Annotated in this window: 62 protein-coding genes (1 of these 62 running past the window's edge); 2 read left to right on the top strand and 60 right to left on the bottom strand. The window is 42.4% G+C overall.

Annotated features, from left to right (window positions below; all coding sequences use genetic code 11):
• From fliM to smc, 39 genes are all read right to left on the bottom strand, one after another.
• Positions 1 to 867, bottom strand: partial view of a flagellar motor switch protein FliM gene (fliM, locus tag IEV18_RS01835; RefSeq protein ID WP_188390667.1) — the 5' portion only. The gene continues 129 nt to the left of window position 1, outside the view; 867 of the gene's 996 nt are visible here — the first part of the coding sequence; the start codon lies at positions 865 to 867; its stop codon lies beyond the left edge, outside the window.
• 35 nt (positions 868 to 902) lie between these two features.
• A complete protein-coding gene (fliL, locus tag IEV18_RS01830; RefSeq protein WP_188390704.1) occupies positions 903 to 1,319 on the bottom strand; it encodes a flagellar basal body-associated protein FliL in 417 nt (138 codons plus the stop codon).
• Positions 1,312 to 1,530: a flagellar FlbD family protein gene (locus IEV18_RS01825; RefSeq protein WP_188390666.1), complete on the bottom strand. Its 219-nt coding sequence runs from the start codon at positions 1,528 to 1,530 to the stop codon at positions 1,312 to 1,314. The genes fliL and IEV18_RS01825 overlap by 8 nt, the downstream gene beginning before the upstream one ends.
• A gap of 56 nt (positions 1,531 to 1,586) precedes the next feature.
• Positions 1,587 to 2,462: a flagellar basal body rod protein FlgG gene (flgG, locus tag IEV18_RS01820; RefSeq protein WP_188390665.1), complete on the bottom strand. Its 876-nt coding sequence runs from the start codon at positions 2,460 to 2,462 to the stop codon at positions 1,587 to 1,589.
• Positions 2,463 to 2,539: 77 nt separating this feature from the next.
• A complete protein-coding gene (locus tag IEV18_RS01815; RefSeq protein ID WP_188390664.1) occupies positions 2,540 to 2,911 on the bottom strand; it encodes a TIGR02530 family flagellar biosynthesis protein in 372 nt (123 codons plus the stop codon).
• Between the two features lie 16 nt (positions 2,912 to 2,927).
• A complete protein-coding gene (flgD, locus tag IEV18_RS01810; RefSeq protein ID WP_188390663.1) occupies positions 2,928 to 3,362 on the bottom strand; it encodes a flagellar hook assembly protein FlgD in 435 nt (144 codons plus the stop codon).
• A 2-nt stretch (positions 3,363 to 3,364) separates the two neighbouring features.
• Positions 3,365 to 4,600: a flagellar hook-length control protein FliK gene (locus IEV18_RS01805; RefSeq protein WP_188390662.1), complete on the bottom strand. Its 1,236-nt coding sequence runs from the start codon at positions 4,598 to 4,600 to the stop codon at positions 3,365 to 3,367.
• Between the two features lie 28 nt (positions 4,601 to 4,628).
• The gene (locus IEV18_RS01800; protein ID WP_188390661.1) at positions 4,629 to 5,204 is read right to left on the bottom strand and encodes a MotE family protein; all 576 of its coding nucleotides are present in this window, start codon (positions 5,202 to 5,204) and stop codon (positions 4,629 to 4,631) included.
• A gap of 5 nt (positions 5,205 to 5,209) precedes the next feature.
• A complete protein-coding gene (fliJ, locus tag IEV18_RS01795; RefSeq protein WP_188390660.1) occupies positions 5,210 to 5,656 on the bottom strand; it encodes a flagellar export protein FliJ in 447 nt (148 codons plus the stop codon).
• A complete protein-coding gene (gene fliI, locus IEV18_RS01790) occupies positions 5,656 to 6,975 on the bottom strand; it encodes a flagellar protein export ATPase FliI (protein ID WP_188390659.1) in 1,320 nt (439 codons plus the stop codon). Before fliI ends, fliJ begins: the two co-directional genes overlap by 1 nt.
• A complete protein-coding gene (gene fliH / locus IEV18_RS01785) occupies positions 6,972 to 7,715 on the bottom strand; it encodes a flagellar assembly protein FliH (RefSeq protein WP_188390658.1) in 744 nt (247 codons plus the stop codon). The genes fliI and fliH overlap by 4 nt, the downstream gene beginning before the upstream one ends.
• A complete protein-coding gene (gene fliG, locus IEV18_RS01780) occupies positions 7,708 to 8,721 on the bottom strand; it encodes a flagellar motor switch protein FliG (RefSeq protein WP_188390657.1) in 1,014 nt (337 codons plus the stop codon). Before fliG ends, fliH begins: the two co-directional genes overlap by 8 nt.
• Positions 8,722 to 8,733: 12 nt before the next feature.
• Complete coding sequence (gene fliF, locus IEV18_RS01775; RefSeq protein WP_188390656.1) at positions 8,734 to 10,335, bottom strand: flagellar basal-body MS-ring/collar protein FliF; 1,602 nt, start codon at positions 10,333 to 10,335, stop codon at positions 8,734 to 8,736.
• A 51-nt stretch (positions 10,336 to 10,386) separates the two neighbouring features.
• A complete protein-coding gene (gene fliE / locus IEV18_RS01770) occupies positions 10,387 to 10,653 on the bottom strand; it encodes a flagellar hook-basal body complex protein FliE (protein ID WP_229733512.1) in 267 nt (88 codons plus the stop codon).
• A 52-nt stretch (positions 10,654 to 10,705) separates the two neighbouring features.
• Positions 10,706 to 11,155, bottom strand: a complete 450-nt coding sequence (gene flgC, locus IEV18_RS01765) for a flagellar basal body rod protein FlgC (protein ID WP_188390654.1) — start codon at positions 11,153 to 11,155, stop codon at positions 10,706 to 10,708.
• Positions 11,156 to 11,157: 2 nt separating this feature from the next.
• The gene (gene flgB / locus IEV18_RS01760) at positions 11,158 to 11,550 is read right to left on the bottom strand and encodes a flagellar basal body rod protein FlgB (RefSeq protein ID WP_188390653.1); all 393 of its coding nucleotides are present in this window, start codon (positions 11,548 to 11,550) and stop codon (positions 11,158 to 11,160) included.
• Between the two features lie 409 nt (positions 11,551 to 11,959).
• Entirely contained in the window at positions 11,960 to 12,739 is a 780-nt protein-coding gene (codY, locus tag IEV18_RS01755; RefSeq protein ID WP_188390652.1) for a GTP-sensing pleiotropic transcriptional regulator CodY, read from the bottom strand.
• 31 nt (positions 12,740 to 12,770) lie between these two features.
• Positions 12,771 to 14,159 (bottom strand): ATP-dependent protease ATPase subunit HslU, encoded by a 1,389-nt coding sequence (gene hslU, locus IEV18_RS01750; protein ID WP_188390651.1) that lies wholly within the window; start codon positions 14,157 to 14,159, stop codon positions 12,771 to 12,773.
• A 22-nt stretch (positions 14,160 to 14,181) separates the two neighbouring features.
• Positions 14,182 to 14,727 (bottom strand): ATP-dependent protease subunit HslV, encoded by a 546-nt coding sequence (hslV, locus tag IEV18_RS01745; protein ID WP_188390650.1) that lies wholly within the window; start codon positions 14,725 to 14,727, stop codon positions 14,182 to 14,184.
• Between the two features lie 4 nt (positions 14,728 to 14,731).
• Positions 14,732 to 15,649, bottom strand: coding sequence for a tyrosine recombinase XerC (gene xerC, locus IEV18_RS01740; protein WP_188390649.1), 918 nt, complete (start codon positions 15,647 to 15,649; stop codon positions 14,732 to 14,734).
• Positions 15,650 to 16,018: 369 nt separating this feature from the next.
• Positions 16,019 to 18,097 (bottom strand): type I DNA topoisomerase, encoded by a 2,079-nt coding sequence (gene topA, locus IEV18_RS01735; protein WP_188390648.1) that lies wholly within the window; start codon positions 18,095 to 18,097, stop codon positions 16,019 to 16,021.
• Between the two features lie 209 nt (positions 18,098 to 18,306).
• Positions 18,307 to 19,149 (bottom strand): DNA-processing protein DprA, encoded by an 843-nt coding sequence (dprA, locus tag IEV18_RS01730; protein WP_229733511.1) that lies wholly within the window; start codon positions 19,147 to 19,149, stop codon positions 18,307 to 18,309.
• Between the two features lie 139 nt (positions 19,150 to 19,288).
• Entirely contained in the window at positions 19,289 to 20,194 is a 906-nt protein-coding gene (gene sucD, locus IEV18_RS01725) for a succinate--CoA ligase subunit alpha (protein WP_188390646.1), read from the bottom strand.
• A 44-nt stretch (positions 20,195 to 20,238) separates the two neighbouring features.
• On the bottom strand, positions 20,239 to 21,402 hold the full coding sequence (sucC, locus tag IEV18_RS01720) for an ADP-forming succinate--CoA ligase subunit beta (RefSeq protein ID WP_188390645.1): 1,164 nt from the start codon (positions 21,400 to 21,402) through the stop codon (positions 20,239 to 20,241).
• Between the two features lie 115 nt (positions 21,403 to 21,517).
• Positions 21,518 to 21,799 carry an EscU/YscU/HrcU family type III secretion system export apparatus switch protein gene (locus IEV18_RS01715; protein ID WP_188390644.1) on the bottom strand — a complete coding sequence of 94 codons (282 nt, stop codon included), beginning with the start codon at positions 21,797 to 21,799 and terminating at the stop codon, positions 21,518 to 21,520.
• A complete protein-coding gene (locus IEV18_RS01710) occupies positions 21,796 to 23,541 on the bottom strand; it encodes a TP0910 N-terminal domain-containing protein (RefSeq protein ID WP_188390643.1) in 1,746 nt (581 codons plus the stop codon). The genes IEV18_RS01715 and IEV18_RS01710 overlap by 4 nt, the downstream gene beginning before the upstream one ends.
• A 26-nt stretch (positions 23,542 to 23,567) precedes the next feature.
• A complete protein-coding gene (rnhB, locus tag IEV18_RS01705; protein ID WP_188390642.1) occupies positions 23,568 to 24,341 on the bottom strand; it encodes a ribonuclease HII in 774 nt (257 codons plus the stop codon).
• 87 nt (positions 24,342 to 24,428) lie between these two features.
• Complete coding sequence (gene ylqF, locus IEV18_RS01700; RefSeq protein WP_188390641.1) at positions 24,429 to 25,277, bottom strand: ribosome biogenesis GTPase YlqF; 849 nt, start codon at positions 25,275 to 25,277, stop codon at positions 24,429 to 24,431.
• Positions 25,278 to 25,285: 8 nt separating this feature from the next.
• On the bottom strand, positions 25,286 to 25,846 hold the full coding sequence (gene lepB, locus IEV18_RS01695) for a signal peptidase I (RefSeq protein WP_188390640.1): 561 nt from the start codon (positions 25,844 to 25,846) through the stop codon (positions 25,286 to 25,288).
• 178 nt (positions 25,847 to 26,024) lie between these two features.
• Positions 26,025 to 26,369, bottom strand: coding sequence for a 50S ribosomal protein L19 (gene rplS / locus IEV18_RS01690; RefSeq protein WP_188390639.1), 345 nt, complete (start codon positions 26,367 to 26,369; stop codon positions 26,025 to 26,027).
• A 122-nt stretch (positions 26,370 to 26,491) separates the two neighbouring features.
• Complete coding sequence (trmD, locus tag IEV18_RS01685; RefSeq protein ID WP_188390638.1) at positions 26,492 to 27,238, bottom strand: tRNA (guanosine(37)-N1)-methyltransferase TrmD; 747 nt, start codon at positions 27,236 to 27,238, stop codon at positions 26,492 to 26,494.
• Positions 27,238 to 27,753, bottom strand: coding sequence for a ribosome maturation factor RimM (gene rimM, locus IEV18_RS01680; RefSeq protein ID WP_188390637.1), 516 nt, complete (start codon positions 27,751 to 27,753; stop codon positions 27,238 to 27,240). The genes trmD and rimM overlap by 1 nt, the downstream gene beginning before the upstream one ends.
• Before the next feature lie 12 nt (positions 27,754 to 27,765).
• Positions 27,766 to 28,155, bottom strand: a complete 390-nt coding sequence (locus IEV18_RS01675) for a YlqD family protein (protein WP_188390636.1) — start codon at positions 28,153 to 28,155, stop codon at positions 27,766 to 27,768.
• An 86-nt stretch (positions 28,156 to 28,241) separates the two neighbouring features.
• Positions 28,242 to 28,469: a KH domain-containing protein gene (locus IEV18_RS01670; RefSeq protein WP_188390635.1), complete on the bottom strand. Its 228-nt coding sequence runs from the start codon at positions 28,467 to 28,469 to the stop codon at positions 28,242 to 28,244.
• Positions 28,470 to 28,478: 9 nt separating this feature from the next.
• Positions 28,479 to 28,751, bottom strand: coding sequence for a 30S ribosomal protein S16 (rpsP, locus tag IEV18_RS01665; RefSeq protein ID WP_188390634.1), 273 nt, complete (start codon positions 28,749 to 28,751; stop codon positions 28,479 to 28,481).
• A gap of 92 nt (positions 28,752 to 28,843) precedes the next feature.
• Entirely contained in the window at positions 28,844 to 30,193 is a 1,350-nt protein-coding gene (gene ffh, locus IEV18_RS01660) for a signal recognition particle protein (protein ID WP_188390633.1), read from the bottom strand.
• A 13-nt stretch (positions 30,194 to 30,206) separates the two neighbouring features.
• Positions 30,207 to 30,524 carry a putative DNA-binding protein gene (locus IEV18_RS01655; RefSeq protein ID WP_188390632.1) on the bottom strand — a complete coding sequence of 106 codons (318 nt, stop codon included), beginning with the start codon at positions 30,522 to 30,524 and terminating at the stop codon, positions 30,207 to 30,209.
• Positions 30,525 to 30,598: 74 nt separating this feature from the next.
• Positions 30,599 to 31,591: a signal recognition particle-docking protein FtsY gene (gene ftsY, locus IEV18_RS01650; protein ID WP_188390631.1), complete on the bottom strand. Its 993-nt coding sequence runs from the start codon at positions 31,589 to 31,591 to the stop codon at positions 30,599 to 30,601.
• 14 nt (positions 31,592 to 31,605) lie between these two features.
• Positions 31,606 to 35,166 carry a chromosome segregation protein SMC gene (smc, locus tag IEV18_RS01645; RefSeq protein WP_188390630.1) on the bottom strand — a complete coding sequence of 1,187 codons (3,561 nt, stop codon included), beginning with the start codon at positions 35,164 to 35,166 and terminating at the stop codon, positions 31,606 to 31,608.
• Positions 35,167 to 35,272: 106 nt separating this feature from the next.
• On the opposite strand from smc, the gene IEV18_RS01640 reads away from it, so the two are divergent.
• Positions 35,273 to 35,497, top strand: a complete 225-nt coding sequence (locus IEV18_RS01640) for a DUF1128 domain-containing protein (protein WP_188390629.1) — start codon at positions 35,273 to 35,275, stop codon at positions 35,495 to 35,497.
• A gap of 59 nt (positions 35,498 to 35,556) precedes the next feature.
• Here IEV18_RS01640 and rnc read toward each other — a convergent pair whose 3' ends face one another.
• The 11 genes from rnc to IEV18_RS01585 form a co-directional block, all read right to left on the bottom strand.
• The gene (rnc, locus tag IEV18_RS01635; RefSeq protein WP_188390628.1) at positions 35,557 to 36,246 is read right to left on the bottom strand and encodes a ribonuclease III; all 690 of its coding nucleotides are present in this window, start codon (positions 36,244 to 36,246) and stop codon (positions 35,557 to 35,559) included.
• A gap of 54 nt (positions 36,247 to 36,300) precedes the next feature.
• Positions 36,301 to 36,537, bottom strand: a complete 237-nt coding sequence (gene acpP / locus IEV18_RS01630) for an acyl carrier protein (protein WP_188390627.1) — start codon at positions 36,535 to 36,537, stop codon at positions 36,301 to 36,303.
• 47 nt (positions 36,538 to 36,584) lie between these two features.
• Positions 36,585 to 37,325: a 3-oxoacyl-[acyl-carrier-protein] reductase gene (fabG, locus tag IEV18_RS01625; RefSeq protein ID WP_188390703.1), complete on the bottom strand. Its 741-nt coding sequence runs from the start codon at positions 37,323 to 37,325 to the stop codon at positions 36,585 to 36,587.
• 2 nt (positions 37,326 to 37,327) lie between these two features.
• Positions 37,328 to 38,266: an ACP S-malonyltransferase gene (gene fabD, locus IEV18_RS01620; RefSeq protein ID WP_188390626.1), complete on the bottom strand. Its 939-nt coding sequence runs from the start codon at positions 38,264 to 38,266 to the stop codon at positions 37,328 to 37,330.
• 5 nt (positions 38,267 to 38,271) lie between these two features.
• A complete protein-coding gene (gene plsX, locus IEV18_RS01615; RefSeq protein WP_188390625.1) occupies positions 38,272 to 39,270 on the bottom strand; it encodes a phosphate acyltransferase PlsX in 999 nt (332 codons plus the stop codon).
• The gene (fapR, locus tag IEV18_RS01610) at positions 39,254 to 39,850 is read right to left on the bottom strand and encodes a transcription factor FapR (protein WP_188390624.1); all 597 of its coding nucleotides are present in this window, start codon (positions 39,848 to 39,850) and stop codon (positions 39,254 to 39,256) included. The genes plsX and fapR overlap by 17 nt, the downstream gene beginning before the upstream one ends.
• Before the next feature lie 82 nt (positions 39,851 to 39,932).
• The gene (recG, locus tag IEV18_RS01605) at positions 39,933 to 41,966 is read right to left on the bottom strand and encodes an ATP-dependent DNA helicase RecG (RefSeq protein WP_188390623.1); all 2,034 of its coding nucleotides are present in this window, start codon (positions 41,964 to 41,966) and stop codon (positions 39,933 to 39,935) included.
• Between the two features lie 13 nt (positions 41,967 to 41,979).
• Positions 41,980 to 42,864 (bottom strand): L-serine ammonia-lyase, iron-sulfur-dependent, subunit alpha, encoded by an 885-nt coding sequence (sdaAA, locus tag IEV18_RS01600; protein WP_188390622.1) that lies wholly within the window; start codon positions 42,862 to 42,864, stop codon positions 41,980 to 41,982.
• A 20-nt stretch (positions 42,865 to 42,884) separates the two neighbouring features.
• Positions 42,885 to 43,547 (bottom strand): L-serine ammonia-lyase, iron-sulfur-dependent subunit beta, encoded by a 663-nt coding sequence (gene sdaAB, locus IEV18_RS01595; RefSeq protein ID WP_188390621.1) that lies wholly within the window; start codon positions 43,545 to 43,547, stop codon positions 42,885 to 42,887.
• A 124-nt stretch (positions 43,548 to 43,671) separates the two neighbouring features.
• Positions 43,672 to 45,327 carry a DAK2 domain-containing protein gene (gene fakA, locus IEV18_RS01590; RefSeq protein ID WP_188390620.1) on the bottom strand — a complete coding sequence of 552 codons (1,656 nt, stop codon included), beginning with the start codon at positions 45,325 to 45,327 and terminating at the stop codon, positions 43,672 to 43,674.
• 26 nt (positions 45,328 to 45,353) lie between these two features.
• Positions 45,354 to 45,716 carry an Asp23/Gls24 family envelope stress response protein gene (locus tag IEV18_RS01585; RefSeq protein ID WP_188390619.1) on the bottom strand — a complete coding sequence of 121 codons (363 nt, stop codon included), beginning with the start codon at positions 45,714 to 45,716 and terminating at the stop codon, positions 45,354 to 45,356.
• 240 nt (positions 45,717 to 45,956) lie between these two features.
• On the opposite strand from IEV18_RS01585, the gene rpmB reads away from it, so the two are divergent.
• A complete protein-coding gene (gene rpmB, locus IEV18_RS01580) occupies positions 45,957 to 46,145 on the top strand; it encodes a 50S ribosomal protein L28 (RefSeq protein ID WP_188390618.1) in 189 nt (62 codons plus the stop codon).
• 219 nt (positions 46,146 to 46,364) lie between these two features.
• On the opposite strand, the gene spoVM is transcribed toward rpmB, so the two are convergent.
• The 10 genes from spoVM to coaBC all read right to left on the bottom strand — a co-directional run bounded on the left by spoVM (position 46,365) and on the right by coaBC (position 57,476).
• Positions 46,365 to 46,448 (bottom strand): stage V sporulation protein SpoVM, encoded by an 84-nt coding sequence (gene spoVM, locus IEV18_RS01575; protein WP_188390702.1) that lies wholly within the window; start codon positions 46,446 to 46,448, stop codon positions 46,365 to 46,367.
• A 26-nt stretch (positions 46,449 to 46,474) separates the two neighbouring features.
• The gene (locus tag IEV18_RS01570; RefSeq protein WP_188390617.1) at positions 46,475 to 47,125 is read right to left on the bottom strand and encodes a thiamine diphosphokinase; all 651 of its coding nucleotides are present in this window, start codon (positions 47,123 to 47,125) and stop codon (positions 46,475 to 46,477) included.
• A gap of 1 nt (position 47,126) precedes the next feature.
• Entirely contained in the window at positions 47,127 to 47,786 is a 660-nt protein-coding gene (rpe, locus tag IEV18_RS01565) for a ribulose-phosphate 3-epimerase (protein WP_188390616.1), read from the bottom strand.
• A gap of 1 nt (position 47,787) precedes the next feature.
• On the bottom strand, positions 47,788 to 48,669 hold the full coding sequence (rsgA, locus tag IEV18_RS01560) for a ribosome small subunit-dependent GTPase A (protein WP_188390615.1): 882 nt from the start codon (positions 48,667 to 48,669) through the stop codon (positions 47,788 to 47,790).
• Positions 48,670 to 50,697: a Stk1 family PASTA domain-containing Ser/Thr kinase gene (pknB, locus tag IEV18_RS01555; RefSeq protein ID WP_308421527.1), complete on the bottom strand. Its 2,028-nt coding sequence runs from the start codon at positions 50,695 to 50,697 to the stop codon at positions 48,670 to 48,672.
• The gene (locus tag IEV18_RS01550; RefSeq protein WP_188390613.1) at positions 50,672 to 51,451 is read right to left on the bottom strand and encodes a Stp1/IreP family PP2C-type Ser/Thr phosphatase; all 780 of its coding nucleotides are present in this window, start codon (positions 51,449 to 51,451) and stop codon (positions 50,672 to 50,674) included. The genes pknB and IEV18_RS01550 overlap by 26 nt, the downstream gene beginning before the upstream one ends.
• A gap of 77 nt (positions 51,452 to 51,528) precedes the next feature.
• Complete coding sequence (rsmB, locus tag IEV18_RS01545) at positions 51,529 to 52,881, bottom strand: 16S rRNA (cytosine(967)-C(5))-methyltransferase RsmB (protein ID WP_188390612.1); 1,353 nt, start codon at positions 52,879 to 52,881, stop codon at positions 51,529 to 51,531.
• A 1-nt stretch (position 52,882) separates the two neighbouring features.
• Entirely contained in the window at positions 52,883 to 53,824 is a 942-nt protein-coding gene (gene fmt, locus IEV18_RS01540) for a methionyl-tRNA formyltransferase (RefSeq protein ID WP_188390611.1), read from the bottom strand.
• 35 nt (positions 53,825 to 53,859) lie between these two features.
• Positions 53,860 to 56,268 carry a primosomal protein N' gene (priA, locus tag IEV18_RS01535; protein WP_188390610.1) on the bottom strand — a complete coding sequence of 803 codons (2,409 nt, stop codon included), beginning with the start codon at positions 56,266 to 56,268 and terminating at the stop codon, positions 53,860 to 53,862.
• Complete coding sequence (gene coaBC, locus IEV18_RS01530) at positions 56,265 to 57,476, bottom strand: bifunctional phosphopantothenoylcysteine decarboxylase/phosphopantothenate--cysteine ligase CoaBC (protein WP_188390609.1); 1,212 nt, start codon at positions 57,474 to 57,476, stop codon at positions 56,265 to 56,267. The genes priA and coaBC overlap by 4 nt, the downstream gene beginning before the upstream one ends.
• Positions 57,477 to 57,671: the final 195 nt, after the last annotated feature.

The following is a 57,671-nucleotide window of genomic DNA, read 5'->3' as shown; positions in this document are numbered from 1 at the left end:
TGCCTGATCTAATGCAATAATATCCCCACGGTTTAACTTTAAAAATTGTTCAATAGTAATGCTGGCTTCGCCGAGAATTGTTTTTACATCCAATGTTGCACCATGAAGTTCTTTCGTTATTTTGCGATATGCTTCTTCATCGATTTTGTTTTTCGTCGGCTGCATCCAATAATGTGCAGATAATTTGGAAACGATTGGTTCCAGGATGACATGGGGAATACAAATATTCATCATGCCGCTCGTTTCCCCGATTTTTGTCGTTAATGAAACGACGACAACTGTTTCATTAGGTGAAACAAGCTGTATGAATTGGGGATTTTCTTCAAACTCCTCCAATACCGGGTCGATTTCAATGACGGAGGACCATGCCTCACGAAAACAATCCAGCCCTTTCTCGAAAAATTGATGTAATAAAAGTTTCTCGATTTCTGTCAAACTATCTTCCCTATCAATACTTTTCCCTTGACCGCCAAGTATCCGGTCCAACAGCGCATAAGCGATATTCGGGTTTATTTCCATTATTAGTCTGCCGTCTAACGGAGAAACACTATATATATTTAAAACAGTTAAACTAGGAATCGAGCGAATAAATTCCTCATATGGCACTTGATCCACACTCGTTACCGAAATATTGACATATGTTCGAAGCTGAGTAGAAAAATGGGTGGTGAGCAATCTAGCATAATTTTCATATATTCTAGAAATGCTGCGAATCTGATCTTTAGAGAAGCGCAATGCTCTTTTAAAGTCGTAAACACGGACCTTTTTTTCCTGCTCTTCCTTCTTCAGTTCTTCTGCATCCATTTCTCCGGACGTTATTGCAGATAATAGGGCATCAATTTCCGATTGTGAAAGTACCTCATCCATTATAACACTCACCTCCATTGGCGGAGCATACGAATTTACTGTAAAATTTTACTGATTGTATATACGTCGGTAACTTGACCTTCTACCATTACTTCATTTAATTTTGTCTTTAATTGGGCTTCCAAATCCGTTAAACCGTTCTTAAAATCTTCTTCTGTCATCGTAGCAAGTTCTTTAATGAGTATATTTTTCAGCTGAAAATCCCGCTTGCTTATTTCCTCTTTCGCTTTTTTGCCGTCGGTTATAATTTGAAATTGCACACGGACAAAACTACCATCATCCAAATCTGTCGTAATCTCAGGTGATTGATAGGAATATTCTACAATTTCATCAATCGAAGGGGGCTGATCGCTGTCTTCAGCGTTAATGTTTAAGACGACGACTAATGCAGCAATTGCGGCTATTAATAAAATGACTAATGAAGTTATTAATGCTTTCACCAGCTTACTCACATTCATCACCTGTTTCCTTATGAATCCTCTGCAATCCAATTCTCTTATAATAGGAAGTAATAGCTTCTACCACTTCTTCTTCTGAATTTAACACAACAATTTTTTTGCCGTTCACAAGCGTTATTGTCGTATCCGGAAAAGATTCCACCTGTTCGATCAGCAAGGCATTTAACGTAAACGTGCTGCCATTTAAACGGGATAACTGTATCATAATTTTTTGGTGGGAGCATCCGAACAGGATGCTCCCTACCTCCTTACTTCAATTTTTTATCGTTTTAAGTTTACAAGCTCCTGAAGTATTTCATCGGATGTAGTAATAATTCTAGTATTCGCCTGGAAACCGCGCTGTGCGGTAATCATTTCGGTAAACTCCTCTGACAAGTCTACATTAGACATTTCCAGCGCACCGCTGATAATGGAGCCGACACCACCGTCTTCTGGTTCAATAACATCATTATAGCCAGCATTTGGGCTATTTAGGAAAAGATTACTTCCTGCTTTCTCTAAACCAGCAGGATTAGAGAAGTTTGCTAAAGCTACTTTTCCCGCATACTTTGTCGCTCCAGTGGAATCAACATACGTAACTAATCCATTTGTTTCAACACTAAAACTTTGAGCGTCATCGGGAATAGTAATCTTTCCGTAACCAGCTGTATTTTGTCCAGAATCTTCATCTACGTTAAATCCAATTAAGTAATACCCTAACGGATTAACTATTGCTCCATCTTCATCTAAATAAAAATTTCCAGCTCGAGTATAGGATATACTTACATTGTTGTCATCAGTAGATCCATCATCATTAAAATTAATTGTCCCCGTTATACCTGTTGCCAAAACAAACATCCCATCTCCCTCAATAGCAAAGTCTAACGGGTTGTTCGTTGTCTGCCGGAATCCTTGGGTATGGATATTATCGATGGAGCCTAATTGAGAGCCGAGACCAACTTGCGCTGGGTTTACCCCGCCTCGTGTTGCTGTCGGTCCTTGAGCCCCTCGTGTCGTTTGGCTCATCATATCCTGAAAGGTGACCCGGCCCTTTTTAAATCCTGCCGTATTCACGTTGGCAATGTTGTTGCCGATGACGTCTAATTTCGTTTGGAAGTTTTTCATTCCGGAAATGCCTGCATACATGGAACGCAACATAAGTAAATCTCCCCTTTACGAATTTTATTGCTGCTTCTGTCGGTCCGCAGCTATCGGCCTCCCGGTCTGGGTCCAGCCTAAGAATTGATAATGATCGTTCCGTTAATATTCGTAAAAATCCGGTCGGATGCTTCTTCCCGGTCTAACGCAGTAATCACGGTATTATTTGTTGTGCTTACTAACAGTGTTGCATCTTTTGTCACGACGAGAGAATCTGTAATTCCTTTTCTCCTCGCTTCATTCATTTTGTCTTCGATGAGATGCCACTGTTTTTTATCAATGTGAATATTTCTCTCTTCTAACCGTTCGCTTGCATGTTTGCTGATTTTTAATGACAGTTCTTTTTGAAAAATTTCGCGAAACTCGGTTTCAGCAGCTTGCGGTTTTTCCTTAACAGCAGGAAAATCAAGGGCGAACCGGTTTGGTATTTGATGAATCCGGTGGTCCAATGTAATTCACTTCCTTTTATTCATCCTCCTTATTGGAATCGGCATGGATAACTTTCGTGGCAGCATCCGCATAAATCGTATCCCCGTTTTCCAGTTCCAACAGCGCCCATCCGTCCTGCTGAGTAACGGCAACAACCTTGCTCGTTACCTCTTCACCGTCTGCTAAATACGTAACCATTTTCCCGATCATATGGCTATACTGAATTACTGGCGACATCAATTGGCTATGAACGAGTGTTTCAATCGATTTCGACATGTTTATAAGCTGTTCTACAGAGGTGAGAGTTGCCATTTGCTGTACCATGTCCTGATCACTCATCGGATTCAACGGATCCTGGTTTTGCATTTGGGTCATCAAAATTTTTAAAAACCCGTCTTTATCCAACACCGGGCTCGGTTCCCGCATCGTTTTCTGGCTGGATAAATATAATGATGGATCGATTTTAGTCATAACTACACCTTCTCGTTTAATATTTCCCAGAAAGATGTTCCCTCATCTTCTTCCCGCTGTTCGTGCGCATCGTTTTTCTGCTTGTCGGATTGCTGGTGGAAGTCGTCATTCATGTCTTCCTGATGTTGTTTTTGCGCCGTCTGACTTTGGTTTGTAAAAATTTCTTGTTTTTCAACCGTTACTTGCTGCGGCGAAAACAGATGTTTTAATTGATTCATATTCCTTTCCAGCATATCCTTCGCTGCCTCGGTTGTTACCGTAATCTTCACCATCATTTCTCCATCCGCTTGAATAAGCCGAATCATCATATTCCCTAAATTTTCCGGCCGCAGTCGGATGGACAGCTGGCTCAAACCGTTTGGCTGAGATAAAAACTTGCTGGATTTAATAATTTGCTGGAATTGCTCTACAAACTTCTTGTCTGCTCCACCAGCTGTTTCAGTCTGCTGTGTATAAATAACATATTGTTCCAGCTTGCCTAACGAGGTTCCCGTTTGAAATGAAGGTGCCGGTGTTTGCGCCGTTTCCTTCAGGCCATATTTTTCAATGGCCTTTTCTAAAATGCGGACAATATCCCGATTTGTTACTTTTGATTCCAGCTGGTACAATTGCTTCCCGGCTAGCTGCTCTCTTTTTTCATAAAATCGGACGAGGTCATCCCACATTTGTTGTATTTTCGTATCTCCTCGAGAAATGATCGGTTGACTATTTTCTGGATAGCCGCTGCTAAGCTTTTGCCATTGTTCTAATAAATTCATTAACTTCGGCGCAGCCAGCTTCATATCTGCTTGCGTGCGAATCGTTTTCAGCAATGATTCGATTTTCGTCCACAGTTCCTGAACAGCTTTATCCTCTTTCGGCTCAACATTTGTCCTAGTTTCAGCCATTGGCAGGAATGGAACAAAAGCAGCATGAACACTTTCTTCCGGCTTGGTATTCTCCAGGCCGAGTTCGTGAAGGAGCCATGGAACAATTTCTTCCAAGGACATTTTTCCATCGTTATTAGCAATTTCAATTTTTTCCATTGCCGATTTTACGAGTTGCTGAAGAAATTCCTCCCCTGCTTCAGGGAATAATTCCTGCAGCTTCAAATTTAATTTCTCGGCAACGGAATTGGTCTGTTCATTGCCTAACAATAATGGGAAAGATAAGCTTTCTTCCAGGTTTTTCACCTTTTGGGAAATCGAAGGAACCGTAAATTGGGCTTTTGCATTTGGCATGAGAATACTCGCATTCATCCTTTTCACCTCCTTTCAAAGCGGAAAATTAATTCAGCAGTAATCGAGTGATTTCAGCAGCAGTTTGTGGATTCATCTCCTGCAATATACCGCCGCGCACTTTGGCAGATAGCTGATTTAATAGATTTACGGCTTCCTCCCGGGACATATTTTCCAAAATTTTTGCTGCCTGCTCTTCATCCATATTTTGAAATGCTTTGGCCGTATCTTTTATCGGGTCTGCTGCTTCTTCCTCTTCTTCCAGCTGCAGCGATGCATCGCTGTTTTCTGCTTTTAACAGTTCCCGTTCCAAATCGTCGATTTGTGCTTTGAGATTTTCAATGTCTAGTTCCAGCATTTCAATTTTTTCGTCTTTTGCTTGAATGGTTTGCTGGTAGTGTTCCTCCATTCTTTGAAAATCCATTTCTTCTTCCGTCGTAATAAAGTTAGATATAATGGGAATGTTATTTCCCTTTTCCTTTGCCCAGCCAACCGCATCGATATCCAGTATATTGAGAATAATCGATACGATTGTAATGATGACGATAATTGGAACAATTACTCCAAATACGATCATAACTAAAGGTTTCATTTTTTTTCTTTCCTGATTCAACGTTTTTGCCATGTGCTTCACCTGTTTTTGTGGCTTAAAAATTGGGTAACGGAAATTTCATCCATTAAAGTATTTTCCATTTTTTTCCTCTCTACTTCTTCTTTCTGTTTCCGATGGTCGATCAGTTTTTGAAATTTTTTCACTTCTACATGAGCATCTGTTAGTTTTTTTTGTTTCCATTCCATTTCGGTTCTAGCCCGCTGGACTTGCTCCTGGAGAGATGAAATCTCTTCATTGAGCATTTCGATATATAGGGCCTGTTCCTTGATTTTTTCAATGGAAGTAGCATTTTGCAGCGACATGTCATACGATTCTTCCGCATTTTCTTTTTTCTTTAATAGCTGGTACAGTTCTGTTGCAACTTGTTCAAATAAGTCTAAAGACTGGTTATATTCCCTGAGGGCAATGCTTTTTTCATTTTCTCTTACATGGAGTATTTTATGAAATGCCATTGACTCAGCCATTAATTCCCGCCTCCATTGAGCAGCATTCGCATCATTTCAATCGAATTTTCCAGCGAATGGGCTTCATATACATCTTGCTTTAAGTAATCCATAATTTTCGGATAATAATTGATGGCCATATCAATCTCCTGGTCTGTTCCCCGCTTATATGCACCAATGCTGATCAATTCCTGGTTTTCTTCATATTTTGCCAATATGGTACGCAGCTTCTGGGCATAGGCCTGATGTTCCGTCGTCGTAATCTGATTCATTACCCGGCTGATTGATTTTAGCACGTTAATTGCCGGATATTGGCCTTTTTCCGCTAAACTGCGGTCCATTACAAAATGGCCGTCCAGTATCCCTCGTACCGCGTCTGCTATCGGTTCATTCATGTCATCCCCGTCAACTAGCACTGTGTAAAAAGCTGTAATTGTCCCACGCTGATTTGTGCCTGTCCGTTCCAGCAGTTTTGGCAAAATAGAAAAAACAGAAGGAGTATATCCTTTCGTTGTCGGCGGTTCACCGGTGGCGAGGCCGATTTCTCTTTGTGCCATCGCAACCCGCGTGACCGAATCCATCATCAGATTGACATCTAATCCCTGGTCACGAAAATACTCAGCGATGGCGGTGGCAGTATACGCTCCTTTGATTCGCATGAGGGCCGGCTGATCCGATGTAGCGGCGACAACAACCGATTTTTTCATCCCCTCTTCGCCTAAATCCTTTTCAATAAATTCCCGCACTTCCCTGCCCCGTTCACCGATAAGGGCAATAACATTAATATCCGCATGGCTATTTCTTGCAATCATGCCTAACAGCGTACTTTTGCCGACACCGCTTCCCGCAAAAATCCCGATTCGCTGGCCTTTGCCAACTGTTAACAGAGAATCGATTACTTTAATGCCGATTTGAATCGGCTCCCGGATTGGCGGCCTTTCCATCGGGTTAGGCGGGGACTGATCAGTCGGATAGTCCGTAAGCCCTTTAGACAATGAAGCTGAGACAAAAGGCTGACCGAGGGAATTTATTATTTGTCCCATTAATCCTCTGCCGACTTTTATCAACAGCGGTTTACCTGTCGACTCCACGAGACAGCCAGGTCCGATTTCATTAATTTCCCCATAAGGCATGAGAAGAATATTTTCATCCTGAAACCCTACAACCTCAGCAAGAATAGGTATAGACCCTTTTTTCGACGGATGGATGAAACAGACTTCGCCAACGTTTGCTTGCGGACCTTGGGATTCAATTGTCAGTCCGACAACCCGTTTTACTTTTCCGTAATACTTATACGTATCGGCTTTTTCCATCGCGGTTAAAAAACGTTCTATATTCATTCCCGATTCTCCTGTTGAAGCTGTTCCAGCATCTCCCGGATTTGATCCAGCTGGGTATCCACACCGGCATCTAGCCGCCCAAAGGGATGTTCTATTAAACAGCCGTCTTCGCTTAAATCTTCCTTTATATAAATGGAGAGTTTTGCATCATGTTCCAGAAGTTCTTGCAATTCCTCTTTATTTTCTAATACCGCCTTATACTTCGACGGGTGGACGTAGATTTTCACTACTCCCTGCTCCCGCATCTCTTTTAACGCAGATTGAACGAGCGGCAGAAAATGAGCAGGATCTTCGGAAAGTTTCTTTTTTAAAATTTTCTCTGCTATCCCGGTTGCCAGGTGTAAAATCGTATCTTCGTGCTTTGCAACGGTACGGTAATAATCTGCTTGTGCTTTTTCAACAATTTCATTTGCCTGGGTGAGCAAACGTTCGTATTCTTTTCTGCTTTCTTCCTTCCCTAGCTGAAACCCGGCTTGGTACCCTTCTTTTTTAGCTTCTTCGACTAAACGTATCTTTTCCTCCTGCCATTGCTGCTTTTCTTCGATTATTCGGGCTTTTCCTTCTTCGATGATTCGGTATTGTTCTTGTTTTATTTCTTCTAACTTAGCTTTCGCATCTGCAATTTTCTCCATAAGCCCATCCAATGTCTCCTCTGCGGAGGCATCCGTATTAAGCTGCTTTTCGGCAAAAAATTCAGCTGTTTTTATTTGGATAACCCGTTTATGGACGGAGTTAGACAATGATATCATCTCCTCCGCCCCGGGCAATAACGATTTCTCCAATTTCTTCCAGTCTGCGGATCGTCGCGACAATTCTCGTCTGCGCCTCTTCCACATCAATTAACCGTACCGGCCCCATGTACTCCATTTCTTCCCTAAAGGTTTCTGCCATGCGCTTGGACATATTGGAAAAAATGACTTCCTTCACTTCGTCGCTTGCCACTTTCAATGCAAGACGGAGATCGTCATTATCGACTTCTCGGATAACACGCTGAATTGCCCGATTATCCAATATAACGATATCTTCAAAGACGAACATCCGTTTCTTAATTTCATCCGCTAATTCCGGATCTTGAATTTCTAAAGCGTCCAAAATCGTTCTTTCTGTACTCCGGTCTACTCCATTTAACACTTCTACTACCGCCTGTATGCCTCCGGTTTGCGTGTAATCTTCCGTAAGGGCTGAGGATAAATTTCTTTCCAAAATTTGCTCTACTTGGCTAATGATTTCTGGAGAGGTGGAGTCCATTGTAGCAATTCTCCGCGCAACGTCCGCCTGCATTTCCTGAGGCAGCGCCGATAATATTTGTCCCGCCTGTTCCGGATCTAAATAGGACAAAACTAAAGCAATCGTTTGCGGATGCTCATCCTGAATAAAATTCAACAGCTGCTGCGGATCTGCCTTTCTTGCAAAATCAAACGGTCTCACCTGCAAGGAGGAGGTTAGCCTGTTAATAATGCTGGCTGCCTCCTGCTTGCCAAAGGCTTTTTCCAGAACGGTCTTCGCATAGCCGATTCCGCCTTGAGAAATATAATCCTGGGCGACGACAATTTGGTGAAATTGTTCAATCACGTCTTCTTTCAAATCGGCATCCACTTTTTTTACCGAAGAGATTTCCAAACTTAATTTTTCAATTTCCTCTTCCGTTAAATGTTTGTATACTTGAGCAGATACGTCTGGACCGAGGGAGATTAAAAGAATTGCTGCTTTCTGTTTTCCGGTTAAAGCTCTTTTCTGTCTTGCCATCCGTCTCTCCTCCTAATCTTCGCCAATCCAGCTTCTCAATAGTTTTGCAAACTCTTCTGGCTTTTCTTTCGCCATATTTTCCAGCTGTTTCCGGCGCACCATTGCATCTGTCGCTTCTTCTGTCTCGATCTCAGGAATTTCATCGGTTTCGGATGGTGCAAAATCTTCCATCATTTCCTCGTCACCGGCATCATCTTTCCGGCGGTTACGCAATAATAAAATAATAAGTACGATAATCGTTATGAGTAAAATAGCTCCGACAACATACATCCATGTCGGAATAACCGGTGCGGTATCCGGAATGCTTCCAGGCCCACCGCTAAACTCTTGGAAAACGATGGAAATTTTTTCGTCCGTGTTAAGATTTTCCCCGTATTCCGCATCAACCGACGTTTCGATAATCGAGCTTAAAATAGAATTGATTCCTTCTTCCACATCGTTCTGCTCTTGCGCTGACAAATATTCGATATCCCCGTTGTTTACTCTGGCGTTATCGACGGCGACTTGAATACCTATATCCCGGATCTTATATGGGCTTTCTACGATTTCCCTCCGAATCCGGTTAAACTCGTAATTGATTGTTTCCTTGTCCAATTCATAGTTTCCGTCGCCATCCCCAGCTGTTGTCCCCGGGAAGTTGGCAATATCCTCTTCGCCCGCTCCGGGAACTCCTCCTTCTGCATTTTCTCCCGAATACGACTCTTGTATCGTTTCAATGCTTACAGGCAATCCTTCCATATTATCGATATCAACCGGCTCAACGAGCTGTTCTTCCCGGTTTTCTTGGGTGAAATCAATATCTGCGGTGACAGAAACGATAACATTATCCATTCCTACCATTGCGCCTAACATTTGCTGCAGCCGCTGCTGAATATCCTTTTCCACGTCCCGTTTCACTTTTTGCTGGTACGTATGTCCATCTTGGGCATATTGATTCGTTCCGTCCCGGTCAAAGTACTCAAAAAACTGGTTCATTATGACGATATTCTCAGGAGGGAGGTTAGGAACAGCTTTCGAAACTAAGTGATATAATCCGTTAATTTGGTTAGGATGAAACTCATAGCCGGGCTCAGTGTTTAGTACAATAGATGCACTTGCTTCCTGCAGCGTTTCATTGGCAAAAAGCGGCTTTTCCGGCATATTGATCATGACTTGAGCATCGTTAATGCCTTCAATGCCTTTTATTAGATTTGCCAGCTCGGTTTGCATTGCATCCAGTTTCATAATATTAAATTCATTATCGGTGATGCCCCACGATGTATTTTCGCTAAAAAAAGAATAATCGATATGGCCGCTATTCGGTATTCCTTGCCCTGCCAGTTCAACTAACAGCTGATCCACTTGTTCCTCAGGTACGGCAATCGTCGTTCCGCCATTCGATAATTCGTAAGGAACTCCACGACTATCTAATTCGGTCTTTATTTGATTTGCTTCCTGTAATGAAAGATTGCTATATAATGTTACAAAATTAGTATTTGTTGCCAGAAAAAATGCTCCTACAATGATGATCAGCAGTAGGAGAGGAACACCTAACCAAACCATTTTTTGGCTTTTTGAACGGTTTGTCCAAAAAGAAATAATAGCATTCTTCCAGTTTGTAATTTTCTCGTTCATAAAGTCCCCCACCAAAAACAATAAAAGTAATCGAATCTTTATCTATTTCTTTTATATTTGCATACGCATCATTTCGTTATATGCATCGATTACTTTTCGTTGAATTTGTACTGCAGTTTCTAAAGTAATACTTGCCTTCTGGGCGGTAATCATCACATCATGCAAGTCGTCAATGTTCCCGCTGGCAAGTGCTTCCGTTTTTTTGTCTGATAATATTTGTGTTTTATTCACATGATCGATTGCATTTTTAAGTGTATCTGCGAAACTTTGGTGAGCTTTCTGGGGTGTCGTCTTCGCCTTTACCGTTTGCGGCGGCATAGCATTTGCAATCGAATGGATGATAGGATCCATTTCGCATTACTCCTTTGTATTATTTCCCGATTTCCAGCGCCTTCATCAACATACCCTTGCTGGCATTAAAAGCAGTAATATTAGCTTCGTAGGATCTGGTGGCGCTCATTAAATCTACCATTTCCTGAAGCGGGTCCACATTAGGCAATTGTACGTAGCCTTGTTCGTCCGCATCCGGGTGGTTCGGGTTGTAAACGATTTTAGACGGCTCGTCATCCTCCACGATTTCAGATACCGTTACTCCCGACAGCGCTTTGCGATTTTGAGCCTTTTGCAAAAAAGAAGAGAAGGTCTTTTCCTGCGGTTCCATGACGACCATTTTCCTTCGGTACGGTTCAAATTCCCCGTTTTCATTTACTGTTGCTCTCGTTGATTGGGCATTGGCGATGTTGGATGCAACGACATCCATCCGCAGTCTTTGTGTTGTTAACCCGCTGCCGCTAATATTCATTGCGTGAAATATGGACACGATTAATTCCCTCCTCGAATCACCGTTTGCAAACTATGAAATTTGCCATTCATCCGATCAATTAAAGCATTATAGTAGATTTGGTTTTTAGCCAAATTTGCCATTTCCTTGTCTATATCCACATTGTTGCCGTTATGATTAAAAACAGTATTCTCTTTTGTAATAAGCTGGTAGTTATTGTCTCGTGGTGAATTAAAAGGAATATGTTTCGGATGTGTTCTTTTTGCTTCAAGATTAGAGGCAGCCTTTGCCAAATAGTCTTTAAAGACGATGTCTTTGGCTTTATAATTCGGTGTATCAACATTTGATATATTATTGGAGATGACTTGATTTTTTAGTGAAGCATAATCTAATGACTGCTCCAACGTGCGAAACGTCCCGCCAAACAGGTTCAATCTCTTACCTCCTAAAAAAGTCATGATTATCATTTCACATTTTCATAACCAATTCTAATTGAATTGTACGACAAAGTCTATTCGATTTCGACATTTTTCACAGTTAATATGAAAAATAGTTTTTTCAAACTAGGATTATATTACTATTATTAAACCGCAATTTAATCTTTCTGTATCAGATTCGTAATAAAGTTTATATAAATGTCGTATTTTTTTAACATAAATTTACTTTTTATGGAAACTACTTCCTCCTCTGTCATTTTAAACCAGTATAAATATTTCGATTTATCTCAGTATTTTGATTTTATACCTGAGAAGCGTTAAGTATCAAGACTTTTTTCCTGAATATTAAGGAGGAAACAAAAATGCGGAGAAAACCAAATGTTGGTTTTCTCCGCAATTGATTAACTTATCTTGAACGAAGCTTATCTAATTCAACAAGAAATTTGTCGTTTAATACTTTAATGTAAGTACCTTTCATTCCAAGGGAGCGGGATTCGATTACTCCGGCACTTTCTAGTTTTCTCAGGGCGTTTACGATAACAGATCTTGTAATACCTACACGGTCAGCAATTTTGCTTGCGACAAGCAATCCTTCTTTCCCGTTAAGCTCTTCGAAAATATGATCTATTGCTTCCAGCTCGCTGTAGGATAGAGAACTGATAGCCATTTGAACAACGGCTTTGCTTCTCGCTTCCATTTCAATTTCTTCCGTCTTTTCATGAAGAATTTCCATACCGACTACCGTTGCACCGTATTCGGCAAGAAGCAGGTCATCGTTGTTGAATGTTTGATTTACACGGCCAATAATTAACGTTCCGAGACGTTCACCTCCGCCGATAATCGGAACAATTGTTGTCAAACCGTCTCTGAACAAGTCTTTATTTTCCACCGGAAATACGGAGTGCGGACTGTCCACATCCAAGTTTGCTGTTGTTTCATGAATAGTTAGCAGACCTTCCGTATACTCTTGCGGGAACTGTCTTTCTTCCAGCATTTTTTTCATCCGTTCATTTTCAATTTCCTGGATGACCGAAAAACCAAGCAATTTCCCTCTGCGGCTTAAAATGTACACATTACCACCGATAACATCTCTGAGTGATGCAGACATGTCATTAAAATTCACTGATTTCCCTGTAGTTTTTTGTAACATTGCATTAATTTTTCTTGCGCGATCTAATAGTTCCATTTTTATCCTCCATTCAATATCTTTCATTTTTTTAAAGTATAAATTGACTTAAGTCCCGATTTTGGGCAATTGTCTTCAGTTTTTCATCCACGTAGGATGGGGTGATCTTAACTTCTTCCATCGTAATGTCCGGCGCTTCAAAGGACAAATCTTCCAAAAGTTTTTCCAAAATTGTATGAAGCCTTCTTGCGCCAATATTGTCTGTTTCCTGATTTACTTGATAGGCAATTTCTGCCAGTCTATCTATAGCTTCGTCTGTAAAAACAACATTTATACCTTCCGTTCGCAATAAAGCCTGATATTGTTTCACTAACGCATTGGAAGGTTCTGTCAAAATTCGCTTAAAATCTTCAACAGAGAGTTTCTCCAATTCTACCCGAATCGGAAATCTTCCTTGTAACTCGGGGATGAGATCCGATGGTTTCGCCATATGGAACGCTCCCGCAGCGATAAAAAGTATATGATCTGTCTTTACAGGACCGTGTTTCGTAATAACCGTCGAACCTTCAACAATCGGAAGAATATCTCTTTGGACCCCTTCCCGGGATACGTTTGCAGAGCTTTGGTCTTTCCCGACCACTTTGTCAATTTCATCAATAAAGATAATGCCAGACTGTTCTGCCCGGGCCACTGCTTCATGGGCTGCTTCTTCCATATCGACAAGCTTTTGTGCTTCTTGCTGAGTCAGCACTTTCCTTGCTTCAGACACAGGAAGCCGCCGTTTTTTCTTTCTCGTCGGCATAAATTGCCCTAACACGTCCTGCATGTTCATGCCCATATGCTCCATCCCTGAACCTTGAAGCATATCAAACATGGATGGCGGCATTTCTTCAATTTCTACTGTTACGATTTCGTCTTCCAGTTCTCCGCGTTTTAGTTTTTCTTCCACAATGGAACGTTTTCGGCGAATTTCTTCATCTTTTTCGGCTGTATCGCCTTGCTCTGAAGCTTGATTTGGAAATAACAGTTCAAAGGGATTTTTCAAGTTTGTTTGCCTTTTCACATGAGGAACCAACAATCTCACTAATTTTTTATTTGCTTCTTTTTCTGCTTCATTCATTACTTCCTTCATTTTTTCTGCTTTTACCATACGAAAGGCCTCTTCGACCAAATCCCTTACCATCGATTCCACATCTCTGCCGACGTATCCGACTTCTGTAAACTTTGTAGCTTCCACTTTAATAAATGGAGCACCAACTAACTTGGCAAGTCTTCTGGCAATTTCTGTCTTCCCTACACCTGTCGGTCCAATCATCAGAATATTCTTCGGCGTTATTTCATCCTTCAGCGAATCGTCCAGCTGCATTCTCCGATAGCGATTTCTCAAGGCTACAGCGACCGACTTTTTGGCATTTCTCTGGCCGACGATAAATCGGTCCAATTGGTCCACAATTTGTTTCGGTGTTAACTGGTCTTTCACCTATTGAGAGACCTCCTCCTTATTAATCGAGAACCTCGATTGTTATATAGTCGTTCGTGTATACGCATATCTCCCCGGCAATTTCAAGAGCTGTTTTCGCAATTTCACTTGCGGACATATCTTTCGCATGCCTGACTAATGCCTTCCCCGCGCTTAAGGCAAAATTGCCGCCGGAGCCGATTGCCAGTATTCCGTCATCCGGTTCGATTACTTCCCCTGTCCCGGATACTAAATACATATTCTCCTTATTCATGACAATGAGCATCGCTTCTAATTTCCGCAATACTTTGTCACTTCGCCATTCTTTTGCCAATTCGACAGCTGCTCTCGTCAAATTGCCATTAAAGGCTTGTAATTTCCCTTCAAATTTCTCAAACAGGGTAAAGGCATCGGCAACTGATCCGGCAAATCCTGCCAGAACTTTACCCTGATACAATTTACGGACTTTTTTTGCCCGATGTTTCATTACAACCGCATTGCCCAATGTTACCTGGCCGTCTCCGCTCATCGCACACTGGCCATTGTGCCGTATGGCAAATATTGTTGTTGCATGCATTTCATTTGCCATTCCTTCACCTCTTTTCATCCCGGGCTCTCGGATGGGTATTCATATACACTCTTTGCAGGTGATCTTTCGTGACATGGGTATACATTTGTGTCGTCGATAGATTTTCATGGCCAAGCAATTCTTGCACCGTCCGCAAATCCGCTCCTTCGTTAAGCATATGGGTTGCAAACGTGTGCCTTAATTTGTGTGGATGAACTCGGATTGTTAAGGATGCTTCCTTAACGAGCTTGTCGAGTACAACCCGAATACCGCGGGATGTTATCGGGTTGCCGCGGGCATTTAAAAATAAGGAATCAGTCTTGCACTGAAACTTATTTAGCAGGTACGTTCTTCCTTCATTTATGTAAGTCTTTAATGCAGCTTCAGCGAAGGAACCAAAAGGGACATATCTTTCCTTGCGCCCTTTTCCGCGAATGAGCAAAGTGCCGATTGAAAAGTCAATATCCGATACGGTTAATTTTTCACATTCACTGACCCGGATTCCTGTGCCGTACAAAACTTCTAAAATCGCCTGATTCCGCTGCCCGATTGGTGTTGTTAAATCGCAAACTGAAAACAATTTTTCCAGCTCTTCCGAATATAAAAAGCCCGGAATTTTTTTTTCGGCTTTTGGCATGACAAGCTGGACGAATGGGTTGTTCTCTATTTGCTGTTCCCGCTCTAAAAACCGAAAAAAGCTTCGCAAGGATGAAATTTTCCTTGACACCGATTTTCTGCTTAGTTTTTGTTCGTATAGAGCAGTAAGATATACTCGAACAACCGGCTGTGTCACATCATTGAAGGAGGAGACTCCCTCTTTGTTCAGAAATCTGCAGAAGTCGTCGATATCCTTCGTATAACTGTTGATCGTATGGGAAGAAGCATTTTTTTCAATTTGCAAATATTCGATAAAGTGCCTTGTTTGCTGTTGAAATTTGCTCAACACATCACCTCTTCAAACAGCGTATATAATAGCATAGGAGAGTTTGTTTTGCAAGACATTTAACAAAATTGTAATAAAATTCAGAATCGCACCTAGGACCATTATAACATAATTTTTGGAAATGTCACGCTATTTGTTATTTTGTCCGATAAACTATCTAAAAATTTGCTCTCCAATCGCTAATTATATTACTACTTATATTTTTCGTCAAAGAATACTATTCAATGATTTTAGAAAAATGGTATTTTGTGAATTTCTTGTGAATAAATATCTTAGTTTTTTATCTTTATTGCCAAATAAATCAAAAAATATGCATATTATGAAGAAATTTTTCAAACAGAGAGGAAGGGCATGCACCCTTCCTTCTCATCATTGAACTTCTTCTTTATATTCACAGGATGTACATTGAACTTGTACTCCCTTTTTCACCTTCTTCTCTACGAGGGTAGCGTTACATTTCGGACATGGCCTTGCAATCGGCTTATCCCAGGAAACAAAGTCACAGTCCGGGAAACGGTCACATCCGTAAAATACACGCCGTTTCTTTGATTTCCTTTCTACGATGCTTCCCTTTTGGCATTTTGGACATTGTACGCCGATTTCCTTTAATATAGGTTTCGTATTTCGGCAATCCGGAAAATTTGAACATGCTAAAAATTTTCCGTAACGGCCCATTTTATAAACCATTTCATGGCCGCAATTTTCACATTGGATGCCAGCCGGTTCATCTTTAATCTCAATTTTTTCCATTTCTTTTTCTGCTTTTTCTAACCGTTTTTCGAAATCCTGATAAAATTTGTCAATAATGGAAACCCAATCTTGCTTCCCTTCTTCAATCGAATCCAAATCATCTTCCATTTTAACGGTAAAATCGACATCGATAATTTCCGGGAAAAATTCTTCCAATAATTCTATGACAACCGCACCGAGTTCAGTCGGGATAAAACGTTTCTGATCTAGGGTCACATAATTCCGTCTTTGGATCGTATCGAGAGTCGGCGCATAGGTAGACGGTCTGCCGATTCCAAGTTCCTCTAACGTTTTTACTAACCTGGCCTCCGTATACCTTGGAGGAGGCTGGGTAAAATGCTGGTTTGGCGTTATTTCCTTTGCTTCTACTTCCATACCTTCTTCCAATGCAGGCAGCAAATTGTTTGATTCTGTATTTTTCTCATCGGTTCCTTCAACATAAACTTTCATAAAGCCCTGAAATTTAATTTTCGAACCTGTTGCTCTAAATTCTACATTATTATTTGTTAAATGCACTGTCATCGTATCCAATACGGCAGGAGCCATTTGACTGGCAACAAAGCGCTCCCAGATTAATTTGTACAAGCGGTATTGATCCCTCGACAGGACGTCTTTTAATGATTTTGGATCCCGGTGTACTGACGTCGGCCGAATGGCTTCATGGGCATCTTGTGCTCCCTCTTTATTCTTGCTCTTCCTTTGTTCTCCGACAAAGTTCTTTCCAAATTGGGATTCAATGTATTCCTTAGCTTCCTGTTTCGCAGTTTCCGAAATTCTCGTTGAATCGGTTCGCATGTACGTAATTAATCCGGTAATTCCGCCGGCCTTTTTCCCAAGATCGATGCCTTCATAGAGCTGCTGGGCAATCATCATCGTTTTCTTGGCGCGAAAATTCAGCTTCCTCGCTGCTTCCTGCTGTAAAGAGGAAGTGATAAACGGCTGGGCTGGATTCCTTTTTCGTTCTTTTTTCACTACTTTTGCTACAGAAAATTTTCCGTCCAATTGGTTCATTATTTCATTTACTTCATCTTTTGTTTTTAGACTTTGCTTCTTGCCGTTTATCCCGTAGAAAGACCCTTCGAATAGGGAATCGTCTTTTAAAAATTTCCCATCGATCGTCCAATATTCTTCCGGCTGGAAATTATTAATCTCTTTTTCCCGATCAAGGATCAATTTCAATGCTACCGATTGTACTCTGCCGGCACTTAATCCTTTTTTCACCTTTTTCCAAAGAATTGGACTGATTTTATACCCGACTAAACGGTCCAAAATCCGTCTCGCCTGCTGAGCATCGACTAAATCATTGTCAATTGCCCGCGGATTCTTAAAGGACTCTTTAATTGCATCCTTTGTAATTTCATTAAAGACGACCCGGCACTTCGAGTTTTCATCTACATTTAATATATGGGCTAAATGCCAGGCAATCGCTTCCCCTTCCCTGTCCGGGTCAGCTGCTAAAAATATTTTTTTGGCTTTTTTTGCCGATTTTCGCAAATCCTTTAGCACTTCGCCTTTGCCGCGAATTGTAATATATTTCGGTTTGAAATTATCAGCAATATCAACACCGATTTGGCTTTTCGGCAAATCACGGACATGGCCCATGGAGGCTTTCACTTCATATTTTTTTCCTAAATAACGTTCAATTGTCTTTGCTTTTGCTGGTGATTCGACGATTACAAGATATTCTTTTTCTTTCATGTTCTAATCCTCCTAAAATGAGGTTGTGCGGTAAATGAAAACTTCATTCATTCCGCTCGTATCTTTTTCATATCAACATTTAAGTTTTTGGCATTGTATGTTAATAGAATAACGAAAAAGTTCCGTTTGTTTATATGAAAAAATACAAATCTTCACTAATACTAAATATTTCTGCATCGTTTGTCAAACTTCTTCTGTATAGATAATTGTTACTTGTAATGATGCTTTATCATTTGCCATTCTATGACAATATCCTTTGCGTGTTGAATGAGTTTTGCTCCATCCTGAATCATTTGATGACAGCCTTTTGATTGGGGAACAGCCGGGGAATCGGGGACGGCAAAAACTTCTCGCCCCTGGTCCAATGCATGTTCCACCGTAATTAGCGTTCCGCTTTTTTCCATTGCTTCAATCACTAATGTTCCAAAACTTAAGCCGCTAATAATCCGGTTCCGTTCGGGAAAATGATATTTTGCTGGAGGAATATTTGGAGCATACTCAGATAAGACAAGCCCTCTGTTGGCAATTTCAAAAAATAATTTGCTGTTTTTTCTCGGATATATATGATTAAATCCGCTTCCTAAAACGGCTATTGTTTTACCGTGATGCTGCAATGCAATTTCATGGGCAAAACTGTCAATTCCTTTCGCTAAACCGCTAACAATGACCCATCCTTCCTGAACGAGCGGCTTAACGACGAACTCCGTTTTCGCCCATGCATCTTTTGAAGGATTTCTCGTGCCGATGACACTGATTTTCGGCTGTTCGGATAATAAGGATAAATCACCGCATGCATACAATACGAGCGGCGCATCTTTTATTGTATTTAACATAGGTGGATAGCTCTCGTCAACTATTGTAATGATAGGAAACGTAACAATTTCTTTTTTTATCCGTTCAATTAATTGCCGGTTATGGAGATCACGGTAGATTAAGGAAGCTTTTTGCGGAGGGATGGAAAAGGTTTGGGAAATGGATTCTGGAGAGAATTGATATAGCGGCTCTAAGGTTGGGAATTTTCGCAAAAATTTTCTTAAAATGCTTCTTGTCACTCCTTTGCACCTTGACAGATGAATGATTCGATAGCGAGTATGTTTCAATTAACCACCTCATTCATTTTGATTTAATGAAAAGGAATTTTCAATGGAAGAAGAACCTAAAAGCAGGTACTTTTAGGTTCTTCCTTTGTTGTTAAGCATGGGTTCGGCATTTTTCGTCCAGGCCTTTTTCTTTGAGCACTTTAATCATCGTTTCGCCGATGACTGCAGGCGTTTCAGCAACAGCGATTCCGCATTCCTTCATGACGCGGATTTTTTCTTCTGCTGTTCCTTTTCCGCCAGAAATAATTGCTCCGGCATGTCCCATCCGTTTTCCTGGAGGGGCTGTAGCACCGCCTATAAAGCCGACGACTGGTTTTTTCATATTTTCTTTAATCCATAATGCGGCTTCCTCTTCGGCCGTTCCGCCGATTTCTCCAATCATGATTACCGCTTCTGTTTCCGGGTCTTCATTGAATTCCTTTAACACATCGATGAAATTCGTTCCGTTTACCGGGTCTCCCCCGATTCCGACAGCTGTCGACTGTCCGTAACCTCTTTGGGTTAGCTGATGGACCGCTTCATAAGTTAAAGTTCCGGAACGGGATACAACGCCGATATGACCTTTTTTATGGATGTACCCTGGCATGATGCCGACTTTACATTCATCGGCGGTAATAACACCTGGGCAGTTTGGTCCGATTAGCCGGGTTTTCTTTCCTTCCATGTATCGTTTTACTTTTACCATATCTAATACCGGAATATGTTCAGTAATACAGATGACAAGATCTAGTTCTGCGTCTACCGCTTCGATGATCGCATCAGCAGCAAACGGTGCCGGAACATAAATGACAGATACGGTTGCACCTGTTTCGTCGACGGCTTCTTGCAATGTATTAAATACAGGCACGCCTTCTACTTCTGTACCGCCTTTTTTCGGAGTAACGCCGCCTACGATTTTCGTTCCGTATTCCAGCATTTGTTTCGTATGGAATCTGGCTGTTCCGCCAGTAATTCCTTGGACAATTACTTTCGTATCTTTATTCAGATAAATCCCCATCTTCGTCCGTCCTTTCTCCAATTCTATCGATTTCAAATCTATCATTACTTGCTTACTAAGGATACAATCTTTTGTGCTCCATCCGCCATGGAGTCTGCAGCTGTAATATTTAATCCCGAATCTTGCAAAATTTTCTTCCCAAGTTCCACATTTGTACCCTCTAAGCGAACTACGAGAGGAATTTCCAAACCTACTTGTTTCGTTGCTTCGACAACCCCTTCGGCGATTACGTCACATTTCATAATTCCGCCGAAAATATTGACGAAAATTCCCTTTACGTTCGGGTCGGATAAAATAATTTTAAATGCTTCCGTTACTTTTTCTGCTGTGGCGCCGCCGCCTACGTCTAAGAAGTTTGCTGGCTCTCCGCCGTAATATTTAATAATATCCATCGTGGCCATTGCTAAACCTGCCCCGTTTACCATACAGCCAATGTTGCCGTCCAGCGCAATATAGCTTAAATCGTATTTGGATGCTTCAATTTCCTTTTCATCCTCTTCATCTAAATCCCGTAATTCCACAATGTCAGGATGACGATATAAAGCGTTATCATCAAAGTTTAACTTCGCATCCAGCGCCAAAACTTCCCCGTCGCCAGTCGTTACTAGCGGGTTGATTTCAGCAATGGAGCAGTCCTTTTCCACAAAGGCTTGATATAGACCCATCATAAAAGAAACCGCTTTACCGACTAATTCATTTGGTATGTTAATATTAAATGCCAGTCTGCGGGCTTGGTAAGGCGAAAGGCCAATGACCGGATCAATGACTTCTTTAAAAATTTTCTCCGGTGTTTTTGCAGCTACTTCTTCAATTTCCGTTCCTCCTTCTTCCGATGCCATCATAACTACCCGGGATGTAGCTCGGTCTAATACGACTCCAATATAATATTCTTTTTGAATATCGCAACCTTCTTCAATCAGAAGGCGTTTCACTTCTTTTCCTTCTGGCCCAGTCTGGTGGGTAACCAGCGTCTTACCGAGGATTTCATCGGCATATGTACGAACTTCATCTAAATTTTTTGCAACTTTAACTCCACCCGCTTTTCCGCGGCCTCCAGCATGAATTTGTGCTTTAACAACGGTGACAGAAGAACCTAATTTTTTGGCAGCTTCTACAGCTTCATCCACTGTATAGGCAACATATCCATTAGGAACTTTAACACCAAATTCACGCAAAATCTGTTTACCTTGGTACTCGTGAATGTTCATTCTTTATCCCCCTATATATAATTACTGCAAGTCCATTGTATAAAAAGAATCGACATTTAACAAGAAAATGTTCACAAAATGTTTTCATTACTTGAAAATTGCAATATAAATCTTACTATTCTTTCATAGAGGTTCCTGCAGATTTGTCCAATTGGTAAATAAAAGCAAAAACTTCCGCCACCATTTCAAACAATTGTTCCGGTATTGTTTCATTGATATCCAATTCGGATAATAATTCCACCAGCGTGGCATCCTCCACGATGGGCACTTCGTGTTCTTGCGCCCTTTTCATAATTTCTTCGGCAACGAGCCCTTTTCCGGATGCAACAAGCACAGGCGCCGCATCTTGATGTTGATTATAGCGAAGAGCTGCTGCTTTTTTGCGTTTTTCCGTCATATTCGGTAATCAACCCCATGAACCGTTTTATCGATTTCCTCTTTAATCGGTTTTTCACGTTCGGCAAACGGTTTAAAATTAATTTGGGACAATTTGTAATTCAGCTCTTCCAAGCGAGTCTTCAAAAGGGGTTTAAGCGTCGCGGCATAGGTTTGGATGTTTTCCGTATCGTTATACACCGTCATGGATACGGATCGTTTTTGTACCATCACATCGATTGCAGTCTCATGGAGAAATTTAAGATCCAGCAAAAATAAAATCCGGCAATAATCAGGATTCAGCCCGCCATCCTTCGTCTTTCTGCCTTCCATCTCCAAAGTTACATCCTTATTTAACCCCATTCTTTCCGCCGGTATTTGCAATTGGACATGTATAAAAGAATCTGCTTCCCTTACCGATTGCAATTGCACGCCATGAACAAATTGCAGCAATCGTGTCAAATGTTCCTTCGTCTGGCCAGTGCTTTCATTCAACCATTGAAGGAGCATGGCTTTCATATTCGCGGCAGGGTCCGCCTCTCCTTTTGCAATTTGCTGTTCATAAGTAATCATGGAAATCGTTTGCCGTATTTGATGCAAAAGCTGTTCCTTTGGCAAATCGGACAAAAATAAGTTTCGTTCTCGGATGGAAGTGAGGAATTTCTCAATCTTTTCCCCGGATGGGATGTCGTAAAGAGTATGGAGTATTTCCGCCACTTGTTTCAGGTCAACAGGTCTGTTGGCCAAAACAAATTGCGTCCCGGTAAAATGGTTAAAAAGTTTTCTCACTCGCACGACGAATGCAGCAAACTCATTTTTATCCAGTCCCTTCCCTTTCAAAACGGCGGCATTAATTTTTCCTTCCCACTGTTCCAATATTTCCCCAGCTTCTTTGCGAAGTAGCGCCTGATGTTTGTACACCGTTTTCCAAATATATTCGATTTCTTTCATTTCAATTGGAAAGGGGAGATGATTCACCTTCGCAAACTGGTTCAGCTCGCTGTTCGTCATATTTTTCATTGCGGATAAAAACGGTTGCCACGACTCTTTCCATTGTCCGAAATTAAAAGATAAGGGAATCTTTCCAGCGGCCTGCAGGAGATGGAATGGAAGACGGGTATTTTCCACCGAAAACAGTTCTTTGGCAACAGCGGCTTTTCCATTTAACGGAGGTTCGACAAAATCTGCCAGCCGTTGTACAGCTGGATGATCCCCTGAGTTGCTGCGTACGGATGTCAGAAAAGATTGAAACAGCTCCGTCTGCCTGTAATTCGTTTTCGCCAGCAATCCTTGAAAGACGATTTCTGACATTGGGAGCCGGTTTTTAATCATATAAACGAGCACTTCCATCGCCTTTTCATTCCCGGAAGCACCTTCCAGCAAGGAAAGCGCTTGAACTAGCTGGCCGCGGTCAAACGGAATTAGACGTTCTAGTAATAGTTTCATAAAAGCGACATTTGTCTTCGTAGATTTTAGCCGCAAGGAATGAAGAAGATGAAGAAGATCGTTTGTCTTTTTTTGCTGTTCGGCAAGAACGTGCAAATAAATGATACCGCCTTTAATCTGTACTTGAAAATGGTAGCTCCTATGCAAAGTCAGCGAGGCATCCAGTTTCGCAATGACCTTTTGGCCGCCGATTTGTATTTCCGCCCGCTGATTCGGGAACAGCTTCATCACTTTTCCCTGAATAATTTGCCCGTTCCGCAAGGGAGATGCGGGCATAGTTTTCATTGCCGGTTTTCCAAATATTTGTAACGGGTTCATCTTCCTATTCCTCACTTTCAATAATGTTAACGGCCGATTCTTTCTTTTACTGGAGCAAACGATTTCCGGTGGTACGGAGTCAAGCCATATTGCTCTAGCATTTCCAGATGGGTTTTCGTCCCATAACCCATATTTTTAACAAAATCATATTGAGGATAATCTTTATGTATTTTTTTCATCCATCTGTCCCTCGTTACCTTCGCCAAAACGCTTGCAGCTGCAATCGATACGCTTCGGTCATCGCCTTTAATAATCGCCTCCTGGGAAATTGGCACAGACGGCAATGTCATTGCATCGATCAACAGATGGTCCGGTTCAGGCTTCAGTTCTGAGATTGCTTTTTCCATTGCCAGCTTCGTCGCTTCCAATATATTTATTTTGTCAATGACATCGTTATGGACAATGCCGATGCCATAAGCAATTGCCTGATCACGAATCAAATTATAAAAATATTCCCGCTCTTCTTCCTTCAGTTGCTTCGAATCCCTCAGCCCCGCCAAGCGCAAGCCGAAAGGAAGGATGACAGCGGCTGCTACAACCGGCCCGGCAAGGGGGCCTCTTCCCACTTCGTCAACTCCAGCAACATAACGGCAGCCTTTTGCAGCCGCCTTCCGTTCAAATGAAGTCATCTCCAAAAACCGCTGCTCCATTTCCAGCTCTTTTAGCCGCTGTTTTTCATAGGACCGGATAATTTGCTGCACGCCTTTTCGTTCATCTGTTTTTAATTCCTGAACCATTTCCTCAGATAATTCCCCTGATTGGAATAGCTGTCTAATTTCTGTAATTGTTCGTTTTTGCATCTTTGTTTCTCCCTTTTATATCGGTTAATGTAAGTCATTTTTCAACATAGAAGAAAAAAGACATCCATCCGAAAAGATAGACGTCTTCTATTTTTCTGGAGATTCAAATGTAATTTTCCCAAGTCTGCCGGCACGAAGGTCACGCAGGATTAAATCGGCAACTTTCCCGTAGTCTACCTCGCCGCCGCTCCCTAATGCCATCCGTTTCTTCCCGATACTTTCAAAGAGGTGAACGACTTCCGTTTCCTCTTCATCGACCCCGTAACGGTCTTCTAACAAACCGGGATAATGGGCCAGCAAATAGCGGAGGACAAAAACCGTTATATCCTCCAAAGCTAAAATCTCGTCTTTAATCGTTCCGATGGCAGCTAAACGATAGCCTACAATTTCATCTTCAAATTTCGGCCACAAAATTCCCGGTGTGTCCAACAGTTCGAAATCTTTTTTTACCTTTATCCAGGTCTGCTGTTTCGTTACACCAGGCCGGTCTCCCGTTTTTGCTATTTTTTTATTGGCAAGGCGGTTAATCAAAGTGGATTTTCCAACATTGGGAATGCCGACAATCATCGCCCTTGCCGCCCGTGGTTTTACCCCTTTTTTAATTAATTTTTCCATTTTTTCCCTGCCCAGTTTTTTTGCCAAGTTCACTACTTTTTGTATATCTTGTTTATCGTTTACATCAATGGCAAGGGCGGGAATTCCTTCTTCCTCAAAAAATTGAAGCCATTTTTGCGTCAGCTCCGGATCTGCTAGATCTTTCTTCATAAGAAGCAGCATTTTCGTTTTTTGCTGCAATATTTGCTTGAGCATCGGGTTTTGTGATGAAAGCGGCGCTCTCGCATCGACCAGCTCCATGACAAAATCGACTAATTTCAGTTTTTCTTCCACTTCTCTTCTGGCTTTCGCCATGTGTCCAGGAAACCATTGTATCGTCATCAATATACCTACTCTCGTACGATTTGCATTCGTTCCGGCGGCCAATAAATGACACTCGCTTTCCCGACAACTTCATCGAGCGGAATGACACCGATCATCCGGCTGTCCGTAGAATTTCCGCGATTGTCCCCTAGGACAAGTATGTGGTCTTCGGGAATTTCCTCGTATCCGCCAGGCAATTCTTCCAGCGTAAAATCATTCGTAATACTTTGATATTCTTTTTTCGCTCTTTTTAAGTCCTCCAAAAAAGGCTCTTCTACAGGCTTTCCGTTTATGTATAACACTTCATCTTTCACCTTTACATGCTCTCCAGGCAAGCCGATAACCCTTTTAATAAAATCCTTCTGATTCGGGGCATGAAATACGACAATATCAAATCGTTCCGGTTCTTTTATTTTATATATAAATTTATTAACGATCATTTGATCCCGATCATGGAGCGTTGGCAGCATGGAAGGACCGTCAACGACAATCGGTGAAAAGAGAAACATCCGAATAAAAAATACGAGTCCAAAGGCGATAAGAATAGCTTTCAGCCATTCTATCCATTGATTTTTTTTCTTTGTCATCTATTCTCCTCCGTGCCCAGCATACTATCTACCTTGTACTTTATCATACCAAATCCGGTCTGGTGAATAAAGCGTAAGTTTGAAAACGGAAAATTAAAGCAAAGAAAAGGAACTTAGAGAATCCCCAAGTTCCACTTTCTTTGCCTTATTCAAAAATCGGTTTAATCGTTTATAAAGATTAGCGGCGTTCTTTAATACGCGCAGCTTTACCGCGCAAGTTGCGCAAGTAGTACAGTTTCGCACGGCGTACTTTACCTTTGCGTACGACTTCAATTTTATCAATACGTGGTGAATGTACAGGGAATGTACGTTCCACACCTACACCGTAAGAAATTTTTCTTACCGTAAATGTTTCACTAATTCCGCCATTTTGACGTTTGATTACAACGCCTTCAAACACCTGAATACGCTCCCGTGAACCTTCCACAACTTTCACGTGAACGCGTACCGTATCTCCTGCACGAAAATCAGGATGGTCTGTACGTAATTGATGTTTAGTGATGTCAGCAATAATTTGTTGCATCCTGCTTCACTCCTTCCAAACTAATGTTCATCATCCCTATGAATGAGCGGAACATCGTTTTTTGCCGCTTAAACGTTCTTAAGCACAATAATTAATATAGCATAAGGAAATCTATCCTTCAACTAATTTTTGTCATTTCTTTTTTCGCTTCGCAATCTTTCGAGAAAGTTTTTATCCTCCTCTGTCAATTGCACGTGGTGCAGCAAATCTGGTCTCCGCTCAAACGTTCTTTTCAATGACTGTTCCCTGCGCCACTGTTCAATTTTCGCATGATTTCCCGACAATAATACGTCCGGAACTTTCATCCCGCGAAAATCGGCTGGTCTCGTATAATGGGGGTGTTCCAGCAGCCCGGTCGAGAAGGAGTCCTGGGGTGCTGATTCTTTATTACCCAACACCTCCGGCAAAAGGCGAACAACGCTGTCAACGACGACCATTGCCCCCAGTTCTCCTCCGGTCAGAACGAAATCTCCGATGGAAATTTCGTCAGTAACAAGCTTCCGGATTCGCTCATCATACCCTTCGTAATGACCGCATATAAAAATTAAATGTTCTTCCTTTGCCAGCTCTTCTGCTTTTCTTTGATTATACTGTTCTCCCTGCGGACACATTAAAATAATTCGCGGATCGGTCTCTTTATCATTTTGGATTGATTCCACCGCATCGTATACCGGCTGGGGGGAAAGCACCATTCCCGCACCGCCGCCATATGGGTAGTCATCTACTTTATGATGTTTATTTTCCGTATACTCTCGGAAATTAACGAGTCGATAGGTAAATTTCCCTTTTTCCCGGGCTTTCTTTAAAATGGACGTGTCAAAAACACCGGAAAACATTTCCGGAAAAAGAGTAAGTATATCGATATGCATTAATCCAGCAGTCCTTCCATCAATTCAATCGTAATTTTTTTATCCTCAATGTTCACTTCCTTTACGACATCTTCAATGTAAGGAATGAGAACGTCTTTGCCTTTTGGCCTCTTCGTTACCCAGACATCGTTTGCACCAGGGGAAAGAATTTCTTTCACCACCCCAATTTTTTCCCCGGAAGTCGTAAAGACGGAACATCCGATAATTTCGTGATAGTAAAATTCGTTCTCCCCTAAATCTGTCTGCTGGGATTCGGTAATCTTTAAATAGCAGCCTTTCAGATGCTCCACGTCATTAATATTATTTTTTCCTTCAAAATGCAGGAGATCAAAGCCTTTATGTTTCCGGTGGCCATCGATGACCAATTCGATAATTTCTCCGTTATTTTTCACCGCATATACCGTATTTCCTTCATGGAACCGCTCTTCAAAGTCGGTAATGCGAACGACCTTTACTTCCCCGCGAATGCCGTGGGTATTTACGATTTTTCCAACATTATACATTTTCTCTTCCATGTTTATCACCTGCTAGCGATCAATTCGAATGACAACTCCGTCTTTTATTACGATTGACTGTTCTTTCATTAATTCATCCCAATGCGTACCTTCCTGAACCTCAACAAGAGCTTCAACTTCCCTTTCGACGATTTCGCTCCCTAATTCAATCATTTCCAATTGTTCCATCTGAAAATCAATCGTTGCGATTTTTTCTTTTCGTTTCCTTATCTCATCTAGAAAACGTCGGGCAACTTCTTGCTTTGCCCCGCCAAACTTATGCTGCAACTTTTTCTTTTCGAATAATAGCTGTTGACACTCTTGTTCAAGCCGCATTTTTTCCCGGGCAAACCGATGATGTAACGCCTTTTTGCTTTTTTCCGTCACGATTTGTTTCACTTGTACTTTTTTAATAATTTTCACATTTTAACCTCACTCTCACGAAAATCCGTTATGCCGCCCTTGTGAAAAGAGGGAAAGAAAAACCGGCTGGTCCCCTTTCCCTCTTTTCACATAATGTCTAAATAAATCCGTTTATTCTCGTTATTCTTTGCAGCATAAACAATCGTGCGGATCGCTTTGGCAATCCGGCCATTTTTGCCGATCACTTTTCCGACGTCATCCGGATGTACTTGCAGATGATAGACGATTTTATTCTCTTCTTCTTTTATCGTCACGACAACGTCTTCCGGGTGTTCGACGAGCGGCATAACAATCGTTTCGATTAGGGCTTTCATGATATCACACTACTTTACATTTTTTTGTTCGTGGAATTTCTTCATGATGCCTTGTTGTGAGAATAAATTGCGAACCGTATCGCTAGGTTTTGCGCCATTTTTCATCCAATCCAATGCTTTTTCCTCATCTATTTTGACTTCAACCGGATCAACCACTGGATTGTAAGTGCCGATTTGTTCAATATAACGTCCGTCACGAGGTGAGCGGGAATCTGCTACGACGATACGGTAAAATGGATTGCGCTTCGAACCCATTCTTTTTAAACGAATACGTACTGCCATGTTTTGCACCTCCAATTAATTGGTATTCACAAGTAAAGATTGTAACAGAAACTTTTATCGGTGTAAAGGTTTTTTCCATTACAAACTACATTTTACATTGGGAAAGGAAATTTCATCCCCTTGCCTTTTTTCTTTCCTTTTTGAACTTGAGTCATCTGCTTCATCATCTTTTTCATTTCGTTAAACTGCTTCAGCAGCCGGTTTACTTGGGAAACGGTCGTACCTGAGCCCTTCGCAATCCGTTTTTTTCTGCTGGAATTTATAATGGAAGGGTCCTGTCTTTCCTGTTTTGTCATCGATTGGATGATCGCTTCCACATGGGACAATTGTTTTTCGTCCACTTGAATATTTTTTAATCCTTTCATTTTATTGGCACCGGGAAGCATGGAAATTAATTCATCCAGCGGGCCCATTTTCTTCACCTGATCCATTTGTTCCAAAAAGTCATCAAAGGTGAAGGACATCGTACGCATTTTTTCTTCCAGTTCTTTCGCCTGTTTCTCATTCACCGTTTCTTGGGCTTTTTCAATTAATGAAAGCACATCTCCCATGCCTAGAATCCGGGATGCCATTCTCTCCGGATGAAAGGCTTCCAGCTGATCCAGCTTTTCGCCCATCCCGGCAAATTTAATCGGCTTGTCGGTTACTGCTTTAATGGACAATGCTGCCCCGCCCCGGGTATCCCCATCGAGTTTTGTCAGGATGACACCGGTAATATCCAGTTGTTCATTGAAACTTTCGGCAACATTGACCGCATCTTGTCCGGTCATAGCATCTACGACTAGGAAAATTTCATCGGGCTGCACTTTTTCCTTCATTTCCGTCAGTTCCGCCATTAAATCACCGTCAACATGCAATCGGCCCGCCGTATCAATAATGACGTAATCGTGGTGATCTGCTTTTGCTTTTTCCAATGCTTTGGCAGCAATTTCTACAGGGTTTGTATCTGTACCTAAGGAAAAGACTGGCATATCCAACTGTTTGCCTAGCGTTTCCAGCTGCTTAATCGCAGCCGGCCGGTAAATATCACAGGCAACGAGCAATGGGGAACGGTTATGTTTCTTCCTGAGCAAGTTCGCCAATTTTCCGGAGGTAGTCGTTTTACCGGCCCCCTGCAATCCGACCATCATAATGACCGTTGGCGGCCGGTCGCTGACGGCGATTTTGCTCTGTTCTCCTCCCATTAGCTCGGTTAATTCTTCCTTTACGACTTTAATGACCTGCTGGCCAGGGGTTAAGCTTTCCATTACTTCCTGCCCGACGGCCCGTTCTCTAATCCGCTTAATTAAATCTTTAACAACTTTGTAGTTAACGTCTGCTTCCAGCAGGGCAAGTCTTACTTCCCTCGCCATTTCTTTTACATCTTGCTCCGAGACTTTCCCTTTGCCTGTTATCTTTTTAATCGTACTTTGTAATCGTTCGGCCAAGCCTTCAAATGCCATGGAAGGTTTCCTCCTAATCTAAATCTTTTAGTTGGGATAAAAGATCAAGGGCTCTTTTATCTTCAACAATCTGTTCCAATTGTTCCAAAATCGACTTCCGTTTCATAAACTTTGCAAATAAGCCCAATTTCTTTTCATAGGTTTCCAGCACTGTTTCCGTACGCTTAATATGGTCATACACCGCCTGACGGGAAATTTGGTAAATATTTGCTATCTCTCCGAGGGAGTAATCTTCTAAATAATATAGTTCCATATAATTTCGCTGTTTGGGTGTAAGCAGTTCCTGATAAAAATCAAATAAAACATTCATTCTCGTCGTCTTCTCTATCACTTTGTCCACCCCATGTTAAGTTAAATCCCTTTACAAACATGATAAAGGAACGGAAGCGATTGTCAAGATACGAACTATTCCTCCTCCAGCATGTCTGCAAATAATCCGTAAACGAAGGCATGGGGATCAAATTTTCGCAAGTCTTCAATGCCCTCTCCCAGTCCGACAAATTTCACCGGTATATTCAACTCATGTCTGATAGCAAGGACTATGCCGCCTTTTGCCGTACCATCCAATTTTGTTAAAATGATTCCTGTAACGTCTGTGCTTTCCGAGAAGGTCTTCGCCTGGGACAATGCGTTTTGTCCTGTCGTCGCATCGAGAACGAGCAGCACTTCATGGGGAGCCCCAGGGACTTCCCGTTCAATTACCCGTTTTACTTTTGCCAGCTCATTCATTAAATTCACTTTGTTTTGCAGCCTGCCTGCCGTATCACAAATTAATATATCGGCATTCCGGGATTTTGCTGCTTGTATGCCGTCAAAAATGACTGCAGCCGGATCGCTTCCTTCTTGCTGCTTGATGACGTCGACGCCGGAACGCTCCCCCCATACTTCCAGCTGTTCAATTGCACCAGCACGGAACGTATCTCCGGCTGCAAGCAATACTTTTTTTCCCTGCTCTTTAAACTGATGGGCCAGTTTCCCAATGGAAGTTGTCTTGCCGACACCGTTCACTCCAACGACTAAAATTACAGTTAATTCTCCTTCTTGAATGTTTAAATCGGTAATTTCTTCTTCGTCATCGCCGTAATAAATTTCTACCAATTTCTCTGAAATCACTTCTTTAACTTCTGCTGTATCTTTAATGTTCCGCCTTTTTACTTCCATTTCCAGCTCATCGATTAAATCCATTACCGTATTGACCCCAACATCTGCCGTAATCAATACTTCTTCCAGTTCTTCAAAAAATTCTTCGTCTACTTTCCGGTAACGGGCAATTAAATCATTAATTTTGCTGGAGAAGGAACTCCGTGTTTTTGACATCCCTTCCTTATATTTTTCGGAAATTTCTTCCTTTTCTTCGGTTTGTTTAAACTTGTTTCTTAATTTATCTAAAAATCCCATCGGTTATCTCTCCTTCAGGAATGTATTAATTGTTCGGTTTCTTCCAAACGGACAGAAACTAATTTCGATACGCCAGACTCTTGCATCGTCACACCATAAAGCACGTCTGCTTCCTCCATCGTCCCTTTACGGTGAGTAATAACGATAAACTGGCTATCTTTCGCATGCTGTTTTAAATATTTGGCGAACCGGACTACATTCGCTTCATCGAGTGCCGCTTCCACTTCGTCCAAAATACAGAAAGGAACGGGACGGACCCGCAATATGGCAAATAACAGGGCAATCGCGGTTAACGCCCTTTCTCCGCCGGATAACAGTCCAAGATGCTGCAATTTCTTTCCTGGCGGCTGGGCAATGATGTCCACCCCTGTTTCCAATAAATCCTTCGGGTCGGTTAATTTAAGTTCAGCCCGTCCTCCGCCAAACAATGTTTTAAATACATGGGTAAATTGTTCCTGGATTTCAATAAAGGTAGATTCAAAACGTTTCTTCATTTCGTCATCCATTTCGCGAATGACATTAAATAGCGTATCCTTTGCCTCCAGCAAGTCTTCCCGCTGTTCCGTTAAAAACTGAAACCGCTCGGAAATGCGCTTATATTCGTCTATAGCTCCTAAGTTAACCGAACCGAGCCTTTCGATGCTAAATTTAATATCTTTTACCTTTGCTTTAGCCGCTTCAATATTTTCCGCAGCCGGATAACTTTGTCTTGCTTTTTCAAAAGAAATCGTATAGTCGGACTGCAGCTGGTGCAGCCGGTTTTCTAATTCCACATCAAGACGGTTCACCTGTACTTCTTTTTCCTGCAATTGCTGCAGCGCCTTTTCGTACACTTTGTTTTCCTCTTTTAATTCCCGCTCTTCATGGAGGAGACGCTCGGTAATTTCGGAACGTTCAGCCCGTTTTTCCCGGATGATGGCAGTCAGATTATTTTTTTGCTGTGCCGTATCCAAAATCGCTTCTTCAATTTCCTCTTCTGTTTCTTCTTCCGTTTCAATCCGGACTAGAGTATCCAATTCCTGTTTATACAGGTCATATTGCTCTTCATATTCCTTCAGCTCATTCCTCATCGTCTCAACTTTTTCCACCTGATGCTTATATCTTTCTTCCAGCTCGGCCTGCTGAACTTCGTATTGATGGAATGCTTTCTGAATATCCTCTCGGTTTTCGTTAAATTCCTTTTCCATTTTCGATAATTTGCTGATTTCTTCATCCAAGGATGCAAGTTTATCTTTAATATTGCTTAATTGCGCTTCGCATCCAGTTAATTGTTGTTCGAGCATATTTTTCTCTTCTAAAAACTGTTTTTGATCCTGATCATATAGAAAGAGCTGCTCATTTAACGACTGAAGCCGTAAATCGACTTCTGTAAATTCCGATTGAATTTGTTGAAGCTCTTCTTGCTCTGCGGCAGTATCCTCATCCTTAAGTTTGTTTTCCAGCTCATCAATGACTGCTTTTTGGTCATCGACTTTTTTCTCAAAGACACGAATTTTCTCTTCGTAGTTTTTTATTTGCTCTGCCAATACTTGGATATCTTTTTCCCGGGTAAAAAGCGACTGGTTTGTTTTCTTCTGTGCCCCGCCGGACATGGAGCCGCCTGGATGAACGACGTCGCCTTCCAGCGTGACAACACGATATTTTCTTCCGGTAAGTGCTGCGATTTCATTGGCATCTTTTAAAGTTTTGGCAATGATCACATGCCCCATCAAATGATTGATTGCTTTTATATACATTTTGTCTGTTTCAATCAGCTGGGCCGCAATACCGACAAATCCGGGATGGGCCTTTATTTGTTCCAGCAAAGGGAACGGAACAGACCGCTCTTGAATCGAAGCGATTGGCAAAAAAGTTGCCCGGCCCCGGTTCGTCTGTTTTAGCCATTGAATCGCCCTTCTTGCTGAGAGATCATCTTTGACGATAATATGCTGGGCTTGTCCTCCTAGAACCGTTTCAATCGCGGTAATATATCGGCTGGGAACCGTGATTAATTCGATTACCGCTCCGTAAATATCCGCCAGCTGATTTTCTTCCCGGGCTTTCAAAACAGATTTGACACCTTGGTAGAACCCTTGAAAATCTTCCTTCATTTCCTCAAGCCATTCTTTTTTTGACTTTAATTTTTCAATATATTGATATCCTTGAAACTGCTTCCTTTGCAGCTCTTCATAACGGGTTCTTTCCTCTGTCAATTTCAGTTTCCAATTTTTTATTGCCGTTTGTTTCTCGGCTAATTTTTTCTCATATGCTTCAATCTGTTCCCCGAGCTTAGTTTTTCTTTCCGCAAGGGATGATCGTTCTTTCTCTAAATCTTGATATTTGTCTTTTTGCCTATCTTTCTTTAGAACGAGCTGTTCCAGCTGTTTTTGGACGGAATGCTTTTCATTGCGGAGGGCTGCCTGCTCGTTTAAGTATTCAATATAATCCGCCTTCAATTCTTCGATTTGTTCGGGAATCGACGTTTCATGCAGCTTTAGCTTTTCTTTTACTTCCGATAAACGCTTTTTCATCTCCTTCTTCTCTTCGGTAAGAACGAGAAGATTTTTCTCTTCTTTCACAAGAATATCGTGGACGGCGCCGATTTTTTCTGCGGTTTCTTCCATTTGTTTTTCCAGCTTTTGTTTGTTTTCCGCCAGATGTTTCGTCCGCTCGTTGACTAATTGCTTTTTACCTTCCAGTTTTTCCAGCTGCTCTGTCGTATGTAACAGCTGTTCCTGCAGATTTTCAACTTTTTTGTCAATGGAATCCAGCTTCTCTCTTTCCTGTGCAATCCAAGCTTCTTTTTTCTGAATTTCTGTCTTTAATTTAATTTCCTCGTCTTTTTGTTCTTCCAGTTCCTTTTTCAGCTTCTGCCATTGTTCATGCAATAAGCTGATTTCGGCAACGAGCAATGAGATTTCCTCTTCTTTTAACTCTTCCTTCAGCTTTAAATATTTTTTTGCCGTTTCTGCCTGTTGTTCCAAAGGTGTCAGCTGCTGTTCAATTTCGTAAATAATATCTTCCACACGATTTAAGTTTTCTTGCGTTTCCGCCAGTTTAAATTCCGCCTTCTTTTTGCGGTTTTTATATTTTAGTACACCGGCTGCTTCTTCAAAAATACTTCTTCTTTCTTCCGGTTTCGAACTTAATATTTCTTCTACTTTTCCCTGGCTGATGATGGAAAAAGAATCTCTGCCAAGTCCTGTATCCATAAATAAATCAATAATATCCTTCAGCCTGCAAGATTGTTTGTTAATATAAAATTCGCTTTCTCCAGAACGGTAAACCCGTCTCGTAATACTGACTTCTTCGTAATCTAACGGCAAAGTATGGTCTTTGTTATCTAGCACAAGGGTAACCTCTGCCACATTTAACGCCTTTCTCGTATCACTGCCTTGAAAAATAATATCTTCCATCTTTGATCCGCGCAATGATTTGGCAGACTGTTCTCCCAAAACCCAGCGGATGGCATCAATAATATTGCTCTTCCCGCTGCCGTTCGGCCCCACCACCGCGGTAACACCAGGAACAAATTCCACCTGGATTCGTTCGGCAAAGGATTTAAAACCGATACTTTCCAATTTTTTCAAATACATAAACATTTCTCCTAATTTTCACGTTCATCGTTGGCATTTTAACGCATTTATTTTATCATAAACATGATAACAAAAGAAGGGTTCAAGAAGCCCGGGGAGGAATATGATGAATTTAAATGTTGCATCAAAGGAAAACTTGCACTATCTTCTTGAGCAATTAGCAGATCAATTAAATGTTGTCAATCGGGGATTATTGGACGCAGAAGATTATGACTTGGATAAATATGAGGATTTAAAGTTATTATACGATGTTGTCCGGCAAAAGGGAAAGCTGAGCATTTCCGAAACACAAGCTTTTGTCGATGAACTTGCCCTCATTCGCAAAAAATAGGCAAAAGGGTTATGACGAAAAACCATGAACGATGATTTTCCGTTATAACCCTCTTTCCATCAGTTTTTGCCTTCCAATTTATCCAGCGCTTCTTTCGCCGCCCGCTGCTCCGCCTCTTTTTTCGTTCTCCCGATTCCTTGTCCAAACACTTCGCCATTAACAAGGACGTTAGCAATAAATTCTTTATTATGGGACGGCCCCTTTTCGTCGATAATGTCATACTCGATTTTTTTATTTCGGTCCTGCTGAATTTTTTCCTGAAGTTCGGTTTTATAATCCCGGGTGTTGGAAAAAGCTTGTTCATCGATTTTAGGAAATACATATCGTTCTAAAAAACGGAGCACTTGCTCAAACCCTTGATCCAAGTATAATGCGCCTAAAAATGCTTCAAAAGCATCGGCCAGTATTGCCGGACGTTTCCTGCCGCCGGATTGTTCCTCGCCTTTCCCAAGGAGAAGGAACTTGTCAAATCCAAGCTCAAGGGCGAATTTTGTCAAAGATGGCTCACATACGATGGCAGCCCTCCGTTTTGTCAGCTCCCCTTCCGGCAACGCTTCATGCTCCCGGAATAAAAATTGGGAAACTCCCAGCTCTAACACCGCATCTCCTAAAAATTCCAGCCGCTCATTATCATTCACTTCGGCATCCCGGTGTTCGTTCACATAAGAAGAATGGGTAAACGCCTGCTTGATCAGATGCGGTTGACGAAAGGTGAGTTGAAGTTGTTCTTCCAGCTGTTTAATATCCATTTGGTCACTCCTTATATATAGGGAAAGTCCCGCAATTTGCGAGACTTCCTGCCTTTAGGATAGCTTACTGTTTATGTAATCAACAGCATCCCCAACTGTATTTATCTTTTCCGCTTCTTCATCGGCAATTTCCATATCGAACTCATCTTCCAATTCCATTACAAGTTCAACAACATCCAATGAATCAGCTTCTAAATCATCTTTAAAAGAGGCTTCCAGCGTAACTTTTTCCTCTTCGACGTCAAGACGGTCAACAATGATTGCTTTTACTCTTTCAAATACGTCTGCCATTTCCGTTCACCTCCCTTCAAGTAATGAAGTTGTCCTTTAAAAAAATATCACATTACCATTCCGCCATCAATATGGATGGTCTGACCGGTAATATAAGATGCATCATCGGATGCAAGGAACCGTACAACTTTGGCAACATCCTCCGGCTGACCGAGCCGTTCTAGCGGTATGAGCTTAAGCATTGCCTCTTTTTGTTCTTCCGTCAATTCTTCCGTCATGTCCGTAGCAATAAATCCGGGAGCCACTGCATTGACAAGAATATTTCTTGATGCCAGTTCTTTGGCCGTCGTCTTCGTTAACCCGATGACCCCCGCTTTCGCAGCAACATAATTGGCCTGTCCCGGATTTCCGGAGACACCTACAATGGAAGCTACGTTAATAATTTTACCGGATTTTTGTTTCATCATCTGTCTTGTTACTGCTTTCGTACATAGGAAAACACCTTTTAAGTTCGTATTTATAACCTGGTCAAATTCCACTTCTTTCATGCGCATGAGGAGATTATCCCTCGTAATCCCTGCATTGTTCACCAAAATGTCCAAACTTCCGAATTGGGAAATAACTTCCTTCACCATTCCTTTTACATCTGCTTCGGAAGAAACGTCTGCCTGGATCGCAAAAGCTTGTACATCCATTTCTTTTAATTCATTGACTACTTCTTCTGCCTTTTCTTTGCTTCCCGCATAGTTTACCGCTACATTAGCCCCATTTCTGCCGAGTTCTAATGCAATGGCTCTGCCAATCCCTCTGGAAGCCCCGGTTACTAATACATTTTTACCTTTTAACATCATTATGCTTCCTCCTTATACCAGCGAATAAAGTTTTCCATGGAGGCAATATCATGAACAGCAAATACCGTCGCTTTCCGGTCAATTTTTCGCAACAATCCGGATAACACTTTTCCGCTTCCTACTTCGACAAAGGCATCTACACCTTTATCGATCATTTGACGAATCGATTCTTCAAACCGAACCGGGGAATAGAGCTGCTGAATAAGCAGGTTTTTAATTTCTTCTTTTTTTGTGACCGGCCGTGCTGACACATTGGCATAGACAGGAATTGCTGCATCCTGAACGTTCACTTTATCCAAATAATTTGCAAATTCCTCGTTTGCCTTTTTCATTAATCGGGAATGGAACGGGCCGCTCACATTGAGAGGAATTACCCTTTTCGCACCAGCAGCTTTTAATTGTTCAGACGCTTGTTCAATTCCTTCCTTTGAACCAGAAATCACAATTTGGCCAGGACAGTTTAAATTGGCGATATCAACAATTTCATCCTTAATTGTATCCAATACAGACTGAATGACTTCTTCTTGTAATCCTAACACTGCCGCCATCGTTCCTTGACCTTTTGGAAATGCTGCTTCCATTAACCGGCCGCGGGTTTGCACGAGGGGAAGTGCCTCATCTGCTGACAGCGCGCCGCTGGCAACTAATGCGCTATATTCACCTAGACTATGTCCGACAGTCATCGCAGGACGGATTCCTTCTTTTTCCAGCATCCTGTTTATGCTTACACTTGTCAGCAATAATGCGGGTTGGGCATTTTCTGTTTCCGTCAAAACTTCCATCGGCCCTTCAAACATGATTTGCTGTATATCTTTATGTAATACTTCATTGGCCATGGCAAACAACTGTTTTACTTCATCATATGCATCAAAAAAATCTTTCCCCATGCCAATGACTTGGGATCCTTGACCGGGAAACATAAAAGCGACCTGCTTCATTTTAATCACTCCTTATCGATTTTCATCCCTGCTACCGTGTCCATGATCGTATTAACTACTTGATGGTCTACGGTATATTTCGCCTGTTTAATCGCACTGACAATGGCCCGCCGCTTTGAGGAACCATGGGCTTTAATGACTGGAGCTTTCAATCCGAACAGGCTGGCACCGCCGTACTCTGAATAGTCCAGTTTATCTTTTAAGCCTCTAAGGTCATTTTTTAATAGCAATGCGCCGATTTTCGTTTTCGTATTTGCCATCATCGTATTCTTTAGAATGGAAAAAATATTGGCCGCCGTTCCTTCAATTGTTTTTAAAGCAATATTTCCGCTGAAGCCATCGGTAACGACTACATCAGCAACACCGCTCAAAAGATCACGGGCTTCCACGTTGCCGACAAATTGAATCGGTGCTTCCTTTAATAGTTCAAAGGCTTTTTTGGCTAAATCGTTCCCTTTGCCGTCCTCGGTTCCGACATTTAACAATCCTACTTTTGGCGATGGAATGGAACGGACCTTTTCCGCATAAATGGAACCCATGACTGCGTACTGCAATAAGTGGTTTGGCTTTGCATCCACATTGGCGCCGACATCCAAAAGAACAAACCCTTTTCCATCTGCCGTTGGTATCGTAGGACTTAGCGCAGGGCGATCGATTCCCGGAATCCGTCCGATAACAAACAGGCCAGCACTCATTAATGCTCCGGTATTCCCGGCCGAAATACACGCATCCGCCCTCATCTCTTTTACTTCGTTCGCCATGAGGACGAGAGAAGCATTTTTCTTTCTCCGGACTGCACGAACGGGTTCGTCATCCCCGGTAATGACTTCGTCGGTATGCAAGATGGAAATCCTTTCATCTTCCGTTATATATTGCTTTATTTTCGTTTCGTCTCCGACTAGAGTAATATGTAAATCCGGCATGAGCTGCAGCGCATCCATGGCTCCTAAGACGATTTCTTTCGGAGCATGGTCACCTCCCATGGCATCAATTGCGATTCTCATGTTCCTTTTCTCCTTTTTGTTGTTCTTCTTTGGAGCGATACATATAAAATAATCCGGAAAATACCTTTTCCTTATCTACAAAACTTTCAACCTGAACAATGGTAAAACCCTTCTCTTCTCCTTTGACGGCTGCCTTGGCAATAACTCGTTCTCCTTCTTTCACTTGCCGGATAAACTTGATTTCAGCTTTTGCCGTTAACGCCAGTTCGTCGTCGATAACAGCAACCGCCAACGAGTTTGCCTGAGCAAACAAATGATGCCCTCTGGCAATTTTATTGCGGGAAAAAACGTAATCAGGCCGTATATCTAAAATGGATATCGCCCTTTTATCCAACTCTAAATCAATGATTTCACCAATAACTTCATCCAACGGCAATGCCTTTACCATCTCGTTCCAGCGATTGGAAGCAACATACTTAATTCGTTCCCTTAATTCCGGAATGGAAAGCTCCATCCGATCTAGGCGAATCGTTTGAATGCTGACAGAAAATTTCTTCGCCAGCTGCTCATCAGTAATAAACGGTGTTTCCGTTATCGTTTCTTTTAATTGCCGTTGACGTTCTGCTTTTGACAGTTTCATTTTGCACCATCCATCTGTATATGCTTATGACTTGGTACTAATAGTAATATATAATACCAATTCTGATTATGCAAGTAAACTTTCAATCCAGCGTATCCATTAAAGCCGGATCCTTTTCCAGCCGTTTTTTTAACAGCTGAAAATCACTATCGTTATCCAGAAGCCGATTTTCCACAATCTCGGCCGCATCTTTCCGGGCAGTCTCCAATGCCCGATAATCATGTACGAGATCTGCTACTTTAAATTCTGGCAGTCCGCTTTGTTTTTTTCCGAAAAAGTCCCCAGGTCCACGCAGCTTTAAATCCTGCTCAGACAACTCAAACCCGTTCGTTGTTTCTGTCATAATGCGCATTCTTTCTTTGCCTGTTTCTCCTTTTGGATCGGCAATTAAAATGCAGTAACTTTGCTTTTCTCCTCGGCCAACCCTCCCCCGGAGCTGATGTAATTGGGAAAGTCCAAAACGCTCGGCATCATATACGACCATGATTGTTGCATTGGGAACGTTAACTCCTACTTCAACGACCGTCGTAGATACGAGCACATGGATTTCGTTGTTGGCAAATTGGCTCATCACTTGTTCTTTTTCTTCTTGTTTGAGCCGTCCGTGCATTAAACCGACATTGATAGTTGGCGGGAAGAATTGAACGAGCTGCTGATGCAAGTCAACTGCATTTTGAATGTCCAATTTGTCGGATTCTTCGATCAGCGGACAAATAATATATGCCTGCTCACCAAGGGCGACATGTTTTTCTATCATCTTTAATACCCGCTCAAACATATTCTCCTTTGCCCAATACGTCTCAACTTGTTTTCTTCCTTTGGGCATTTCATCGATCGTCGACACGTCCATATCGCCGAAGGCCGTTATCGCCAAAGTGCGCGGAATCGGTGTAGCTGTCATAAAGAGGACATCCGGGTGAAGTCCTTTATCCCTGAGCGCCCTTCGCTGGTCCACCCCAAACCGGTGCTGTTCATCTACGATGACCAGGCCTAAATCATGAAAGAAAACTTCTTCTTGGATCAGAGCGTGGGTTCCGATAACAATGTCAATTTCCTGACGGAGGAGTCTGTCCAATATCTCTTTCCGCTTCTTTCCTTTGATAGAACCAGTGAGCAGGGCAATTTCCGCTCTATCTTTAAACATATTTTTTAAGGACTCATAATGCTGTTCAGCTAGAATTTCGGTCGGAACCATTAAGGCGCCTTGCTTTCCGGCAGTTACTGCCGCATAAAGGCTAATGGCAGCTACCGCTGTTTTTCCAGAGCCTACATCCCCTTGCAGAAGACGGTTCATCCGATAAGGAGACCTTAAGTCCCGCAAAATTTCATGAAGCGAGCGGGATTGGGCGGATGTTAGCGAAAAAGGAAAACTTTGAATAAACTGTTTTACTTTTTCCACATCATACCGGTGAGCATTCCCCGCTGTCTGTTCCCGATTTCGCTTGCGAATCAGCTGCATCTTCAGCTGGAATAGGAGGAGCTCCTCGTAGGTAAAGCGTCTGCGGGCATGTTTTAATGCCGCTCTGGAAGGGGGAAAATGCATCGTTTCCAGCGCTTTTAACCGGCTCGGAATTTTATATTCAAGCAGATACTGTTCTGGCAGGAATTCTTCAATCATGCTGCCGTACTGGTCCAATGCGGTCCGAATCAGCTTTTTTATTTTCATGTTCGTTAAATTTCCGCGCAGGGAATAAATTGGGTTGATCTCTGTTTCCTTTTCCATCGTACCGATTTTATAATTGCTTACCGTAATTTGCAGCCGATGAGCATCCCATTTCCCGGTAAGCGTCACAACAGCATTTGCTTTAATCTGTTTTTTCGCAAAAGCCCGGTTGAACATCACTGCCTTCACAGCGATGCCTTCCGTTTCGACCGTAAAGGTGAGCCGAGATTTTCTTTTGCCGTAATATGTAACGGAAGGCTCGTACAACACCCTTCCTTCAATTGTCACTTTATCCTCGTGAATGAGTTCGGAAATCGGCTTGATTTCCAAAACGTCGTATCGGTAAGGAAAATAATAAAGCAGGTCTTCAACGGTAAAAATGCGGAGGGCCGCCAAATCTTCAGCGACCCTCTCCCCTGCTCCTTTTATCGTTGTAATTGGGTCTGTCAGCATAAAATCCCTCTTTCTAGACAGATGCGCCAAAGATTTTCTCTTTCAGCAGCCGCCCTGTCGGTGTATCAGCTAATCCTCCTTCGCCGGTTTCTCTCAATGCAGAAGGCATTTGTTTGCCAATACGGTACATTGCACCGATGACTTCATCACAAGGAATTTTGCTTTTCACACCGGCAAGTGCCAAATCTGCCGAAACTAGCGCTTGAGATACTCCTAATGCATTTCGTTTCACACAAGGCACTTCTACCAATCCTGCAACCGGGTCACAAACTAGTCCGAGCATATTCTTTAATGTAATGGCGAAAGCATTGGCAGATTGCTCCGGCGTTCCGCCTGCCATTTCCACAATGGCGGCAGAAGCCATCGCTCCAGCGGAACCGATTTCCGCTTGACAGCCGCCAGCCGCACCTGATATAAAAGCATTATTTGCTACGACAAAACCGAAGGCGCCAGCTGTAAATAAAAAGCGAATCATGTCTTCCCTGCTAGGGTTAAACCGTTCCTTTACCGCGAACAAAGCTCCAGGAACACAGCCTGCACTGCCCGCGGTCGGTGTGGCACAAATAATTCCCATCGCAGCATTCACTTCATTAGTTCCCATCGCCTTCGAAACAGCATCCAAAAGGAGATTTCCGGAAAGCGGGGTATTTTCCTTCATATATTTTTGAATTCGGACTGCATCCCCGCCGGTTAAACCGGTAACGGATTGTACTCCTTTAAAGGCATCTTCAATTGCTTTTTCCATGACTTGCAAGTTTTTTTCCATTTGCTCGTATAATTCATCGCGGTTTTTTCCTTTTATATCCATTTCTTGCTGGATCATTACTTCGGAAATGGGAAGATCATGTTTTTCCGTTAACTCCAATAGCTCACTTACGGTACGAAATCGTATACCCATCTTTATTCCCCCTGTCAATATCAGCTAACGATTTTCGAAACTTTTATAATATGGTCTGCACCCTTTAATTCATTTAAAATAGTATCATCCACATTTTGGTCCGTCTCTATAACCATCAATGCATCCTTGCCGACATCTTTACGGTTTACTTCCATATGACCGATATTAATTCTATATTTTGCTAAAATCTTTGTAACCGATGCAATCGCTCCGAAGCGGTCATTGTGCAATACGAGTATGGCAGGATGATTGCCGGAAAGGCGCAGTTCGAAACCGTTCAGCTCAATAATTTCAATTTTTCCTCCGCCGATGGAAATTCCAACCAGTTCCAGCTCTTCTTTCCCGTCCCCGACAATTACTCTTGCCGTATTCGGATGGACGCTTGAGGCACTATCTTCAATAAATTCGATGTGAAGCCCTTCTTCTTTTGCTATATCTAAAGCTTTGCTCATGCGCGGATCGTCGGTTGCAAAGCCTAATAAACCTCCAGCTAGGGCAAAATCCGTTCCGTGGCCGCGATACGTTTTTGCAAAAGACTCATATAAGTGAATTTTTGCCCAAGCAGGCTGCTTGCCAAACAGATTTCTTGCTGCAAGCCCGATTCTTGCTGCGCCTGCAGTATGCGAGCTTGACGGTCCGACCATTACCGGGCCGATGATATCAAATACCGACTGATATTTCATTTCCCCCTACTCCTTCCCTGTTTGCTAAGTAAATTATAACAAACTCTATCGATTTAATCATTATTACAATGGTTACCATTTAAATCCCATGAAAGAAAATAAATCGCCAAAGATTTTTGGCGATTTATTCTACGGAGAATATATATGAGTAAATTGGCTGGTCCCCCTGGTGCACTTCAATTTCGACATCCTCAAATGTCTGCTCTACAAATGCGATAATATCGTCAGTTTCTTCCGCGGTTGCGTCTTCGCCGACGAGAATCGTTAATATTTCATCGTCATCTGTAATCATTTGTTCCAGCAATAATTTGACCGTCTCCTGCCGGTTCGGATCCGTTGCCACAATTTTGCCGTCACTAATTCCCATAAAATGACCTTTCTCAATCGTTATTCCTTCCATCTGGGTGTCTCTCACCGCATAAGTAATTTGTCCCGTTTTCACGAGTTTTCTTGCTTCATCCATCGCTTTCTGATTGGATTCGGTATCATTTTCCGGATGAAAAGCAAGCATGGCGCTAATTCCTTGAGGGATTGTCGTCGTCGGCACAACGACCGCATTCACTTCCGCAAGCTCTGCAGCCTGATCTGCTGCCATGCGGATATTTTTATTATTCGGCAGAACGATAACATTTTTCGCATTGGCTCGATTAATTGCTTCTGCAATGTCCTGGGTGCTCGGGTTCATCGTCTGGCCGCCTTCAATAACGACGGAAGCGCCAAGACTTTCAAACAAGTTTTTCAGCCCTTTGCCCATCGCTACGGTTACAATGCCATACTCTTTTTTCTCTTTTGGTTTTTCTTCCTTTTTATTGACAATAGCTGAATGTTGCTCCCGCATATTATCCACTTTCACCTTCAGGAAACTGCCAAACCGTTGGCCCAAATTGAGACATGTCCCCGGACTCTCCGTATGAATATGCACTTTTACAATTTCGTCATCAGAAACGACGAGCAATGAATCTCCATGTTCGCTTAATTCTTCACGGAACGCTTCTTCGCTGAATGGATGGGCTGCCAGTTTTTCCTCTTCAAACTTAATCATAAATTCGGTGCAATAGCCGTATACAATTTCCGAAGTATCCATAAATTCCTGGGCCTGATGATGCTCGTGATGAACGAGTTCGTCCATATCTAAAACATTCGGCTCTTCTTCCGGCAGCTCTTCGCCAGTTAACGCCGCCAAAAACCCTTCATATATCGTAACAAGTCCTTGGCCGCCTGAATCAACTACCCCGACTTCCTTCAGGACCGGCAGCAGTTCCGGCGTTCTTTTGAGAGAAACTTTTGCTTTCTTTAATACTTTTTCCATAAATACGACAATATCCGTTTCCTGCTTCGCAAGGAAAGCTGCTTCTTTTGCCGCATCTTTTGCGACGGTAAGAATGGTTCCTTCCACCGGTTTCATGACCGCTTTATAGGCAACAGCAACCCCTGTTTCAAAGGCTTCTGCCAAATCCTTTGTATCTAAAGAGTTTTTCTTATCGACTCCTTTGGCAAAGCCGCGGAAAATTTGCGATAAAATAACTCCCGAATTTCCTCTTGCTCCCATCAGCAAGCCTTTCGCAAAAGCGTTGGCTACTTCAGAAACGTTATCTGTATGTAATTTTTTTACCTCACTTGCCCCTGAAGTCATGGACAAGTTCATATTCGTACCTGTATCTCCATCCGGTACCGGAAAGACGTTTAATGCATCTATTTTTTTGGCGTTATTGGCCAGGTGGCGGGCACCTGATTGAATCATTTGTGCTAGCATAACACCATCGATTTTTGAAATGGTCACCATACTTCCTCCTTGAACATCCGCTATTAATCTTTTTCTACTCTAACACCTTGGACAAAAATATTTACCGAATCGACTGCTAATCCTAAAGATTTGCTTAAAGCATATTTTACTTGGGATTGGACATTGTTGGCTACTTCAGATATTTTCGTTCCATAGCTGACGATAATATACATATCAATATGAAGTTTATCATCTTCTTGACGAACGACAATCCCCCGGGAAAAATTCTCTTTCCGCAAGATTTCTGCAATGCCGTCTCTAATTTGACTTTTTGACGCCATGCCGACAATTCCGTAGCATTCCACTGCCGTACCGCCGGCAACGGTGGCAATTACATCCGTGGTAATAGTAACTTTGCCATCCTTTGTATTCAATTCAATGGACATAATAATCCTCCTTAAAACCTGCTTCTAATATAAGAAAATTATACTATAGCCCGATATTTTTAAAAGCTGGTACTAAACATTCAGACCAATGATTCATTTTCCCTTTTATAACAATGGATGAATTTATTTTAGATGTCAAGTGAATAAGTACTGTACGCAATTGAATCATTGCATTCTCCCAAGGTTTGTGATAAATTGAATGAGTATGATGACACATATATAGAGTTAGGAGGGAATAACATGGCTAGAAAATGTGTTGTTACTGGACGTGGTACCCGCAGCGGAAATCAACGCTCTCACGCTATGAATTCCAATAAGCGCAAATGGAAAGCAAATGTGCAAAAAGTGCGCATTATGGTAGATGGAAAACCGAAAAAAGTATACGTTTCTGCCCGTGCATTAAAGTCTGGGAAAGTGGAACGTGTCTAATTTTAATGAAACAATGTAATGAAGAGACAAGGAATTTTCTATATTCTATATCTCTTAAAAAACACCCGATGACGTTGAAATGTCTTTTTAATTTTGAAAGCTTTTCACGAAGCAGGGTGTTTTTTCATTTCGGAAATCTCTTTCCAATCCCCCTCCTATCAGAAATTAAAAAAAATGCTTTTGCCATCTTATGGAGATGAAACAAAAGCGAATGACAAGTTATTTATCCTTTTTAAAAATGCCGATGACGATTTTTACAAATCCGCCGATAAATTTTGGGAGTTTAATCGTATAAAATTTCATAAGTGCCCTCCTATCGTGACTTCCATTCAAATCACATTGCGACTCTTTATAACTAATACTATGCCTTCCTGAAAAGAAAAAGTACCACTATTTTCAAGAAGTTCATTGGAAATACAGCGGGTGGACCCCCAACAAATCGTCGCTTCTTTCAGCGGATAGTAAAAACCTTCTAATGATAGTTTTTCCACCTTTTTTGAAAAGGGTATAAATGATATATAGGGATAATGTTTGTCTTTTGTAATTTCATATGTCCCGGGGAAAAACATTTCAATTCGATTCTGTTTGTCAACGATAACTCCTTGGATGCCCTTTTGGCGGATCGTATACAATTGCTGGATATTTGCCAAACCGTGATCCAGCCTTCCTCCGGTAACGCCAAATAAATATATGTTTTCTGGCTTTAGCTGATAAGCGATTATGAGTGCTAATTCCAAATCGGTTTCGTTTTTTTCTTCGGGGTGGTGTTGAAAATGTTTGCTATATTGCTTGATTCTTTGTCTCTCTTCGCTGCTGACGGAATCAAAATCGCCGACTGCATATTGCATATAAATGTTTTCTCTTGCCAGAAACAAGGCGCCCCGGTCTGCACCAATCCAAATATCAATGTCCTCAGAAAAACGGCGGAAATCTTCGAGCAGTTCTTCGGGGCCATTCCCGACGATTCCAATAGACAGCATATTAATTCCCTTTCACGCTGTTTACGATGGTTTCAATCGCTTTTGCCCTGTCCTTTTCGTTGAAGATGGCACTTCCGGCGACCAAAATGTCAGCTCCCTTATCCGTACACCATTTTGCCGTTTCACGGTTTACTCCGCCGTCCACTTCAATCTGGAAGGACAAGTTCAACTCTTCACGCCACTTGGCAATCTCCCAAATTTTCGGCAACGTCTCCTTAATAAATGATTGCCCGCCAAATCCCGGATTGACCGTCATAACTAAAACGAGATCGACATCAGCAAGGATTGGTTTAATCAGCTGTGCCGGTGTTGCCGGATTGATCACAACTCCTGCCTGCACTCCGTTGTCTTTTATCAGCTGAATTGTTCGATGGAGATGGGTACACGCTTCTTGGTGCACAGAAATAATCGACGCACCGCTCTTGGCAAACTCTGGAATATATTGATCCGGATTCTCAATCATTAAATGGACGTCCAAGGGCAGCTTTGTATGGGGCTTTATCGCCTCCACGACTAACGGCCCAATCGTAATATTCGGGACGAAATGACCGTCCATGACGTCCACATGCAAATAATCTGCCCCTGCTATTTCCACTTCCTTAATTTCATCTTTTAATTTGGAAAAATCCGCAGAAAGAATAGATGGTGCAATTTTTACCATGTTAATACCTCGGCTTTCTGTTTTGAATTTCATTTAAAAAACGCAAATAATTTTCATAACGGAACGATGCGATTTGCTCCTTGTCCACCGCCTGTTTTACGGCACATGCAGGTTCCTTGTCATGTAAACAGCCGCGGAATTTGCATTGCTCCTTTCGCTTAGCCATTTCCGGAAAACAATCGGTCAGTTCATCCGGATCGATCTCAGTTAATTCTAAGGAGCTGAAGCCTGGTGTATCCGCAATTAGCCCATCAAATGCCTCTATCAGTTCCACGTGTCTCGTCGTATGTTTTCCCCTGCCTAAGCTTTCCGACACTTCATTCGTTGCCAATGTAAGGGACGGGACCAAGGCATTTAATAGCGAAGATTTTCCTACCCCGGACTGGCCGGCAAAAACGGTAACCTTCCCCTTAAAATAATGGCCTAAATCCGGCAGACCATCTTTGTCTTTTACCGACAGCAATTCTACCGGATAGCCAATATTTTTATATACTTTTTGATAATGGAGGATGGTTTCTTTCTCTTTATCCGACAGTAAATCCGCTTTCGTAATAAAAATGACCGGTTGGATCTGCTTATATTCCACTAATACAAGAAACCGATCCAGTAGTATTGGACTGAATTCTGGGGAGCGAGCAGAACTGATAATGATAGCCTGGTCAATATTTGCGATCGGAGGGCGTATGAGTTCCGTTGACCGCGGTTCAATGCGCATAATATATCCTTCTTCATAATCCCTTCGTTCAAATTCGACAAAATCACCGACGAGGGGAGAAATTTTCTGATTCCGAAATACTCCCCGCCCCTGGCAACGATAGATTTTATCCCCAGACTTTACATAATAGAATCCGCTTAATGCTTTAATTATTCTGCCTCTCTCCATTTATTCACCTTCCTCATAAGTGACAACCTGATTCCTCAGTACTTCATCATCCCGGGTAATAATATATTCCGCTTGTCCTCCTTCAGGGATCGTTAACGTAAAAGTAAATTCTGTATCTTCTTTAATCGCCCGTTCTTCATACACTTCCGAAATATCGTTATTTACATCACCGATATAAATTCTTACAACTTGTTCCGGACGTTCCTCTCCTTCCCCGTCAGCACTGAGCGTATACGGCACGGTATACGTGACGGAATGGGAGATAGGCGGTCTTTGTTCCATCCCTTTTGAAACGTAAACATCCACCGTCGTATTTTCCTGTACATTCGTCCCAGGTTTTGGCGATTGTCTGATGACTGCACCTTCAGGAATGACATCGGAATTTTCTTCAATCACGTTCATCCGTAAATTATTGTTTTCCAAATATTGTTTTGCTTCAGAAACGGTCATCCCTGATAAATCAGTTAATTGCACCAGTTCAGGTCCTTTGCTTATTTCAAAAATTATCTTCGTTTCACTTGGGACGACTTCGCTTTCAGGCGCTGGCTGTAACTGGGTAATAATTTCGCCGACCGGTTTTTCTGAGTATACTTCATAAGTTACAATGTCGGTAAATCCTTCCCTTTCCAGCAATCGTTTCACTTGGCTAAAATCTTGTCCCGTATAGTCACCAAATACGATTTTTTCTTTCCCTTCACTGATGAAGAGGGTCACTGCAGAACCGGTTTTCACCGTCCGGCCGCTTTTTGGGCTTGTTCTGACAACGAAGCCTTCTTCAATTTCTTCCGATGGAATTCGTTCCTTTTCTACAACGAGTCCCAATTCCTCCAGCAAATCCCTTGCTTCCTCTGCTTCCATTTCGATAACATCTGGCATCGTTACTTCCTTCGATAACAGAATTCCCGGATAGATAAACAGTACTACAATGGCAGCTAAAAACAGCATTAATACGCTTGCACCAATCAGCAGCCATCTTTTCCTTTTTTGTTTTTTTCCATTTTTCTTTTTGCTTTTCTTCTTCTTATTTTTCTTATTCGCCGGTGGCGGAGTTTGGTTATCTTCGTATTCTTTTGTTTCCCCGTTTCCGTGATGGACAATGGTTTCCTGATCATAATCGTGTTTAAACTCGTTATCCGTAATAATCGGAATAGCCTTCGTCTCCTCCCCCGTTTCTTTCGGAGGAGTAAACGGGGGCTCATGTAATTTATCCGGATCAAGGGCCGTATCCAATGCCTCTTCTAAATCATAAATCGTCTCGTAACGGTGAAAAGGGTTCTTCGCCGTTGCTTTTAAGACAATATTTTCCACACTTTGCGGAATATCCTGATTAAATCGCCGAACGGAAGGGGTTTCGCTTTGCAGATGCTTTAAAGCGATAGATACTGGCGATTGGCCTGAAAATGGCAGCCTGCCTGTCAGCAGTTCAAAAAAGACAATCCCTAACGAGTATATGTCCGACTTTTTCGTAGCCATACCGCCTCTTGCCTGTTCAGGCGACAAATAATGAACAGAGCCGAGAATGGAATTCGTTTGCGTGAGCGCAGTGGCACTCAGTGCAACGGCAATGCCGAAATCCGTCACTTTCACATTTCCGTAATGATCCATTAAAATATTTTGCGGCTTAATGTCCCTATGTATAATATTGTTGGCATGGGCATGCTGAATTGCCGAAGCAATCTGTTTCATGATATCGATCGCTTCCTCAACCGGAAGGGGACCATACTCTTTTATGTATTCTTTTAATGTCATCCCTTCGACATATTCCATGACCATGTATAAAAGATCATCTTCTTCCCCAACATCATAAATACTGACGATATTCGGGTGGGATAGGCTCGTTGCCGACTGGGCTTCCCGGTCAAAGCGGGCGATGAACTCCTGGTCATGTGCATATTCCGTTCGCAGCTGTTTTACAGCGACATCCCGCTCCAGTATAATGTCCCTTGCCAAATACACGTCCGCCATGCCGCCGCCGCCAATTTTTGCCTTGATCAGATACCGGTCATTGAGAAGGTGATCTTTTCTCAACTTTCTCACCTGCTTCCACCTTCGCATCGTCAACTAATAGGATGAGCGAAATATTGTCTTCTCCGCCGCGTTCATTGGCAAGGTCAATCAGCTTTCGGCCAATTTCTTCAATTGGCTTGTCTTCCGATACGATTTCCGACAGCTCTTCATCCCGGATTTTATCCGTTAGTCCGTCGGAACAGAGCAATACTTTTATCCCCTTTTCTAAAGGTACGGTCTGAACGTCCATGTTCACCTTTTCCTCAGAGCCCAGTGCCCTTAAGACGACATTTCTCCTCGGGTGGGTAGCTGCATCGTCTTTGGAAAGCTGACCAGACTGGACGAGGGCATTGACGAGGGAGTGATCTTCTGTTACTTGTTCAATCGTCTGCTGGCGAAAAACATAACATCGGCTGTCCCCAATATGGGCAATGATTAAATGTTCGTCTAAGCAAACGACACTGACGATTGTCGTTCCCATGCCCTCACATTCTTTATTCGACTGGGCATGGCGATAAATTAATGCGTTTACTTCCGAAATATGTTTCTTCAGCCATGTTTCTACTTCTTCAGGTGATGAAAAACGCTTTGTTTCTTCCCATCTCTCTTTCATTGCGTTAATCGCCATTTGACTGGCCACGTCTCCTGCCTGATGTCCGCCCATGCCATCTGCAATAATAGCCAGCAGCTGGTTCGATTCATTGTAAAATATGCCGCCTGCGTCTTCATTATGGGTACGTACTTTGCCGCGGTCGGTCAGGAATGTACCGATCATGCTAACCCCCCTAAACTAATGCGTGTACTATTTAGTTCAAGTATTACACAAAATCTTCCAGAAAAGAACAAAAATAATCAAACTTTTTTCAAACGGGTTAAAAAGAATCCGTCCGTTGCATAATCTTGAGGAAATAACTGCAGACCGTATTCCGTTAAACCCGGTGCATTTTTTAATAGCGGAGGCAAATCATCACGAAACGATGCATCCAACGCATAATCAGGATGAGTATGTAAAAATCGTTTCACAACTTCTTCATTTTCTTTTAATTCTACGGTGCATGTACTATATATTATCGTACCGTTGGACTTCAATAACGGGCTCACCCCGTCTAAGATTGCCAGCTGGACTTCCTGTAAACGTTCGATATCCCTTTCTTCCTTTTTATATTTTATTTCGGGCTTTCCCCGGATGACGCCAAGACCGGAACAAGGCGCATCAACAAGAATATAGTCAAAACTTTCCGGAGCATACATCTTTTTTAAATTTCGGGCATCCCCTTTGCTGGCATGGATAATTGACAGTTCTAACGCAGCCGCTTTCTCTTCTATCAGTTTTACTTTCTTTTGGTGGAGATCATAAGCATCGATTCTTCCTCGGTTCTTCATTTTTTCAGCAATATGGGTCGCCTTTCCTCCCGGAGCACTGCATGCATCTAACACGCGGGAATCTGGTTTTGGCTTGAGCATTTCCGCTACGAGCATGGAACTTTGATCTTGTACGGTAAGATAATTTTGCCGGAATAAAGATGATGAAATAATATTCCCCTTTTCCACAATAATCCCTTGCTCCGAAAATGGCGACGGACGTACGGTTAGTCCTTCCTGCTGCAACGTTTCCAGCGCTTCATCACGGCTTATTCTTAAAGGCTGAATCCGGACAGAGATGGGCTTTCTCTCTAAATTTGCTTCACACATTGCTTGTGCCCGCGAAAATCCGTAGGCATTTACCCAGCGGCGAACGAGCCAGTAAGGATGGCTTGTCCTTATGGCAAGCCGCTCTGTCTCATCGGTTATCGAAGAAAATAGGGAAACAAAATGGTCTCTCCCTTTCCGCTGCACGTTTCGCAGCACCCCGTTTACAAGACCGGCAATCCCTTTATGGCCTCTTGCTTTTGCAATCTCCACTGCCTCATGAATGATTGCATGGTCGGGTATTTTATCTAAATAAATCATTTGGTAGAGTGACATTCTGAGAAGCATCCGCACCCATACATCCAGCTTTTTCTTCTTTTGTATAAATGGGTCCAGGAAAAAATCTAACGTAAGCTTCCGCTGCAGGGTGCCATAGACGATTTCCGTTATCAGAGCACGATCCTTTTCCGAATACGTTTTCCCTTCCAGTTCAAAATTTAATAGTAAATTGCTGTAACCTTCATCCTTCTCGATGCGCAGGAGTATATCCAAAATATTGTTTCGTAATTTCGTCACGTTAACCTCCTAAAATCGTCCCGATTTTAATCCGCTCTTTGGAGCCTTGCAAATAATCTTTCACCATCATTCTTTTCTTTCCTGCCGGCTGGATTTCCGTAACAGATAGACCCTTTCCGTCGCCGCAGATTACGGTAAAAGCATCTCTTTCTACCCGGATAATTTCTCCTGGTTTTCCGCTATATTGTGTATGATCCGTCTCTCCCCACCAAATTTTCATGATTTTGCCTTCATACGTTGTATAGGCAACAGGCCATGGATGCAGGCCGCGAATGTGGTTAAAGATTTCCTGGGCAGTCTTTGTCCAGTCTATTTTCTCTTCTTCCCGCCTAATGTTTGCAGCAAAAGTCGCCTTCGCTTCATCCTGCGGCACCGGCTCGATTTCCCTGGCAAATATTTTTGGCAATGTTTCCATTAATAATTGAGCACCTGCTTCAGAAAGTTTGTCATGCATCGAGCCGACATGATCCTTTTCATCAATTGGGACTTTGACTTGACTGATAATATCGCCGGCATCGAGTTTTTCCGCCATATACATAATCGTAATTCCTGTTTCCTTTTTGCCGGCAATTATTGCGTGGTGAATCGGTGCTCCGCCTCGAAACTCGGGAAGCAAGGATGCGTGAACATTGATGCAGCCAAAAGGCGGAGCGTCCAGCAGCGCTTTCGGCAGCAGTTGGCCGTAGGCGGCGGTGACGATGATATCCGGATGATAGGATAAAACTTTTTTATATTCATCACGCAGTTTTTCCGGCTGAAATACGGGAATTCCCAGTTTTTCCCCTGCTGTTTTCACTGGCGGAGGCGTGAGTATTTTTTTTCTTCCCTTTGGCCGGTCCGGCTGGGTTACGATCAGTACTACTTCATATTCGGGATTATTTGCTAAAGATTGTAAAATGGGAACTGAAAAATCCGGCGTTCCCATGAAGACAATTTTTTTCATCAAGCGAACCTTCCTTCTAATCTAGTTTCCTTTGTTTACATTAAATGATACGGCTCCATATCGATAATAATTTGCAGTCCGTATTTTCTGCGGATTTCTTCAAACTGATTTGCCGCTTTTCGCAAAAAATGGGCAAGCTTCGGTTCGTATTTATATTTCACAATACATTGATAGCGGTACTTATCATTTATTTTCGGAATCGGCGACGGTGTCGGCCCCAGGATTACCGTTTTTTCATTGACCATTTTCAATAAAAGCTGGGCAAATCTTTGTGCCGATTGGATGGCCATCGCCCTATTTTCACAAGAAATCGTTATAAGTGCCAAATAAACGTAGGGCGGATATTGAAAGCTTTTTCGCATTTTCATTTCCTGTTGGAAAAAGGCGGCAAAATCATATTCGCTTGCCAGCTGAACTGCATAATGTTCCGGTGTGTACGTTTGCACTACTACTTCTCCCGGCCGTTCATGTCTTCCGGCTCTTCCGCTTACTTGGGTCAATAATTGAAACGTTTTTTCGCTGGAACGGAAATCTGGCAAATGGAGCATGGAATCAGCTGTTAATACCCCGACGAGCGTTACATTTTCAAAGTCTAAGCCTTTGGCAATCATTTGCGTGCCGAGCAAAATATCCGCTTTTCCTTCGCCGAATTGTTTTAAAATTTTTTCATGGGCGCCTTTCTTTCTCGTCGTGTCTACATCCATCCGCAACACCCTTGCTTCAGGAATAAGCTTTGTTAACGCTTCTTCTACCCGCTCCGTTCCGGTGCCGAAAAATCGAATCAGACTGCTTTGGCAGCTCGGACAAACAGATGGAACAAACTCTTCAAATGTACAATAATGACATTTAAGGCGGCCGCTTTTTTTATGATACGTCAGGGCGATGTCACAATGGGGGCACTTATTCACATGGCCGCACTCTCGGCACATGACAAAGGTTGAATAGCCCCGCCGATTGAGCAATAATACGCTCTGTTCGCCCTTCAGCAGGCGGTCTTCCAATTTTTCCATTAAGTTTCGGGAAAACATCGTCCGGTTTCCGGCGTGCAATTCTTTTCGCATGTCGACGATATCCACTTGCGGCATTGGCTGATTATTCGTTCGTTTTGTTAATTCACATAAGTGGTATATCCCTTTTATTGCCCTTGCATAGGACTCAAGCGAAGGAGTGGCACTCCCCAATACGACGGGACATTGATGATATTTCCCGCGGCGTATGGCCACATCCCTTGCATGATACCGCGGCTGGTCTTCCTGTTTGTAGCTCGTTTCATGTTCTTCATCAATAATTATAATACCGATATTTTCAAAGGGAGCAAAGATTGCCGAACGGGCACCGACGACTACTTGAACTTTTTTTTGCTGAATTTTCCGCCACTCATCGTATTTTTCGCCGGCAGACAAAGCACTATGCATGACAGCAACATTTTTCCCGAACCTGCTTTTAAATCGCCGAACCATTTGAGGAGTTAAAGAAATTTCCGGAACGAGAACAATTGCTTCTTTTCCTTTCTCAATCACCTTTTGAATTGCCTGCAAATATACCTCGGTTTTCCCGCTTCCTGTTACCCCGTGGAGCAGAAATACGTCATGTTTGCCGTTTTCAATGCTTGCGGTTATTGAAGCAAAGGCGTTTTTTTGCTCGTCGGTTAACGGGAGGGGGCTCGTCCGTTCAATATCCTCATCATGAAAAGGATTGCGAAAAACCTCTTTTCGGAATGTTTCGATAAGCCCCTTTTCTGCCAGGTTTTTAATCGTACTCGCTGTAGTATCCAGCTTCCGGCATAGCAGGTTCTGTTCCACCGGATTCGGATGAGCAAGAAAATAATCGATTATTTTTCTTTGTTTTTTCGCATTTTTCGGCAAATCGAGCAAGGCTTCTTCCAAATAAATACTATCTCTTTTTGGTCTAACCATCGTAACGAACTTTTTCGTAATTCTCGATTTAACTACGTAGCTTATTTCCACGTCGCCCTGATGAACCGCCTTTTGCAATTGATGGTAACTGATGGGAGAATTGGCAAATTCCTCAAAAGGAATTACGTCTCGTCCTTGAAACAAAAATTCCCATGGTTCAGGAAGCATTTCCTCTGTCCGCCGTACTATTTCCTTTTTATATTTGGATTTCAGCACTTGCGGGAGCATTGCTTGCAATGCAGTTACCGTAAGGCTGACAGTTCGGTCTGCAAGCCAATTGCCAAGTTCCAGCAATTCTTCCGTTAATACCGGTGCAACATCCAATACGTCAATAATTTCCTTTACGTTTTCCGCTTCTGATTCATCGGTTATCTCAACGACAAAACCCATTATCTTCCTTGGGCCAAAGGGGACAACTACCCGCATTCCTTTTTCAACCATACGGCTAAATCGTCCTGGGATGACATAATCAAACGCTTTGTTTAACGAATTGGAAGGGACGTCCACAATGACTTTCGCTATTTTCAAAGTGATTCATCCTTCATATCTTGAATGATCAGACGAAAAAGTTGTCGAGCTATTTCCTTTTTTGGCGCAAGGGGGAGCTGTTTTTCCCGTTTTTCATTTACGTATGTAACGATATTCGTATCCGACTGGAAACCTGCCCCTTCCTGCGCTACGTTGTTTACGACAATGGCGTCTAAATTTTTTTTCTTTAATTTTGCTTTTCCGTATTCGATTGGGTTCACCGTTTCCGCGGCAAAACCGACTAGAAATTGGCGGGTTTTCTTTTCTCCTAAAGACTGTAAAATATCTTTTGTCCTCTCCATTTCTATTACCCAATTGCCTTCTTTCTTTTTCACTTTTTGGTCATATACGACTTTTGGACGGTAATCTGCTACCGCCGCAGCTTTTATGACAATATCACTTTCTTCAAAATAGGTGTGCATCGCTTTATACATATCCTCCGCCGAAGTGACGTCGACTCTTTTCACAAGGGGGCTATTTATTTTTTCGTTGGTCGGACCGGCAACGAGGGTCACTTCCGCTCCGAATTCAGCCGCTGCTTCCGCCAAGGCAAATCCCATTTTTCCCGAAGAACGATTCGTAAAATAACGGACTGGATCAATCGTTTCCTGGGTTGGTCCAGCTGATACGAGCACTTTTTTTCCGGAGAGCAGGGACGGCTTCTTCCTTTTCTGATGGGTTTCCAAAACATGAATAATTGTTTCCGGCTCTTCCAAACGGCCTTTTCCGACATAGCCGCAGGCAAGATAGCCAGACCCGGGTTCGATAAAATGGTAGCCCCACTCTTCCAGCTGTTTCATATTGCGTATAACTGCCGGATGCTGATACATATGTACATTCATTGCAGGTGCAATGTACACATCTGCTTCTGTTGCCAATAGCGTCGTTGAAAGCATATCGTCCGCAATTCCGTTCGCCAGCTTTCCGATAATATTGGCAGTGGCAGGTGCGATGACGACAATATCTGCCCAGTCGGCTGCATCAATATGGGCAATTTTCTTCGGATCAAATTCATCAAATGTATCGATATATACCGTGTTCCTGGATAACGCCTGAAACGTCAGTGGAGATACGAATTTTGCCGCATTTTCCGTCATCATCACTTTGACATTGGCACCCTTTTGGACGAGCTTGCTCGTTAACGTACATGCTTTATATGAAGCGATTCCTCCTGAAACCCCTACTAAAATATTTTTCTCCTGTAGCATCCCGTTTCTTCCTTTCTTGTTCCGACTTCAGCTTCAAGTATATTTATATCACAATCCTGCTATATTTTCCTGAACGGCGGACGAATTGAGATAGGGGGAGGTGACTAACCTCCGTCCCTCTCACACCACCGTACGTACGGTTCCGTATACGGCGGTTCCAGATTATGTATGACGCAAAATTTCATATCTAGCGGA

Origin of the sequence: Compostibacillus humi, assembly GCF_014637175.1 — a bacterium.
Taxonomy (GTDB): Bacteria; Bacillota; Bacilli; order Bacillales; family Amphibacillaceae; genus Oceanobacillus; species Oceanobacillus humi.
The sequence above is the reverse complement of the archived record's forward strand: the minus strand, read 5'-3'. Positions and strand labels throughout refer to the sequence as shown.

What these genes read in the sequence shown, in the direction of transcription:
- rsgA (WP_188390615.1), bottom strand. Translation starts at nt 48,669, where the DNA reads ATGGAGAGAGGCAGAATAATTAAAGCATTAAGCGGATTCTATTATGTA.
- IEV18_RS01805 (WP_188390662.1), bottom strand. Translation starts at nt 4,600, where the DNA reads ATGAATGCGAGTATTCTCATGCCAAATGCAAAAGCCCAATTTACGGTT.
- ftsY (WP_188390631.1), bottom strand. Translation starts at nt 31,591, where the DNA reads ATGGGATTTTTAGATAAATTAAGAAACAAGTTTAAACAAACCGAAGAA.
- rplS (WP_188390639.1), bottom strand. Translation starts at nt 26,369, where the DNA reads ATGCAACAAATTATTGCTGACATCACTAAACATCAATTACGTACAGAC.
- IEV18_RS01715 (WP_188390644.1), bottom strand. Translation starts at nt 21,799, where the DNA reads ATGACGGAAAAACGCAAAAAAGCAGCAGCTCTTCGCTATAATCAACAT.
- IEV18_RS01570 (WP_188390617.1), bottom strand. Translation starts at nt 47,125, where the DNA reads ATGCTGTCTATTGGAATCGTCGGGAATGGCCCCGAAGAACTGCTCGAA.
- fliE (WP_229733512.1), bottom strand. Translation starts at nt 10,653, where the DNA reads ATGCCGCCGCAAACGGTAAAGGCGAAGACGACACCCCAGAAAGCTCAC.
- topA (WP_188390648.1), bottom strand. Translation starts at nt 18,097, where the DNA reads ATGAAAGAAAAAGAATATCTTGTAATCGTCGAATCACCAGCAAAAGCA.
- rnhB (WP_188390642.1), bottom strand. Translation starts at nt 24,341, where the DNA reads ATGCAAAAACGAACAATTACAGAAATTAGACAGCTATTCCAATCAGGG.
- rpsP (WP_188390634.1), bottom strand. Translation starts at nt 28,751, where the DNA reads ATGGCAGTACGTATTCGTTTAAAAAGAATGGGTTCGAAGCGCAATCCA.
- fliI (WP_188390659.1), bottom strand. Translation starts at nt 6,975, where the DNA reads ATGAATATAGAACGTTTTTTAACCGCGATGGAAAAAGCCGATACGTAT.
- IEV18_RS01640 (WP_188390629.1), top strand. Translation starts at nt 35,273, where the DNA reads ATGAATTTAAATGTTGCATCAAAGGAAAACTTGCACTATCTTCTTGAG.
- acpP (WP_188390627.1), bottom strand. Translation starts at nt 36,537, where the DNA reads ATGGCAGACGTATTTGAAAGAGTAAAAGCAATCATTGTTGACCGTCTT.
- smc (WP_188390630.1), bottom strand. Translation starts at nt 35,166, where the DNA reads ATGTATTTGAAAAAATTGGAAAGTATCGGTTTTAAATCCTTTGCCGAA.
- fliG (WP_188390657.1), bottom strand. Translation starts at nt 8,721, where the DNA reads ATGGCAAGACAGAAAAGAGCTTTAACCGGAAAACAGAAAGCAGCAATT.
- codY (WP_188390652.1), bottom strand. Translation starts at nt 12,739, where the DNA reads ATGGAACTATTAGATCGCGCAAGAAAAATTAATGCAATGTTACAAAAA.
- lepB (WP_188390640.1), bottom strand. Translation starts at nt 25,846, where the DNA reads ATGACAAAGAAAAAAAATCAATGGATAGAATGGCTGAAAGCTATTCTT.
- IEV18_RS01670 (WP_188390635.1), bottom strand. Translation starts at nt 28,469, where the DNA reads ATGAAAGCCCTAATCGAAACGATTGTTATGCCGCTCGTCGAACACCCG.
- sucC (WP_188390645.1), bottom strand. Translation starts at nt 21,402, where the DNA reads ATGAACATTCACGAGTACCAAGGTAAACAGATTTTGCGTGAATTTGGT.
- fliJ (WP_188390660.1), bottom strand. Translation starts at nt 5,656, where the DNA reads ATGGCTGAGTCAATGGCATTTCATAAAATACTCCATGTAAGAGAAAAT.
- IEV18_RS01585 (WP_188390619.1), bottom strand. Translation starts at nt 45,716, where the DNA reads ATGTCCATTGAATTGAATACAAAGGATGGCAAAGTTACTATTACCACG.
- recG (WP_188390623.1), bottom strand. Translation starts at nt 41,966, where the DNA reads ATGCTGACAGACCCAATTACAACGATAAAAGGAGCAGGGGAGAGGGTC.
- IEV18_RS01710 (WP_188390643.1), bottom strand. Translation starts at nt 23,541, where the DNA reads ATGAACCCGTTACAAATATTTGGAAAACCGGCAATGAAAACTATGCCC.
- hslV (WP_188390650.1), bottom strand. Translation starts at nt 14,727, where the DNA reads ATGGCAAATGAAATGCATGCAACAACAATATTTGCCATACGGCACAAT.
- IEV18_RS01800 (WP_188390661.1), bottom strand. Translation starts at nt 5,204, where the DNA reads ATGGCAAAAACGTTGAATCAGGAAAGAAAAAAAATGAAACCTTTAGTT.
- fmt (WP_188390611.1), bottom strand. Translation starts at nt 53,824, where the DNA reads ATGAAAAAAATTGTCTTCATGGGAACGCCGGATTTTTCAGTTCCCATT.
- trmD (WP_188390638.1), bottom strand. Translation starts at nt 27,238, where the DNA reads ATGCATATCGATATACTTACTCTTTTTCCGGAAATGTTTTCCGGTGTT.
- sdaAB (WP_188390621.1), bottom strand. Translation starts at nt 43,547, where the DNA reads ATGAAATATCAGTCGGTATTTGATATCATCGGCCCGGTAATGGTCGGA.
- coaBC (WP_188390609.1), bottom strand. Translation starts at nt 57,476, where the DNA reads ATGCTACAGGAGAAAAATATTTTAGTAGGGGTTTCAGGAGGAATCGCT.
- IEV18_RS01825 (WP_188390666.1), bottom strand. Translation starts at nt 1,530, where the DNA reads ATGATACAGTTATCCCGTTTAAATGGCAGCACGTTTACGTTAAATGCC.
- fliF (WP_188390656.1), bottom strand. Translation starts at nt 10,335, where the DNA reads ATGAACGAGAAAATTACAAACTGGAAGAATGCTATTATTTCTTTTTGG.
- rpmB (WP_188390618.1), top strand. Translation starts at nt 45,957, where the DNA reads ATGGCTAGAAAATGTGTTGTTACTGGACGTGGTACCCGCAGCGGAAAT.
- sdaAA (WP_188390622.1), bottom strand. Translation starts at nt 42,864, where the DNA reads ATGGGTATACGATTTCGTACCGTAAGTGAGCTATTGGAGTTAACGGAA.
- flgG (WP_188390665.1), bottom strand. Translation starts at nt 2,462, where the DNA reads ATGTTGCGTTCCATGTATGCAGGCATTTCCGGAATGAAAAACTTCCAA.
- flgD (WP_188390663.1), bottom strand. Translation starts at nt 3,362, where the DNA reads ATGACTAAAATCGATCCATCATTATATTTATCCAGCCAGAAAACGATG.
- rimM (WP_188390637.1), bottom strand. Translation starts at nt 27,753, where the DNA reads ATGGAAGAGAAAATGTATAATGTTGGAAAAATCGTAAATACCCACGGC.
- spoVM (WP_188390702.1), bottom strand. Translation starts at nt 46,448, where the DNA reads ATGAAATTTTATACGATTAAACTCCCAAAATTTATCGGCGGATTTGTA.
- ffh (WP_188390633.1), bottom strand. Translation starts at nt 30,193, where the DNA reads ATGGCATTTGAAGGCTTGGCCGAACGATTACAAAGTACGATTAAAAAG.
- IEV18_RS01550 (WP_188390613.1), bottom strand. Translation starts at nt 51,451, where the DNA reads ATGATCGGTACATTCCTGACCGACCGCGGCAAAGTACGTACCCATAAT.
- fabG (WP_188390703.1), bottom strand. Translation starts at nt 37,325, where the DNA reads ATGTTAAAAGGTAAAAATGTATTAGTAACCGGGGCTTCCAGAGGGATT.
- fapR (WP_188390624.1), bottom strand. Translation starts at nt 39,850, where the DNA reads ATGAAACTGTCAAAAGCAGAACGTCAACGGCAATTAAAAGAAACGATA.
- ylqF (WP_188390641.1), bottom strand. Translation starts at nt 25,277, where the DNA reads ATGACGATACAATGGTTTCCTGGACACATGGCGAAAGCCAGAAGAGAA.
- rnc (WP_188390628.1), bottom strand. Translation starts at nt 36,246, where the DNA reads ATGGATATTAAACAGCTGGAAGAACAACTTCAACTCACCTTTCGTCAA.
- plsX (WP_188390625.1), bottom strand. Translation starts at nt 39,270, where the DNA reads ATGAGAATCGCAATTGATGCCATGGGAGGTGACCATGCTCCGAAAGAA.
- rpe (WP_188390616.1), bottom strand. Translation starts at nt 47,786, where the DNA reads ATGGTAAAAATTGCACCATCTATTCTTTCTGCGGATTTTTCCAAATTA.
- sucD (WP_188390646.1), bottom strand. Translation starts at nt 20,194, where the DNA reads ATGGGGATTTATCTGAATAAAGATACGAAAGTAATTGTCCAAGGAATT.
- fabD (WP_188390626.1), bottom strand. Translation starts at nt 38,266, where the DNA reads ATGAAGCAGGTCGCTTTTATGTTTCCCGGTCAAGGATCCCAAGTCATT.